General features: G+C 63.0%; 44 protein-coding genes and 1 pseudogene (2 of these 45 running past the window's edge). 17 read left to right on the top strand and 28 right to left on the bottom strand.

The features are described from left to right. Nucleotides 1-1,762, bottom strand: partial view of a DUF6242 domain-containing protein gene (locus tag AC07WT_RS01095; RefSeq protein WP_494945747.1) — the start only. The gene continues 1,814 nt to the left of window position 1, outside the view; only the first 1,762 of its 3,576 coding nucleotides appear in the window; it begins with the start codon at nucleotides 1,760-1,762; its stop codon lies beyond the left edge, outside the window. Nucleotides 1,763-3,267: 1,505 nt separating this feature from the next. Between AC07WT_RS01095 and AC07WT_RS01100 the strand changes: the two genes are divergently transcribed. Next, nucleotides 3,268-3,918: a GNAT family N-acetyltransferase gene (locus tag AC07WT_RS01100; RefSeq protein WP_494945748.1), complete on the top strand. Its 651-nt coding sequence runs from the start codon at nucleotides 3,268-3,270 to the stop codon at nucleotides 3,916-3,918. Between the two features lie 933 nt (nucleotides 3,919-4,851). Here the strand turns inward: AC07WT_RS01100 and AC07WT_RS01105 are convergent. The 4 genes from AC07WT_RS01105 to AC07WT_RS01120 all read right to left on the bottom strand — a co-directional run bounded on the left by AC07WT_RS01105 (nucleotide 4,852) and on the right by AC07WT_RS01120 (nucleotide 11,389). Further along, nucleotides 4,852-7,359 carry a P-loop NTPase gene (locus AC07WT_RS01105; protein ID WP_494945749.1) on the bottom strand — a complete coding sequence of 836 codons (2,508 nt, stop codon included), beginning with the start codon at nucleotides 7,357-7,359 and terminating at the stop codon, nucleotides 4,852-4,854. A 376-nt stretch (nucleotides 7,360-7,735) separates the two neighbouring features. Continuing rightward, nucleotides 7,736-8,866, bottom strand: coding sequence for a site-specific integrase (locus tag AC07WT_RS01110; protein ID WP_494945750.1), 1,131 nt, complete (start codon nucleotides 8,864-8,866; stop codon nucleotides 7,736-7,738). A 384-nt stretch (nucleotides 8,867-9,250) separates the two neighbouring features. Beyond that, nucleotides 9,251-9,919, bottom strand: coding sequence for a Vgb family protein (locus AC07WT_RS01115; protein WP_494945751.1), 669 nt, complete (start codon nucleotides 9,917-9,919; stop codon nucleotides 9,251-9,253). A 249-nt stretch (nucleotides 9,920-10,168) separates the two neighbouring features. Then, complete coding sequence (locus AC07WT_RS01120; protein WP_494945752.1) at nucleotides 10,169-11,389, bottom strand: helix-turn-helix domain-containing protein; 1,221 nt, start codon at nucleotides 11,387-11,389, stop codon at nucleotides 10,169-10,171. A gap of 130 nt (nucleotides 11,390-11,519) precedes the next feature. Between AC07WT_RS01120 and AC07WT_RS01125 the strand changes: the two genes are divergently transcribed. The 5 genes and pseudogenes from AC07WT_RS01125 (at nucleotide 11,520) to AC07WT_RS01145 (ending at nucleotide 16,692) form a co-directional block, all read left to right on the top strand. Beyond that, on the top strand, nucleotides 11,520-12,287 hold the full coding sequence (locus tag AC07WT_RS01125; protein ID WP_494945753.1) for a DUF899 domain-containing protein: 768 nt from the start codon (nucleotides 11,520-11,522) through the stop codon (nucleotides 12,285-12,287). Between the two features lie 8 nt (nucleotides 12,288-12,295). Beyond that, complete coding sequence (locus AC07WT_RS01130; protein WP_494945754.1) at nucleotides 12,296-13,132, top strand: DUF2182 domain-containing protein; 837 nt, start codon at nucleotides 12,296-12,298, stop codon at nucleotides 13,130-13,132. Nucleotides 13,133-13,371: 239 nt separating this feature from the next. Beyond that, nucleotides 13,372-14,880, top strand: a complete 1,509-nt coding sequence (locus tag AC07WT_RS01135) for a sensor domain-containing diguanylate cyclase (protein WP_494945755.1) — start codon at nucleotides 13,372-13,374, stop codon at nucleotides 14,878-14,880. A gap of 272 nt (nucleotides 14,881-15,152) precedes the next feature. Beyond that, a pseudogene (locus AC07WT_RS01140) lies at nucleotides 15,153-15,287 on the top strand (methyl-accepting chemotaxis protein); the annotation flags it as partial. A 97-nt stretch (nucleotides 15,288-15,384) separates the two neighbouring features. Further along, nucleotides 15,385-16,692, top strand: a complete 1,308-nt coding sequence (locus AC07WT_RS01145; protein ID WP_494945756.1) for a solute carrier family 23 protein — start codon at nucleotides 15,385-15,387, stop codon at nucleotides 16,690-16,692. 150 nt (nucleotides 16,693-16,842) lie between these two features. On the opposite strand, the gene AC07WT_RS01150 is transcribed toward AC07WT_RS01145, so the two are convergent. Then, nucleotides 16,843-18,498, bottom strand: coding sequence for a Na+/H+ antiporter (locus AC07WT_RS01150; protein ID WP_494945757.1), 1,656 nt, complete (start codon nucleotides 18,496-18,498; stop codon nucleotides 16,843-16,845). Between the two features lie 470 nt (nucleotides 18,499-18,968). On the opposite strand from AC07WT_RS01150, the gene AC07WT_RS01155 reads away from it, so the two are divergent. Then, nucleotides 18,969-20,246: a sensor domain-containing phosphodiesterase gene (locus AC07WT_RS01155; protein WP_492595916.1), complete on the top strand. Its 1,278-nt coding sequence runs from the start codon at nucleotides 18,969-18,971 to the stop codon at nucleotides 20,244-20,246. Between the two features lie 60 nt (nucleotides 20,247-20,306). Here AC07WT_RS01155 and AC07WT_RS01160 read toward each other — a convergent pair whose 3' ends face one another. The 9 genes from AC07WT_RS01160 to AC07WT_RS01200 form a co-directional block, all read right to left on the bottom strand. Continuing rightward, on the bottom strand, nucleotides 20,307-23,894 hold the full coding sequence (locus tag AC07WT_RS01160; RefSeq protein ID WP_494945758.1) for an indolepyruvate ferredoxin oxidoreductase family protein: 3,588 nt from the start codon (nucleotides 23,892-23,894) through the stop codon (nucleotides 20,307-20,309). Nucleotides 23,895-24,293: 399 nt separating this feature from the next. After that, nucleotides 24,294-25,259: an ion channel gene (locus AC07WT_RS01165; protein WP_494945759.1), complete on the bottom strand. Its 966-nt coding sequence runs from the start codon at nucleotides 25,257-25,259 to the stop codon at nucleotides 24,294-24,296. Nucleotides 25,260-25,534: 275 nt separating this feature from the next. After that, nucleotides 25,535-25,780 (bottom strand): hypothetical protein, encoded by a 246-nt coding sequence (locus AC07WT_RS01170; RefSeq protein WP_492595919.1) that lies wholly within the window; start codon nucleotides 25,778-25,780, stop codon nucleotides 25,535-25,537. Between the two features lie 61 nt (nucleotides 25,781-25,841). Then, nucleotides 25,842-26,072: a hypothetical protein gene (locus AC07WT_RS01175; RefSeq protein WP_492595920.1), complete on the bottom strand. Its 231-nt coding sequence runs from the start codon at nucleotides 26,070-26,072 to the stop codon at nucleotides 25,842-25,844. A gap of 144 nt (nucleotides 26,073-26,216) precedes the next feature. Then, nucleotides 26,217-27,134, bottom strand: coding sequence for a carbohydrate kinase family protein (locus tag AC07WT_RS01180; protein ID WP_494948360.1), 918 nt, complete (start codon nucleotides 27,132-27,134; stop codon nucleotides 26,217-26,219). A 14-nt stretch (nucleotides 27,135-27,148) separates the two neighbouring features. Next, nucleotides 27,149-28,441, bottom strand: coding sequence for an AGE family epimerase/isomerase (locus AC07WT_RS01185; RefSeq protein ID WP_492595921.1), 1,293 nt, complete (start codon nucleotides 28,439-28,441; stop codon nucleotides 27,149-27,151). After that, nucleotides 28,438-29,424 (bottom strand): LacI family DNA-binding transcriptional regulator, encoded by a 987-nt coding sequence (locus tag AC07WT_RS01190; RefSeq protein WP_492595922.1) that lies wholly within the window; start codon nucleotides 29,422-29,424, stop codon nucleotides 28,438-28,440. The genes AC07WT_RS01185 and AC07WT_RS01190 overlap by 4 nt, the downstream gene beginning before the upstream one ends. Before the next feature lie 200 nt (nucleotides 29,425-29,624). Next, nucleotides 29,625-31,475 (bottom strand): EAL domain-containing protein, encoded by a 1,851-nt coding sequence (locus tag AC07WT_RS01195; protein WP_494945760.1) that lies wholly within the window; start codon nucleotides 31,473-31,475, stop codon nucleotides 29,625-29,627. A gap of 265 nt (nucleotides 31,476-31,740) precedes the next feature. Continuing rightward, entirely contained in the window at nucleotides 31,741-32,769 is a 1,029-nt protein-coding gene (locus AC07WT_RS01200; protein ID WP_494945761.1) for a bile acid:sodium symporter family protein, read from the bottom strand. Nucleotides 32,770-33,462: 693 nt separating this feature from the next. Between AC07WT_RS01200 and AC07WT_RS01205 the strand changes: the two genes are divergently transcribed. Then, entirely contained in the window at nucleotides 33,463-33,870 is a 408-nt protein-coding gene (locus tag AC07WT_RS01205) for a hypothetical protein (RefSeq protein WP_494945762.1), read from the top strand. A 455-nt stretch (nucleotides 33,871-34,325) separates the two neighbouring features. Here the strand turns inward: AC07WT_RS01205 and AC07WT_RS01210 are convergent, their stop codons facing one another. Beyond that, nucleotides 34,326-34,463, bottom strand: a complete 138-nt coding sequence (locus AC07WT_RS01210) for a hypothetical protein (protein WP_494945763.1) — start codon at nucleotides 34,461-34,463, stop codon at nucleotides 34,326-34,328. Between the two features lie 127 nt (nucleotides 34,464-34,590). On the opposite strand from AC07WT_RS01210, the gene AC07WT_RS01215 reads away from it, so the two are divergent. The 3 genes from AC07WT_RS01215 to AC07WT_RS01225 all read left to right on the top strand — a co-directional run bounded on the left by AC07WT_RS01215 (nucleotide 34,591) and on the right by AC07WT_RS01225 (nucleotide 40,637). Continuing rightward, nucleotides 34,591-35,679 carry a porin gene (locus AC07WT_RS01215; protein WP_494945764.1) on the top strand — a complete coding sequence of 363 codons (1,089 nt, stop codon included), beginning with the start codon at nucleotides 34,591-34,593 and terminating at the stop codon, nucleotides 35,677-35,679. 177 nt (nucleotides 35,680-35,856) lie between these two features. Then, nucleotides 35,857-36,795, top strand: a complete 939-nt coding sequence (locus AC07WT_RS01220; protein WP_494945765.1) for a LysR family transcriptional regulator — start codon at nucleotides 35,857-35,859, stop codon at nucleotides 36,793-36,795. Between the two features lie 83 nt (nucleotides 36,796-36,878). After that, a complete protein-coding gene (locus AC07WT_RS01225) occupies nucleotides 36,879-40,637 on the top strand; it encodes a methylmalonyl-CoA mutase family protein (RefSeq protein WP_494945766.1) in 3,759 nt (1,252 codons plus the stop codon). 99 nt (nucleotides 40,638-40,736) lie between these two features. Here the strand turns inward: AC07WT_RS01225 and AC07WT_RS01230 are convergent, their stop codons facing one another. Then, on the bottom strand, nucleotides 40,737-41,696 hold the full coding sequence (locus tag AC07WT_RS01230; RefSeq protein ID WP_494945767.1) for an NAD(P)H-dependent flavin oxidoreductase: 960 nt from the start codon (nucleotides 41,694-41,696) through the stop codon (nucleotides 40,737-40,739). Nucleotides 41,697-42,031: 335 nt separating this feature from the next. Between AC07WT_RS01230 and AC07WT_RS01235 the strand changes: the two genes are divergently transcribed. Then, nucleotides 42,032-42,922: an alpha/beta fold hydrolase gene (locus AC07WT_RS01235; RefSeq protein WP_494945768.1), complete on the top strand. Its 891-nt coding sequence runs from the start codon at nucleotides 42,032-42,034 to the stop codon at nucleotides 42,920-42,922. A gap of 30 nt (nucleotides 42,923-42,952) precedes the next feature. On the opposite strand, the gene AC07WT_RS01240 is transcribed toward AC07WT_RS01235, so the two are convergent. Continuing rightward, on the bottom strand, nucleotides 42,953-43,423 hold the full coding sequence (locus AC07WT_RS01240) for an Lrp/AsnC family transcriptional regulator (RefSeq protein ID WP_492595931.1): 471 nt from the start codon (nucleotides 43,421-43,423) through the stop codon (nucleotides 42,953-42,955). Between the two features lie 114 nt (nucleotides 43,424-43,537). On the opposite strand from AC07WT_RS01240, the gene AC07WT_RS01245 reads away from it, so the two are divergent. Together AC07WT_RS01245 and AC07WT_RS01250 are read left to right on the top strand one after the other, a co-directional pair. Beyond that, entirely contained in the window at nucleotides 43,538-44,437 is a 900-nt protein-coding gene (locus AC07WT_RS01245; RefSeq protein WP_494945769.1) for a DMT family transporter, read from the top strand. A gap of 70 nt (nucleotides 44,438-44,507) precedes the next feature. Next, nucleotides 44,508-44,831, top strand: coding sequence for a hypothetical protein (locus AC07WT_RS01250; RefSeq protein WP_494945770.1), 324 nt, complete (start codon nucleotides 44,508-44,510; stop codon nucleotides 44,829-44,831). A 212-nt stretch (nucleotides 44,832-45,043) separates the two neighbouring features. On the opposite strand, the gene AC07WT_RS01255 is transcribed toward AC07WT_RS01250, so the two are convergent. The 5 genes from AC07WT_RS01255 to AC07WT_RS01275 all read right to left on the bottom strand — a co-directional run bounded on the left by AC07WT_RS01255 (nucleotide 45,044) and on the right by AC07WT_RS01275 (nucleotide 48,851). After that, nucleotides 45,044-45,964 (bottom strand): MBL fold metallo-hydrolase, encoded by a 921-nt coding sequence (locus AC07WT_RS01255; RefSeq protein ID WP_494945771.1) that lies wholly within the window; start codon nucleotides 45,962-45,964, stop codon nucleotides 45,044-45,046. Nucleotides 45,965-45,992: 28 nt separating this feature from the next. After that, nucleotides 45,993-46,220: a DUF1289 domain-containing protein gene (locus tag AC07WT_RS01260; RefSeq protein ID WP_494945772.1), complete on the bottom strand. Its 228-nt coding sequence runs from the start codon at nucleotides 46,218-46,220 to the stop codon at nucleotides 45,993-45,995. Between the two features lie 4 nt (nucleotides 46,221-46,224). Next, on the bottom strand, nucleotides 46,225-46,746 hold the full coding sequence (locus AC07WT_RS01265; protein ID WP_494945773.1) for a YbaK/EbsC family protein: 522 nt from the start codon (nucleotides 46,744-46,746) through the stop codon (nucleotides 46,225-46,227). A gap of 28 nt (nucleotides 46,747-46,774) precedes the next feature. Continuing rightward, nucleotides 46,775-47,701 (bottom strand): hydroxymethylglutaryl-CoA lyase, encoded by a 927-nt coding sequence (locus AC07WT_RS01270; protein ID WP_494945774.1) that lies wholly within the window; start codon nucleotides 47,699-47,701, stop codon nucleotides 46,775-46,777. A gap of 208 nt (nucleotides 47,702-47,909) precedes the next feature. After that, nucleotides 47,910-48,851: a 2-hydroxyacid dehydrogenase gene (locus tag AC07WT_RS01275; RefSeq protein ID WP_494945775.1), complete on the bottom strand. Its 942-nt coding sequence runs from the start codon at nucleotides 48,849-48,851 to the stop codon at nucleotides 47,910-47,912. A 363-nt stretch (nucleotides 48,852-49,214) separates the two neighbouring features. Between AC07WT_RS01275 and AC07WT_RS01280 the strand changes: the two genes are divergently transcribed. Together AC07WT_RS01280 and AC07WT_RS01285 are read left to right on the top strand one after the other, a co-directional pair. Continuing rightward, a complete protein-coding gene (locus AC07WT_RS01280; RefSeq protein ID WP_494945776.1) occupies nucleotides 49,215-49,817 on the top strand; it encodes an RBBP9/YdeN family alpha/beta hydrolase in 603 nt (200 codons plus the stop codon). Nucleotides 49,818-49,941: 124 nt separating this feature from the next. Next, nucleotides 49,942-50,967 (top strand): sulfate ABC transporter substrate-binding protein, encoded by a 1,026-nt coding sequence (locus AC07WT_RS01285; protein WP_494945777.1) that lies wholly within the window; start codon nucleotides 49,942-49,944, stop codon nucleotides 50,965-50,967. A 153-nt stretch (nucleotides 50,968-51,120) separates the two neighbouring features. On the opposite strand, the gene bioB is transcribed toward AC07WT_RS01285, so the two are convergent. From bioB to bioA, 4 genes are read right to left on the bottom strand one after another with little or no spacing between them, the layout of a single operon-like run. Continuing rightward, on the bottom strand, nucleotides 51,121-52,212 hold the full coding sequence (bioB, locus tag AC07WT_RS01290) for a biotin synthase BioB (protein WP_494945778.1): 1,092 nt from the start codon (nucleotides 52,210-52,212) through the stop codon (nucleotides 51,121-51,123). A gap of 31 nt (nucleotides 52,213-52,243) precedes the next feature. Beyond that, nucleotides 52,244-52,978, bottom strand: a complete 735-nt coding sequence (gene bioD, locus AC07WT_RS01295; protein WP_492595942.1) for a dethiobiotin synthase — start codon at nucleotides 52,976-52,978, stop codon at nucleotides 52,244-52,246. After that, nucleotides 52,975-54,159, bottom strand: coding sequence for an 8-amino-7-oxononanoate synthase (bioF, locus tag AC07WT_RS01300; RefSeq protein WP_494945779.1), 1,185 nt, complete (start codon nucleotides 54,157-54,159; stop codon nucleotides 52,975-52,977). The genes bioD and bioF overlap by 4 nt, the downstream gene beginning before the upstream one ends. Further along, nucleotides 54,159-55,508 (bottom strand): adenosylmethionine--8-amino-7-oxononanoate transaminase, encoded by a 1,350-nt coding sequence (gene bioA, locus AC07WT_RS01305; RefSeq protein WP_494945780.1) that lies wholly within the window; start codon nucleotides 55,506-55,508, stop codon nucleotides 54,159-54,161. Before bioA ends, bioF begins: the two co-directional genes overlap by 1 nt. Before the next feature lie 271 nt (nucleotides 55,509-55,779). On the opposite strand from bioA, the gene AC07WT_RS01310 reads away from it, so the two are divergent. Further along, on the top strand, nucleotides 55,780-56,043 hold the full coding sequence (locus tag AC07WT_RS01310) for a hypothetical protein (RefSeq protein ID WP_494945781.1): 264 nt from the start codon (nucleotides 55,780-55,782) through the stop codon (nucleotides 56,041-56,043). An 858-nt stretch (nucleotides 56,044-56,901) separates the two neighbouring features. Here the strand turns inward: AC07WT_RS01310 and AC07WT_RS01315 are convergent. After that, nucleotides 56,902-57,671 carry the 3' portion of a dienelactone hydrolase family protein gene (locus AC07WT_RS01315; protein ID WP_494948361.1) on the bottom strand. 502 nt of this gene lie beyond the right edge of the window, so 770 of the gene's 1,272 nt are visible here — the last part of the coding sequence; its start codon lies beyond the right edge, outside the window — the gene reads right to left on this strand; the stop codon is at nucleotides 56,902-56,904.

Consider the following 57,671-nt stretch of genomic DNA (forward strand, 5'->3'; position numbering starts at 1 on the left):
TGCCCAGCGCGTCGCCGGCGGCGTTGCTCGGCAGTGATGTCCACGAGCCGCCGAAGTCGGGGCTGAGGTAGGGGCGGTCGCCGCCGAGGGCGATGATGCGCGCGTCGGACGGAGCCGCCGACTGCGGCGCGATGGCCATCGGCGGCGCCATCAGCCCCTGGGTCCACGAATATCCGGGCGGCGCCACGTTGGTGGGGAAGCTGGCGCCTCCGTTGGTGCTGTGTAGCAGCGCGCCGTTCTGGAAGGCCATCATCTCGTAGGGCTCGTTCCAGTTGACCAGACAGGCGCCGCCGTCGCCGCCGGTGACCTGCAGCCAAGCCTCCTCGCCGGTGTAGCGCATGGTGGCGTTGTCCTGGGTGCCGCAGAGGATCACCGCCGGCTGCGTGGGATGCTGGGCGAAGTACTCGGTGGCCATGGTCGCCAGGCCCGTGTTGCGCGGGGTGAAGGTGACCGCTGCCGTCTGCGCGTTGCCGGAGACGTAGGCGCCACCGTCAGTGCCCACCCACAGCGTCGTGGAGTCGCCCGCCGCGTAGACCAGGTCGTGCACATCGCTGTGCGTGCCGCCGATGAAGGTCACGGCGCAGGAGTACGTGCCGCCGCTGACGGAAACGCTGCCGCGCGAGATGTCGACGGTGCTGAAGTAGAGGCGGGTGACGTCGTTGGGGTCGACGGCGAGGCCCAAGGTGTAGCCGCCCTCGGTGCCGGTCCCCGCGCTCATCGCCACCGGGCTCCAGGTGCCGCCGGCGAGCCGGAAAAGGTTGACGACGAATGTCGAGGTATTCTCGGCCAGCGCGTAGACCACGCTGGGATCGGTGCCGCGCATGGCCAGGCTGATGCGGGCCAGGCCGCTGCCCGGGAAGCCGGTACCGGCCGCCGACCAGGTGCTGCCGTCGGGCGAGCTGAAGACGCCACCGGCGCGCGGGGCCGCGACAAACGTCGTCGTCGTGCCGCTGCGCCCGGCGATCACGGCAGTGTGGATGCCGGTGCGCTTCTGCACCCAGTGGTAGCCGCCCGCGCCGTCGGGCTCGCGGCGGTAGAGCCCCGCCGTGGTGGCGCCGACCACGTTCTCGCGGTCGCCGGGGTCGACGGCCAACGCGTAGAAGGCCGCGCCGGCGAGCGGCGGGGACCCCGGCGCTACCGGCTCGACCACCCAGCTGGCGCCGCCGTCGTCGCTGCGTACCGGTCCGACGCCGCGATAGGTGGGCAGCGAGTTGAGGAAGCGCGAGCTGAAGAAGTCGTTGATGTCGCCCTCGCCGGTGCCCACATAGACACGGTCGGGCGCGCTGGGGTCGATGGCAATGGCGCCGCAGCACAGGCTGGTGGCGGCGAACGCGGTGGGGTCGATGTCGAAGCTGTCTTCGTTGGTCAGCCAAGTGGCGCCGCTGTCGTCGCTGCGCCAGACGCCGCCCAGGGCGGTGGCCACGTAGACGCGGCTGCCGCCCGGCGCCACGGCGATGCGGGCGATCCGGCCGCTGACCTGGGCGCGCCGCGCCACCGATGGTCCGATGGGCGTCCAGTTGTTGCCACCGGAGATGCCGGGCTCGGCGGGGACGGCGACGCCGTCGTGGCCGCGCTGCTGCCGGCGCCGCTGGTGGAACTCACGCAGCGCGTCGAGCCAGAAGGTCGGCGGCAGCGGTGCCGCCGCCTCGGCCGTTTCGCCGCGCGCCGTCAGCCGCGAGGTGCGCGACTCCATGAGATGGGCGATCCGCCGTTGGATCCTTGCCTGACGATCGTCGGCCTGCTGGTAGTGTCTCTTGGCCATTGCAGTCTCCTGATTGTTGGTGGGTTCGAGGCCAGCGCCCCCTGTCGCTTCAACGACCAAGCCGGCGCAGATACTTTGGTATCCTATGGAGTATTTCAGTCTCTCTCGGTGCTGGGGAACGATTGCTCCCACACTCCCACAAGCACAGTCGCTAACTGGTAAACGATCATTGAGCCGCTCGTTTCAAACAGAACTGCGCCAAAACGGCCGCCTTGCAAGCAAGGCCGGACACGCCGATAGTGGCGCGGCGCAGGACATCCGCTACCGTTTACGTTTATTCGACGCCTGCCCTCAAGCACAGGCTCGTGAGCGAACGACAGCACGAGCGGGCAGGCGTTGGATAAACCCCGAGCGGTCGGTTGCCGCACACCCGACAAATGTCCGAAAGCTGCACCTAAGCAGCCCTCCCAACTTTCCTAGAACAGGCGCATAATCCGGAAGCCATTTGTCTCCTATTTGAACGTTCGGTTTCCTGTGGATAAACACACGTCGCCCAGACTGGCCCCCGTCGACCGGTTTCTGCCCCACAGTGCGCGTTCTCTACGACCGGTGTTGAAGCAAGGCTGACGTCTGAACGACCGACTCACGAGGCTGGCTAATGACGCCTCCTGGCCGAACCCGGTCCGACGCAGACCTCGAAGGATAGAGGCGCACAGCATTAATGCGAGCGGCATAAACCGACCCTCAATGGACGGTGGACCAGGCGCCACCTAATCGGCAGCTTCCTGATCCGGCGGAGATTCACTCCTTCGAGTCGCTCGGCAGGTCATTGGCCGTTGCGGACATTCATGCGCTAAGTATTGCCGCTGCTCACAATATCCGCTGGCGGTTAACACGCACGGCGGCATCGACCTACCGTTGCCTCGTGACTGTGGGCCTAGAGATTGACCGTCGTTCGACCGAAATACCCCTTTTGCGCAGGATCCTGCGGCCACCGACAATACAACGGCTCCGCAGGTGGCATGGAATTATGGGACCACCGCCATCGCTTCCGGCTGGGTCCGCGTGAGCAGAGAACGGCAGATTGCGCAAGAATGTCAATGCTTACCGGGCCAGATTTCGGCACCACGGTCGGAAACTTGTCCGTGGAGTGGCGAAAAAAGTACTTTTTTTGTGCGTCGCACCAACGTTTTTTACCTTTTCAAGCGCGAAATGGACGGTTGCTAACCTAACCGTCAATACGGATGTTGATTTTTTGCTGTTCAGCCCTTAAATTTCGTGCATCGTTTCCGTTAATGGAAATGGGTGCGCTGAATCCGGCACCAAATCTGCATCGTAGCCGCAGATACATCGTCTGCAGAGAAAGACTAGAAATCATGTCAGCCAAGCCCACTATCAAGTCGACTAAGACCTTGTCAAGCGCTGCCAGCCGAGAGCTGGTGCGTAGCGTCACGTCCGTCCGACTGACTCCGGCGCGACGCGACACCCTGCGCAAGTACGGCGAAGCTGCTAGCGCCGCCTTTGCCGCCCCGTTGCCTCACGGCGTGCGCCGTACAAAGTAACAAGTGCCAGCGGGTACCCAACTCGCGCTACGACGGATCTACGAACTCGACAAAGACATCTTGGCTGACTTTGAGTGCGGCCAAGACGAGCTCGACGTATTTCTGACGGAGAGCGCACATGACTACTCCGACCACGGCCTGACGGAAACCATCGTCGCCTTCGCGGGATCCGACGGTGCGCCGGCTGCTTACTTCAGTTTGTCTGCCGATGGACTGCCACTTCGCAATTCGGAGCTGCTTGAGCTTGGCCTGCCATTCGAATGCTCCATCAACTATTTTCCAGCCGTCAAAATAACCAAGCTTGCAGTGCGCGGCGATATGCAGTCGGCCGGACTTGGGACGGAGCTGATCAAGATCATTGAAGGCTTGGCGTTCAACAACAGTGTCGCCGTTCGCCTCCTGACGGTCGACGCAATAAATGATCCTCGCGCGATAAGCTTTTATCAGCGGCACGGCTTTAAAACAAGTCTGCAGCACGAAATACGACAACAGCGCGTCGACCGCAACCGACCGAACAGGCGCCCAGCCGAACAACAGCCTCATAGCGTACTGATGTACCGGGATCTGTATTCACCTGACGATGACGTGCCACCTGCATCGCTCTGGCCCCGTGCAGCGGGGGCCAGCCAAGTCCTGCCCGACGAGGGCGTCTAATAGTGTTCGCGTTCGCACGAGCGACGGACAACATACACAGAGAATGCTATGGCGCAATACATGTTCGGCCACTTTCTATCGCACATTAATAACATTGCGCTGAACACCCTGCACCCGCCCGGCGCAACCACCCCTTACTCGGGTATCTATCGATGCGAAGTCTGTGGCATTGAGGCAGTTTCTGTTTACGGCCACCCGTTGCCGCCACAGAATCATCACCAGCATCCTGTCGGGGCGGGCCCAATTCAATGGCGTCCGATCGTACTCTCGATGCACCGCTAGTCCGCACGCGAAGCGCACGTTACCCTTCGCAAATGACTCTTCTATGAGTGTGACACCAGACACTCAGCGGTAGAGACTCGGTGCTTATCCACTGGCTGTTCCTGGCCGGCTGTTGCCGGACGCGGACGGCAGAGTTCGACCCATAGGCGACCTGCGCCTCGCGCGATAGCGGCCATTTAAATTGGTGCTCGAGCAGCATCGGGCCCGTGATCGCAGGCATGGCCCTTAAAATCCCAGAGAAGCCAATTCGAGTTCGTCGACGAATGCGTCGACAATGCTGATTGAATTGTCCTCGGTAACGGGGGGCATCGTGATATTCCGGCAGCAGCTGACGAAGTCCGCACGTTCGATAAATCGCACCACCTTTAGTCATCAATGCTGTCACAGGATTGGTTGGAAGCAAGTCTTCCCGGTCACATGAGAAGAAGTCACTTCAAAGTAGTCCGCGTGAAGCGGATGATCGCGGCGTCGATTCAATGAAGGACCGCTTCTGGCCGCGTCCTGCCCGTATCGGGTCGACAATCGTCGACCCGATACGGTCCCTCAGCGTCCGCACAAGCGGCCATTCAAAAATTCCGTAATGTTTGCCAAGGCATGCTTTGACGAGGGAAGATGCCCCGTCGTAGCCGGCACTAATACAGGCGCGTAGTATTAGCCCGATTGCGACGATTGCTGCATTCTTAGCCTCTCCTTGATGTCGAATCCTTCTAGTTCGCGCACGCGCTGTTGTCCCCACCACGTTGAGAAAGCGGACGAATCTTTTGCGCGCTGCAGCCATACGCGGAAAAGTTCGAGAATGGGCTCGAATTCGGTATCTGAGGGTTTAAGTTTGTGCAAAATTTGTTTCGTTGCGGCGAAGAAGCTTACGTATGGGTGCTCGTATGAGGTGCCATTCTCGACGGCTAGATTGCAAGCAGTGGTTAATGCCTCTTCGGCTTCGAAGAAGTACTTCAATGCTTCCATCCGGTTCTTCTCGAATAGGTTCAGGCAGTGGCGCATGCATATTGTGCCTAAGCTCGTGTAGGCAAAAGCGTGATGCTCGAGCGAAATCGCCTTCTGCGAATACGAATACGCCTTGGGAAAGTGGCTTTTGACGCGGGATTCAAGCAGGGCCCGTTGATCCCAATAGCGGGAACTCCACCCGAGGTAGGGTTCGTGCTCTTCGTAGAAATCCAAGGCTTTGCTGCCAATGCTCTTCGACACGTTCTCTTGGTCGAGCACCTCGCGAAGGATAAGATGCTCGATGCCTTTTGCGCGAATTACCGCCGGATTGACGAGCGGCGCTAGTGCGGCGACGATCGCCGACATTGCGTCGTAGCGCTCTTGCTCCGTGAAGAAGTCTGTCCAAGCATATTCACTCAAAATTCGGTGGCGCAAGCGAAGCCCTCTGGGTTCGCGAACGAGAATGCCTTCAGCTTTTAGCTGATCGGTAATCAGATTGCCGACTTTATTGAAATGCAAACCGCTTGCCATGAGCGTCACTCGCATGGGAAGAGAAAACCCAAACCGATGGACACAGACAATTCGAGCAAGAAGCGTTTTCAATTCGCCGGTCGACATCGCAGCGAGCACAATCTTTCGCACCCGTTGCCGAAGCGGCTCTGAAAACTCGATGTATGAAACGGCTTCTAACAGCTCCGATCCACATCTCTCCTTGAGGTCTCGAATAATTTCGGAGTCTTTTTTTTCAATGTGCTTCCCTAGTCTTGAGGCAATCCGGCGTTTTTGAACAAAATGAGCTGCATCGCGGTGAGGCAGGGCACCAAGTTTGAATTCATGACGGAACTCATCCGCGACATCAATCCGGAAACCACGGACCCTAGCGCTGCGAAGGGTTAGAAAGATCCTTGCGGCCTTCCCTGATGCCTTGCTGTACTTAAGCACTTTTCCGATCGCTTCGAGGTAGTTTGACGCATCATCAACGAACAAGATCGCCCGTTCATCCTCCGAAAGATAATCGGTGACGATATCCGCGTTTAGGCCCTCTTCATGACGAAACCAGAAGGGTTTAAAGCCCTTAGTCAGAGCGAGCCGGGCCAAGCGAAACAGCCCCACTGTTTTTCCAGAGACACGATCTCCATGCAAAAGAACCGCATAACGCTCGGACGGCCGGTCGAGCATAGCGGACGCATTTTCAGTTGCAGTAAACGTTGTGTCCAGATTGTCGAGGATATCCTTCCAGGTAGGTTCGTCACCACCGTAGAAGTCTGTGCCCTCAATCGCGCTGGTCGAGCCGTCACGGATGTCCAGTCGGCGGAACTCAGCGAGAAAACGTTCGTAAGTACCAGGTTTCAGACGTGATGCAACCGCGTCGGCAGTCTTTTTGTATTCGCCGAGCTCTCTGAGAACCACCGCAAAAAACTCGTCTAATGGGCATACGATAGGCACGAGGTTGAAGCGTCGCATGCGATCTTTTTGTGCGTCGTCAAGCGAGAACGACACCATAAATGACGGAAAACCGTTCGCGCGCGAGAGATTTTTTGTTCGAATCGCATCCGCTAGATCAACTTCCTCGGCAAGGCTAGCGCCGCACACGATGAATGGCTTTTCAATGTAGTGCGTCCGAAAGCTTGTATGCCATTGCTGAGGCGAGCGCGTAGCCTGTGCGTACTCGGGTATAGAAAACACGAGTCCGTCCAATTGCCGCCCCAAATCGCGCGCGCGCCCGTGCAGATGCACGATTTGCAAAGCATCGGGCGTGGCGTCGAGTGGTTCAACTTTCTCCTTCCAGTCGCGGCTCGCAAGCTTCTTGAAAACGTATTTGGAGTCGCCCTTGTCGAACGCGTTATCTAGGACATCGTCTATATTGAACGTCCATATACGCTCCCAGTGGATTTGGAAGAGTAGATGTTGCCAAGTTGGCTGGCATCCGACGAACCGCGAGCGTAACCAGCTACGAAGCCCCGACTTGTTTGTGCTTTCAGCTTCTTCGTACGTGAGTGGTAGTTTTTCGGCCTCGGTGGCATTCAGTCCAAGTTTGAACTGTGCGTTGATCTGAGTTGATAAAGTGGCCCCATCCCTTAATTCCTGACCATCGCCGCCCGCGCATCCGTAGCTCGCACCCGCCCCGAGAAGCAAGTTGTATTTCCCTTCGTGCAATCCGCTCAGAAGACGGTTTCGGTCCTCCTGTGAGATCCCAAGCTCGATTAGCGTTTTCATCGAATTCCCCGTGTGCAATCTATTGGCAGCCAATATTTAAGAGTCAATTGCTATCGCTTGCGCCGAACTGCCGAAACGGAATGCATCGGAATGATGTTAGCCGTTGGCCTAGCTCTCGGGTGTTCATTGTCAACGATCCCGATGCAGCCGTCGACTGGCCACGTCTGGCGCGAACTGAGTCGGATCCCGCTTTGTTCCGCAATTCGCGGAACTGAAAATTTCACGTTGCAATGCCAGCCCCTTCGCGTGGACGACTGATTGATTACGGGTTTGCTTGCGATCCACGAACAGCTCTTTGATCGAATCGGCGCATTGAAGGCGATTGCTGTTGCGGGTATTTCCGGGGTCTTGACCTACTGCAATCTGCTGAGGCGGGTTACGCCAACCTCTTTGCTAGGTCCTCGGCACGTGGGTGGTAGTAACGCATCAACATGCGCGGGTCTTTGTGGCCCGTTATCTTTGTCAGCTCGTGCAGGGGAAAGATCGACGCCAAGCGGGAAGTCGCCTCGTGTCGTAAGTCGTGAAAGCGAAGGTCCGTCAGGAACTTTCCATCCGGCTTCAGCTTGGCCGCCCTGCATTCGTCGACGTAAGTCTTGCGGGCGCGCGCCACTGCACGCTCGAAGGCTCTAGTAACGGCGTCGCTGCGAATCTCGAACACGCGGCCGGCGTCGTCCTCGCTGCCTTCGGTCGTATGATCCTTAACGTCATTCTGTGTGTCTTTGAGCGCCTGAAGGACCGCAACGGCGCGCGAAGACAGTGGCACGTCGCGAGCCTCTCCGTTTTTCGTCGACGGGAGATGAACGACGCAGCGATTGAGGTCCACGTGCACCCACAACAGCGATACGATCTCGCCCCGGCGCATCGCCGTTTCGACGGCGAGCCAGATGATGGACGGCAGTAGTGCCGAGCCGCTAGCCCTCACTGCGCGTTCAAGCTCGCCGTCTTGCGCGCCGCGTTCCGAATCGCGTTCGTCTCCGCCTAGCGTACCGACAAGTCCGTCGCTGACAGCAATGCGCCGAGTGCGCGCGTTGTTGGGCTGTGGCTTCCGCACCAGCTCGATCGGATTCGAAAGGCTCTCCATGCCCCATTCTTTGCGGGCGATGTTGAACACGTGGGATAGGACCGCCAAGCGACGAAGTACTGTCGCTGGCTTGTAGTCCTTCAGCCATTCGTCGCGGAGCTTCGCTATGTCTGCGCTGCGGATCGTGGCTAGCGGTCGCTTTGCCAAGTCGACTGCCCGGCAGGTCTTGATGACGGAAAACTCCTGCGCCGCTCCCTTCTTTGACAGCGAGACGTCTTCCTCGTAGCGTCTCAGAGCCTCATAAAGCGTTGTCGCCTCGGCCTCGCTGCGGCTGACCCATACGCCGCGCGACATCTCCGATTCGATCATATTGGCCCAAGCTTCCGCTTCGGCCTTGGTAGTAAAGGTCTTGCTTTGCGCGGGGTAGCTGCGCCGGCGCACCTGCGCCTCCCATTGGTACTGCCCACGCTTTCGGATGGTCGGCATTTCTCGGTGCTCGCTTGAACGGAGTGTGGCAGCATTGTGGCAAATAATCGAGAAAGACGCCATGAGCTCCGTATTTAATGGGGGGGGTTTTGCATTCGCAATGCGAAGGTCGGGAGTTCGATCCTCCTCCTCCCAATAGGATTTTTACGTGTGAATCAGGCGCCATACTTTTGCTGCAAGTGCAACGATATGCCTGACTAACAAAGAGCAAGAATATGCTGTACAACAAAGCCGACCTAGCGTCGGCTTTGTTGTTTCTGGGACGGATCCAGGCCACGCCATCATCGAGACCGCGAAGTTGAGCGGCCTCGACCTCTCCGCCTACCTGATTGATCCGTTCGGCCGCTTCGCATACTTGTTGCTTACGTGCCTCTCATTCGCCAACTACTTGCTCGTGGCGTCGACGGGAATCTCGGCATCTCGCCTGGGCCTGCGCACGGCTCTCACCTTCCCGCTGCTTCCCCCTCCGCAAAAGAACTGATCGCCGCCATCGGACTCGAGTCCCGACACGCCTATTCCGGCCGGCATATCGAGCCTCTCGAGGACCTCTCCCGTGCGAGAATCGACTCGCCTCAACTCGCTCTCATCACCTTCCCAGGTGCCGTGCCAGAGTTCTCCGTCGACCCAGGTAACCCCGGTGACGAAGCGATTGGATTCGATGGTGCGAAGAATCGCCCCTGTCTGGGGATCGATCTGATGGATCTTCCGGTCCCGATACTGCCCCACCCAGAGCGTCCCTTCGGCCCACGCGAGCCCCGAGTCAGCGCCACCGCCGGGCGCCGGGATCGTCGCGAGCACATGGCCGGTCGTCGGATCGATCTTCTGGATGCAATCCTCGACGATCTGAAACAGGTGCTGGCCGTCGAAGGCCGTTCCGGCATGCGCGGCGACATCGATCGAGCGCAGCGTTTTCCCGCTCGCCGGATCGAGGGCGTTCAGCTTGTCTCCGGTAGCAAACCAGACTTGCTGACCGTCGTACGTGACCCCACCCACCTGGTCGACACCCGGAAAGGGTCCATATTCACGGACGATTTTGGCTGCGGATCGATTCATGCTTCCATCCTGGTTATCCTCGAGAAAACACCGGGCCGCCCAAAGTTTTCCGCCCCGAAGGAAGTCCCCCGCCCCGCAGGAAGTCACCCTCCCCGAAGGAAGTCCCCCGCCCCGAAGGAAGTCCCCTTGGGGGATAGGGGGATAGGGGGATAGGGGGATAGGGGGATTGGGGGATCGTCCGCCTCGGCGGGCCTGGCGCGAAGCGGCAGGTTTGGGGGCGCCTGGTAGTGGACGATTGTTGCTTCCATCCTAGTCGGTCGGCAGTGAAACGGGGAGTAACAAGGTCGTCGTGAATCCCGGCACGGGCGGGGTCATCCAGCGGAGCGCTCGCCCGTGGCCAAACGACTGCACCTTGCCTGCCGCCGCAAGCGAGTCGAGTGCCCGCTGCACGGTGCGCTGGCTGGCGCCAAGCGCAAGCGCGAGAGCCGAACTCGACCACGACTCGCCGTCGGCGAGGAAGGCGAGCATCGCCGCATGCTTGTCTTCGACGGGCCGCGCCAGCACCACAACCTCGGGTGCGTCGCGCGGCACCAGCGCAAACCCTCGCGTCGTCGCGCTCACGCCGGCCAGCGTCCCGAGCACCCTGCGAAGCCGCCCGACTTCGACTCGCAAGCGCGCGCGATGCGATTCATCAGCGTGTTTCGCCCGGAATGCCCGCGCGACGAGCGCGTCCCTCGGCACGTCTGACGGCCACGCTTCGCCCAGCGCGCGTGCCAGCGCGAACAACACCGGACGCCTCGCGAGCGAGACCACCGTGCCCGCGTCGCGTACGACATGGCGGCACGCGTCCACGACGAGCACCTTCGACGCCAGTAACGCTTCAACCTCGTCGAGCAGCAGGAGCCGCTCCTCGCCGCGCGCAATCAGGCGCGCCGCGGGCGTGTTCAGGACGTGGGATGCGCTTTCGACTTCCGCGGTCAGCGCCGGGATTCCCGCGTGGCGCGCGGCGTGCTCGGCCCGGGCGAGCGCGGCGCGCGCCGACTTCGTCCGGAGGCGCCGCATGGCGATCCCGGCGACGACCAGTTCGTGGGCGGCCCGCGACGCGGGCGGGAAGGGCGCGGGGTCGAGTTCGGCGAGCGTACGCTCGGCTTCATCGAGGTGCCCGATCAGGAGGAGACGCCGGACCTCGAGATACCGCGCGTGCGCGGCGTTCACCCGGTCGCCGTGGGCTTCGAGCGTCGCCCGCGCGGCGTCGAGCGCCTTCGCTGGCCAGCTCAGGTCGCGCGAGACGAGTGCGATCTCGGCCTCGGCGACGATGCACCTCGCGCGGGCCACGGCTTCTTTCGGACCGAAGGCGCGCGCCGCACTTCGCAAGAGCGCCTTCGCCCGAACGAGATCGCCGAGCTGGGCCATCGCGATGCCGCGAAGCGCGAGCGCCGGTGCGTCGTCGCGCAAGGCAACCCGCTTCAGCGCGCCGAGGGGATCCCCCGCCGCGAGCGCGCGCGCCGCGGCCGTGACTAGCGAGTCCATGGTCTATTTGAATCCCGCCACATTTGTCACTCCCACCGTTCGAAGTCCGGAACTAATCTAGCACGACCACCAACCAGCACGTCGTATCGGGAGCTGGACGAACGACGAGGAACACCCGACGGAGGGAAGCATGACGACGACACATATGACCGGCACACGTGAAGAGTGGCTGGCTGCGCGGCTCGATCTGCTCAAGGCGGAGAAGGAGCTCACGCGGAAGGGCGACGAGCTGGCGCGTCAGCGGCAGGCGCTGCCCTGGGTTCGAATCGACAAGGCGTACCGATTCGAGACCGATGAAGGGGGCGCGTCGCTGCCGGACCTTTTCAGAGGACGCTCACAGCTTCTCGTCTACCACTTCATGTTCGGGCCCGACTACACGGCGGGGTGCCCGTCCTGCTCGTCGATTGCGGACGGGTTCAATGGCATTGCCGTGCACCTGGCGAACCACGACGTCATGCTGATGGCGGTGTCGCGGGCGCCGCTTGCAAAGCTGCAGACTTACAGGCGCCGGATGGGGTGGACGTTTCCGTGGGCGTCCTCGCACGGCAGCGACTTCAACTTCGACTTCAACATTTCGTTCACCGAGGAGCAGCAGCGCGAGGGACGCGTCGAATACAACTACGAGCGCGGCGGCCACGCGATGGACGCGACACCGGCGCCGGAGCCCGTCGCCCAGTTCGCGGCCACCTGCGGAACCGACGCGTCCACGTACGCTCGCGACCGGCCGGGATTGAGCGCGTTCGTGCTCGAGGACGGCGTGGTCTACCACACGTATTCCACCTACGCGCGCGGCGTGGACGGCATCTGGGGCATGTACCAGTGGCTCGACCGCGCGCCCAAGGGGCGCAACGAGACGGGCATCTGGTGGCGCCGTCACGACGAGTACAACCAGCGCTGAGCAGGGTCATGAGTGACGTTGGCGCAACCGGGGCACGGGATTTCTCGCGACGCGCGGTTTCCGGGCGGGCTTCCCGGCGAGCCTTCTTCGGCGTCTCGGCGCTGCTTTTCGCCGCCAGCGCGGCGGCGACGATTGTCGGGTGCGCGGCCATGTCGGCGATGGGTGAGATGCCGATGCCCGGCGGCTGGACGATGTCGATGGCGTGGCTGCGGATGTGCGGGCAGACGTGGCCCGGTGTCGCGGCGTCGTTCCTCGGCATGTGGGGCGTGATGATGGTGGCGATGATGCTGCCATCCCTCGCGCCCACGCTGTGGCGCTATCGCCAGGCGGTCGGCAGAACGGGCGAGACGCGCCTCGCCTGGCTGACTGTTCTGGTGGGCGTGGGCTATTTCTTCGTGTGGACCGTGTTCGGCGTGGCCGCCTTTGCGCTGGGCGCCGCGCTGGCGGCTGTCGAGATGCAGCTGCCCGCGCTGGCGCGGGTCGTTCCGATCGTGGCCGGTGTGCTTGTTTTGAGCGCTGGCGCGCTGCAATTCACCGCCTGGAAGGCCCGCCACCTTGCGTGCTGCCGGGAGGCGCCGGGGTGCGGTCGTACGTTGCCGGCGGACGCCGGTGCTGCCTGGCGACACGGCCTGCGTCTGGGGCTGCACTGCAGCTACTGTTGCGCAGGCTTGACGGCGATCCTTTTCGTCACTGGAGTCATGGACCCGCGCGCGATGGCGGTCGTGACGGCAGCTATTACCGTCGAACGTTTCGCACCGGACGGGGAGCGCGTCGCGCGAGGCGTCGGCGTTGCCGTCGTTGCGGCAGGATTGTGCCTGATCGTGCGAGGGGCTCTCGCGCAATAAACGGTAGCGGCGCCGTGTAATCAGCGTTCTCGTACATTCCGCGCGCAGATCGATACCAACTTCTACCGCGTCGTCAACGTGACGGCGCGCGGCAAGGTCGCGAAAATCTCTGTCTTTTCGATCGTTCGACGTGCCCTGGCGTCTGGTAGGCTACCGTCTTTACAGACACGCGCCTTCAGCTGCAGACGCGGCCAACCTCACCACGCGCGTGGGTCAGCGCATGCTCGAACGATAAGACCATGATGACGCGTCGACCGAACATCCTGATTGCCATCAGTATCGTGCTGGCCAGCGCGATACTCGCGATCGCGGTGTGGGTGCTGGCGCAGATGCGCGATGACGCGTTGCGGCGCGCCCAGGATTCGGTCTTCAACGTCTCGCTGCTGGTCGAGCGCGATGTGTCGCGCAATCTGGAAATCTACGATCTGTCGCTGCGCGCGGTGATCCAGGGTTTGAAACAGCCCGGCGTCCTGAACCTGCCGCCCGAGATCCGCCAGATGGTCCTGTTCGACGGCTCGGCCAGCGCGAAAGACATGGGCTCGATCCTCGTCACCAACGAAACCGGCGACATCGTGTTCGACTCGCGTGCGAGTCCGCCGCGCAAGATCAACCTTGAGGACCGCGACTACTTCAAGGTTCAGCGTGACTCTCCCAACGTCGGCCTGTACGTGAGCCGTCCGTTCATGCCGAAGGTGCCCGGCACAGACATCAGCATCGCGTTGAGCCGGCGTCTTTCGCGTCCGGATGGCAGCTTTGCCGGTGTGGTGGTCGGCACGATGCGCCTCACTTACTTCCGGCGTCTGTTCGCCGGCATGAATCTCGGTGCGGGCGGCTCGATGGCGTTGATGCTGGCCGACGGCACGATGCTGATGCGCCGTCCGTACGATCCGAAAATCATCGGCCGCAATCTCACCGGAACAGCGAACTACACGCGCTTCACCCAGCAGCCGAGCGGGGAATTCTTCGGCACGGCGGCGATCGACGGAGTCGAGCGCTGGTATGCGTTCCGCCATATCGACGTCTATCCGCTGATTCTCGACGTTGCGCTGTCCACGCGGGACATCTACGTGGAATGGCGGCATCGCGCGTGGATCATCGGCTCGCTGATCGCCGCGCTCGATCTGACCATCATCGCGCTGGCCGTGCTGTTCTCGCAGCAATTGCGGCAGCGCCTTGCGGCCGAAGCCGAATTGCGCGTGCTGGCGCGCACTGACGGGCTGACCGGGCTGAACAATCGCCGCAACTTCGAGGAACATGCCGAAGAAGAGTGGCTCCGCGCGCAACGCAGCGCGTGGCCGCTGTCGGCGCTGTTGATCGACGTGGACAGCTTCAAAGGCTTCAACGACCTGTACGGCCATTCGGCGGGCGACGAAGCGTTGATCGGCGTGGCGCGCTGCATTGCGCAGAACGTGCGGCGCCCGGGCGACACGGCAGCGCGCTACGGCGGCGAAGAGTTCGCCGTGCTGCTGCCGGATACCGACGAACTCGGCGCGGAGCGTATCGCCGAGCAGATTCGCGCCGCGGTGCAGGCGCTTCAACTACGGCACGTCGCCAGCTCTCACCATGTGCTGACCGTCAGCATCGGTATCGCCAGCACCAAAGGTCACACCTTCGCGACGAGCCACGCGCTGGTCGACGCCGCCGACGAGGCGCTCTACGAAGCCAAAGATGCGGGCCGAAATCGTGTGATGCGTTATCCGGCGGCACGTGCGGATAGCGGCACGTTAGTCGAGCAACCCCACCGATAAGCTGGGCGCCTCATCGGCGAGCGGCCTTTAAATTTCAGGCTTGCCGCCCACGCCTTTATCACGCTTGCGTAGTTTCAAACGGCAGTCCCATCCCGGCGACGACAAAACGAATGGACAAAAAAAACCGCTCACGCCGGGGAGCGTGAGCGGAAAGTCGGAGAGTTACAACAACATCGATCGCATGCGCTTACTCATGGGTTACTCATGGGATGTGAACGCAGCAAGAGAAAGTCTAAGAGTCCGGCTGCATCGCATATATCAGACAACTCCCAATTCCTGCGCGCGGCAGCAGCCCCGTCGGCGGCGTGGTGGACACGATGCATGAATTGGCGGCCGGTTCGAAGCGGATGACCGACATCATTGCGGTGATCGAAGGCATCGCGTTCCAGACCAACATCCTCGCCTTGCCAGGGCTATTGGCACTCCGTACACTCGCGCGTAATTCGCAGTCGGCGCCGTTTTCCGGCGCCGTCCACATCACGCCGACAGAGGAGAACCCCCGCCATGGCCGATTCCTATTTCCCCCGCTGGCGCGCCCAGCCGAATGCTGCTGAAGGCCGGATCGTCGGCACGGACGAGCGGCTCGCGTGGCCGCAGATGTTCGCGATGGGCGTTCAGCACGTGGTCGCGATGTTCGGCTCGACCGTGCTCGCGCCGCTGCTGATGGGTTTCGATCCGAATCTGTGCATCTTCATGTCGGGGATCGGCACGTTGCTGTTCTTCGTGCTGGTGGGCGGCCGCGTGCCGAGCTATCTCGGTTCGAGTTTCTCGTTCATCGGACTGGTGATCGCGGTGACTGGGTACGCCGGTCACGGCCCCAATATGAACATTCCGGTAGCGTTGGGCGGGATCGTCGCGTGCGGCGCGGTGTACGCGATCATCGGGCTGATCGTATCGGCGGTGGGTACCCGGTGGATCGAAACGCTGATGCCGCCGGTCGTGACTGGGGCGATCGTCTGCGTGATCGGGCTGAATCTTGCGCCGATCGCGGTGCACGGCGTGAGCGGCAGCAACTTCGATTCGTGGATGGCGCTGGTGACGGTGCTGTGTGTCGGCGCGGTGGCCGTGTTCGCGCGCGGCATGTTGCAGCGCCTCCTGATTCTGGTTGGCTTGCTGATGGCGTATGTGATTTACGCGATCGTGACGAACGGGCTCGGCATGGGTAAGCCGGTTGACTTCTCGATTGTCGCGAATGCTGCGTGGTTCGGTATGCCGCATTTCACGGCGCCTGTTTTCAACGTGCAGGCGATGACCCTGCTGGCGCCGATCGCGGTGATCCTCGTTGCTGAGAATCTTGGGCATATCAAGGCGGTGAGCGCGATGACCGGGCAGAACCTTGACCGCTATGTGGGGCGTGCTTTTCTCGGCGATGGACTCGCGACGGTCGTTTCTGGTCTTGCCGGCGGCACGGGGGTGACCACGTATGCCGAGAACATTGGCGTGATGGCCGTAACCAGGATCTATTCGACGCTGGTGTTTGTGATCGCGGCGCTCATTGCGTTGGTTCTTGGCTTTTCGCCGAAGTTCGGCGCGGTGATCCAGACGATTCCCGGGCCCGTGCTCGGCGGGGTGTCGATTGTCGTGTTTGGGTTGATTGCCGTGACCGGTGCGAGGATCTGGGTCGTCAACAGGGTTGATTTTTCCGACAATCGGAATTTGATTGTTGCGGCGGTGACGCTTGTGCTTGGAGCTGGGGATTTTTCGCTGAAGCTTGGTGGGTTTGGGTTAGGCGGTATCGGTACCGCTACCTTTGGGGCCATTATTTTGTATGCGCTTCTTCGTCGGAAGCCCGTGCAACAGCCTTCTGTTTGAGCTTTTTTCGCCTTCGCGGCGCGATTGGACGCATGCCTGCGGCGTTGGCCTTTCCTTGCTGATAAAAGAAAGGCCAACGGCCCCAGGTGTAAAGAAAAACGCGAGCCGCAAGCAGAAAAACCAATCAGCGCCTGCGGCGAAAAAAACCAATCACCGTCCTCGACTAGTCAGAGCGGTCTCCAACAAGTCGACCTCCCGCATCAATTTATTCAAAGTCTCATCATTGATTTCCTGCGTATTCCGCAGTGCCAACAGCGCCTTCCTTTCCGCTCTCATCGCGGCCAGCTTCATCCGGAATTCAAGCGCATCGGCCCGCCGCGCCAATTCGCGCGGCTCCTGTTCATCTCCAAGCGTAGCGAGCCGTCGCCGGTACAAATCCATCACCCTCGCGGTGACATCCGCCGCATACGCCGATGCGGATTCGTCAAGATCCGCACACTCGGCGTCGTGCAACTCGTCAACCGCGCGAATCGCAGCTTGCGCCGCAAGTGTCCGCGCCAGCGCCTCTTCCGCAGCATGCGGGTCCTTCCCCTTGCGCCAGCCTCGCAACAACAGCGGCAACGCCACCACCGCCACCAGCAGCGAAGTCAGGATCACGCCCGACGCGATGAAAATCGCCAGATCCCGTCCCGGCAGCGGCGTGCCGCCCGGCAATACTTCCGGCAACGACAGCACGCCCGCCAGCGTCACTGCGCCACGCACGCCCGCCACCGTCGTGACCGTCACCGTGCGTAGCCCCGGCACCGCATTCGTCATGCCGTGCTTCGCCGCGCCGCGGCTCGCGAACCAGCGCAGCAGCCATACCCAGACGAAACGCATCGCATAGAGCGCGATCGCCACCGCAGCGATGTAGCCGATCAGCAGCCACACCTGCGTGTCGCTGGTCTCGTGCGCGTCGAGCAACGCCCGGCCCAGAATGTGCGGAAACTGCAGCCCCAACAGAATGAACACCATGCCGTTGAAGACGAACTCGATCATCGTCCACGTGCTGGCGGCGCGCACACGCGACGCAACCGCTCCGGCGCGCGCAATGCTCGCGTAGTTCATCATCATGCCGGCGGCGACCGCGGCCAGAATGCCCGACAGCTCGAAGCGCTCGGCAATCAGATACGCGGTGAACGGAATCAGCAGCGTCATCACTACGCCGGGCGCCGGATCGCCTTCTTCGGTGACGCTCAGAAAACGCGCCGACACGATGCTGAACAACCAGCTCACCGCGGCACCGGTCGCCAGACCGCCCACCGCGATGATCACGAAGCTGATCGACGCGTCGCGCAGCGAAAACACGCCGGTCAGCGCAGCAGCAATCGCAAACTTCAAGGCGACAAGGCCCGACGCGTCGTTCATCAGCGCTTCGCCTTCGAGGATGTGCATCAGCCGCCCGGGAATCCTGCCCTTGCCGACGATACCGGCGAGCGCAACCGCGTCCGTCGGCGAGAGCACGGCGGCAAGCGCGAACGCGACCGGCAACGGAATCGAGGGCGCCAGCGCATGCACGAAATAGCCGACCACCAGCACCGTCATGAAAACCAGCCCGAGCGCGAGCATCAGGATCGCGCGGCGCGCCATGAACAATTCGCGCTTGGGGATGCGCCAACCGTCCGCGAACAGTAGCGGCGGAATGAACAGCATCATGAAGATTTCCGGATCGAAGGTGACGTGCAGGCCGAGTCTCGGCCATGCGAGCAGTGCGCCGATCGCGATCTGTACGAGCGGCAGCGGTAACGCAAACGGCAGCACCCGGGTGACGATGCCGGAAGCGGCGACAGCCAGCAAGAGAATCAGTACAGTAAAGACAATTTCCATCGGTCTATTTCTGGAGATATAACGGTGTTCCCTCTGTCATCGTGGACGATGACGCCGCGTTTCAATCACGAGAAGCAAGGGAGCTACAAGCGAGGTCCAAGCGAGGTACAAGCGAGGTACAAGCGGGTCCAAGCGGGTCCAAGCGAGATACAAGGAAAGCGCAAGCGAACCACAAGGCCGAAGTTTAGCCTGACCACGCTCGCCGCCATCGTCAGACGGGCAACGCGCCGGCCGTACCGGCACAAGCGCCTCAAAAAAAGGCAACGCACCGTAACGGTGCGCGTCGCGCCCACACTCGACGCATGAACTCTTCTGCCGGTGCAATCTTTCATGCGAATTTCATTCGAATGCGCGGCAGCGTGCGCATGGAGCTTGCTTAAGCAATATCGATGACGCACATTTTGAGAAACGGCGCCGAGGTTGTTCGCTTTCGCGTTCGGACCGGCCCGGCTCTCGCGTGAGAGGATTGCATGACGATTGCGCAACAGGAAAGAACGGCCGCCGTGCCGCATGGCTTCGAGGTCGAGGTGACCTCGGGGCTCGAACGCTTCTCCGTGCAGCACGGCGAGCTGACATTGACCAGCGTGTTTCAACCGATCTTCAGCCTGTCGCATATGCGGGCGGTCGGTTACGAGGGCTTGCTGCGCGCACACGACGCGCTGGACCGGCCCGTGTCGCCGCTCGACGTATTCGGCGAGGCCGCGCGGCTGGGCGACGTTCTTCAAGTGGACCGGCTGGCCCAGACGCTGCATCTGGAAAACTTCAAGGTGCTCGGCGCCGAGCGGGAATGGCTGTTCCTGAATGTCCATCCCGGCGCGCTCACCGATCCGTATCACTCCGCCGCATTGCTGGCGAATCTGCGCCGGCTCGATTTGCCGCCGCGGCGCGTCGTGCTCGAAGTGCTCGAACAACGCGCGGAAGACCTCGAACGCCTCGCCGATGCAGTGCGCCAGTTCCGCGAGCGCGGCTTCCTGATCGCGCTCGACGATTTCGGCGCGGGCCATTCGAACGTCGAGCGGATCTGGCAATTGAATCCCGATATCGTGAAGCTCGACCGCATCATGCTGTCGCATGCCGCGCACCGTCCCGATATGGCGACGATTCTGCCGGGGCTGGTCGCGCTGCTGCACGAGGCGGGCAAGCTGGTGCTGATCGAAGGCGTCGAAACGGAGCATGAAGCGCAGATGGCGCTCGCCTGCGACGCCGACTTCGTGCAGGGCTTTTTCTTCGGCCGTCCGAATCCGGGCGCGGCCGACGCGCCGCACGCGGCGGCCTGCATCGGTGAGCTCACCGATCGTTACCGGGATCAGACCGAAGCGCGCGAGCGCCGCAACACGAGCCGTCTCGCGCCGTATTTGCGCGCGTTCGAACGCGCCGCGGAACGGCTGGCCGCCGGCGAACCGCTCGAGGAAGTGTGCTGGAATTTTCTCGCGCTCGATCACGCCGCGCGCTGTTTTCTGCTCGACGCGAAAGGCAGGCAGGCGGGCCGCAACGTCGTGCTGCGCGCCGATCGCGCGGCGCCCGAAACGCGCTTTCTGCCGCTCGCCGATGCGCAAGGGGCGAACTGGCTGCGCCGTCCGTATTTTCGTGCGGCGATCAATGCGCCGGAACGCGTGCATGTCACGCGTCCGTATCTGTCGATCAACGAGGCGCTGCCGTGCGTGACGCTATCGGTGGCGACGCGTGTCGGCGAGCAGACTTGCGTGCTGTGCGGCGATATTGACTGGGTCGACGAAGAGCGGTTCTGAAAAAAATGCCGCTTCGGGGTTCATCCCGAAGCGGCATTTTTCGATCCACGTGCGAATTGACTACTTCGCCACGACCACCGGAATCCCGCGCAACTGCCCGGCGGCTTTCACCTCTTCCAGCGATTTCTTCACCGATGCGCCCGTCGCCGCTTCGATCTGCAAGCGTGCGGCCAGATCACGCTCACCGCGCTTCACGCCCGCCAGATTCGCCAGTTTCACGTGACCGTAGCCGCGCACGCGAGCATGCAGATCGGCCAGCTTCGCGACGTCTTCGAGATTGCCCGCATCGAGCTTCGCGAAAGCGCGTTGCAGCGTCGTTTCGTAATCGCCGGCGAGTTCGCGCTCCATCCTGCGCTCGAGCGTGCGGCTGAACGGATCGAGCATCGTGCCGCGCAGGCCGCGGAATTTTGCCAGCGTGCCGAGCACCGGCCACATCCATTGACCGAAGGTCTTCTTGGTCGGATTGACGCCGGACTTCGGGCGCGCGAGCGTCGGCGGCGCGAGGTTGAACTTGATGCCGAAGTCCTTCCCGGCCACGCCTTCGAACTGGGCTTCAAGCGCTTCGCGGAACGCGCTGTCCGTATACAGGCGCGCCACTTCGTATTCGTCCTTCACCGCCAGCAAACGGTAGAACGTCGTCGCCACGGCGCGCGTGAGGCGCTCGCTCTTTGCCTCCACCGCACCTTCCGCACGCCGTGCCGCGTCGACCAGCGCGCGATAGCGCTTCACGTAGCTCGCGCCGCCATACGTCTGAAGACGTGCTTCGCGATGCGCGATCAGTTCGTCGAGCGTATCGACGCGTACCGGCTGCTTCGCCAGATGCCGCGCTTGCCACAGCGCTTCGAGCGCAGCCGGATCTGCGGCAGCCAGACGGCCGATCGAAAACGCCAGCTGATTCATCTGCACGGCGACATTGTTCAACTCAATCGCGCGCATCATTGCGGCGAACGATACGGGCACCAAGCCGAGTTGCCAGGCATAACCGAGCATCAGAATGTTCGCGCCGATCGTATCGCCGAGAAAGCGCGTGGCGAGCGCTTGCGCGTCGCAAGTGGCCATGCGTTCCGGGCCTGCCGCGTGACGCATCTTGTCGAGTAATGCGTCCGCGTGCAGCGTGGCATCCGGGTTCTGCACGAAGGTCGCATTCGGAATCGCATGCGTGTTGACGACGATGCGCGTGCGGCCGTGACGCACCGTTTGCAGCGCGTCGGCACTTGCGCCGACCACCATATCGCAGGCGAGCAGCACGTCGGCCTGTTGCGTGTCGATGCGGACCTGATTGAGCCACTCGTCGCGCGCGGCGAAGCGCACGAACGACAGCACCGAGCCGCCCTTTTGTGCGAAGCCCATGAAGTCGAGCACCGATGCGCTCTTGCCTTCCAGATGCGCAGCCATGCTGATTAGCGCGCCGACCGTCACGACGCCCGTGCCGCCGACGCCGGTCACCAGAATGTCGTACGGCGCGGCATCGAGGTGCGTGGCGGGAACCGGCAACGCTTCGACGTGCGCAGCAAGCGCTTGAGGATCGAACGCGACGCCTGCGGCTTTCTTGAGCTTGCCGCCTGCGACGGTGACGAAGCTCGGGCAGAAACCGTTCACGCATGAATAGTCTTTATTGCACGACGATTGGTCGATGCGACGCTTGCGGCCCAGCGGGGTTTCAACCGGTTCGACCGACAGACAATTCGATTGCACGCCGCAATCGCCGCAGCCTTCGCAGACTTCCTCGTTGATGAACAGACGCTTGTCCGGATCGGGAAACTCGCCTTTTTTCCGGCGACGCCGTTTCTCCGCCGCACAGGTCTGGTCGTAGATCAGCACGGTCACACCGTCGGTGTCGCGCAATTCGCGCTGCACGGTGTCCATTTCGCTGCGATGGTGGAACGTCGTGCCCTTCGGAAACAGATCGTGATGGCCGTCGTATTTCTCCGGCTCGTCGCTGACCACGACGAAGCGCGACACGCCTTCGGCTTCCACCTGACGCGCGATCTGCGGCACCGAGATGCTGCCGTCGACCGGCTGGCCGCCCGTCATTGCGACCGCGTCGTTATAGAGGATCTTGTACGTGATGGTGGCTTTCGCGGCCACCGCCTGGCGGATCGCGAGGATGCCCGAGTGAAAGTAGGTGCCGTCGCCGAGATTCTGGAACACGTGGCGCGTTTTCGTGAACATCGAATGCGAGGCCCAGTCGACGCCTTCGCCGCCCATCTGGATCAGCCCGGTGGTGTCGCGCTCCATCCACGACGCCATGAAGTGACAACCGATGCCCGCCTGCGCGATCGAACCTTCGGGCACTCTGGTCGAGGTGTTGTGCGGACAGCCCGAGCAGAAATACGGCGTGCGCTTCACGCTGTCCGCGGCGTTGGAAAGGATTTGCGGCGCGACCAGATCGACCACGCGCTCGCGGCGATCGAGCGCCGGCTTGTGCTTCGCGAGCCAGTTCGCGAACACCGGCAGAATGCGCGAAGGCCGCAATTCACCGAGCGACGACAGCAGCAAGGTGCCGTCTTCCGCATGCTTGCCGATCACGATCGGCCGCGTGCCTTGCGTGCGGTTGTACAGATAGTCCTTGATCTGCTGTTCGATGACCGGGCCTTTCTCCTCGATCACCAGCACTTCCGAAAGACCCGCAACGAACGCGTCGATACGCGTCATTTCCAGCGGGAACGACAAGCCCACCTTGTAGATCCGCACGCCGGCCGTTTCCAGATCGGCAACGGTCAGATCGAGCCGGCGCAGCGTTTCCATCAGGTCGAGATGCGCCTTGCCGCACGTCACGATGCCGACGTTCGCGTGCGGACTCGGCGCGATCCATTTGTCGATGCTGTTCACGCGCGCGAAATGGCGCACCGCGTCGAGCTTCGCGTGCATCCGCGACTCGATCGTCAGGCTCGGCAGATCGGGCCAGCGGTTATGCAGACCGCCGGCCGGTGCTTCGAAATCCTGTGGAACCGTCCATTCGGTTTGCAGCGCGTCGAGATCCACCGTCGAACCGGATTCGACCGTTTCGGAGATCGCCTTGTAGCCGACCCAGGCACCCGAGAAGCGCGACAATGCCCAGCCGTACAGGCCGAATTCGAGCATGTCGGCGATGTTCGACGGATTCACGATCGGCATGTGCCACGCCATCATCGCGAAGTCGCTCTGATGCGGCATCGACGACGACACGCAACCGTGGTCGTCGCCCGCCACCACCAGCACGCCGCCGTGCGGCGACGAGCCGTACGCGTTGCCGTGTTTCAGCGCGTCGCCCGCGCGATCCACGCCCGGGCCCTTGCCGTACCACATGGCGAATACGCCCTCGACGGTGCGCTCCGGGTCCGCTTCCACGCGCTGCGTGCCGAGCACCGCGGTGCCGCCGAGTTCTTCGTTGATCGCGGGCAAAAAGCGGATATCGCTGGCCGTGAGCAGTCTGCCCGCCTTCCACAACTGCTGGTCGACCATGCCGAGCGGCGAGCCGCGATAGCCGCTGATGAAGCCGGCGGTGTTCATGCCGCGCGTCTTATCGAGCGCGCGCTGCATCAACGCGAGGCGCACCAGCGCCTGCGTGCCGGTCAGGAAGATCCGGCCGCGCGTCGCGGTGAGGTTGTCGGACAGCTTGTAGTCGGCGAGTGCGGGCGTGCCGTCGATGGGCAGGCGAGCGGTCATGGGTGAGTCTCCGTTGTCGATCGGAGTTAGCGTGTCGACCAGAGTTGGCGCTTTAGCTGTCGACCGGAGTTCGCGCTTTAGCGCGTTACTCCGGTCCCATGCAAAGCGCTTACTCTGGTCCCATAGCGCTTACTCCGATCCCATGCAAGATGGTTGCTGTTTTGCATCCGCGCGTGTGGTGGGGACCACGTGAAGTGACGCAGCGAAAGAGACTCTATTTTTTAGCGCCGATTAGAGTAGATTTTTGCTACTTTGCTGGTTCGATGGCGAATGGGCGCGAAGGCCTGCGCGTTTTAATGAGGTATTGAGATGGATATGCCACGCGCCGGCCGGATTCGGGTATGCCCTGGTGCGACGGCGCGATGATCAACGCGGGTCAACGCGGCTTCCGCGATTGCTTCACACCGGCGCTTTCGCCATGACCGCGACGGGCGCCGGGTCGAGTGGAGCGATATCGTGGAAATTCGTGTAATCGATGTGACTCACCCCGTCTTCCTCGCGCATGATATCGACGAAGCGGTATTGCCAGTAGATCTGATCGCAAGTCCAAAGGTGGCGCGCCTGCATGGTCTGGGAGGTCGATTCGTCGACCCCTTCGATGGTGATCAGCAGGGACGTGTCGCGGCCTTTGAGTGTCTCGGCGGTTTCGCCGAACAGCGGACTGTTTTCGTCGATGACATGCATCAGGCTCCAGCCCAGTTTGAACACGGGATGCTGGTCGCGCACCAGCGTCAGGTCGTAGAGCTTGCGCAGCGTATAGCCTTCGACGGTGGTTTCCTGGCGCATGATGCGCAGCCTCGCGCGCGCTTCGGCGATGACGTTCTGTCGGGCATTGGCGGCGCGCACCATCAGCGTCATGCGGCCTTCGAGCGGCCGTACGATCGCGTAGCGGGCAAACATGATCTTGGCGTGCGGGCGCGAAAAGCGCGCGAAGATCAGCCCCGTCGCCAACGCGATGCTCGACATGCCGACAAAGATTTCCAGCGTCGCGATCCAGTGCGCGTAGACGGTTTGCGGATGCATGTCGCCGTAGCCGACCGTCGCGAGCGTTTCGACGCTGAAGAAGAATGCGCCGCCGAAACCCGCCGGAAACTGATTGGCGATCGGCGTCGCGCCGAGCATGTAGAGCGCGGCGAAGGCGGTGTTGAGCAACAGGAACAGGACGGCGAGCGACACGAAAAACGTCGGCCAGCGGACTGCGAGTGCGCGGTGATAGAGATCCTGCCAGAGCGGCGTCGGCATGCCGTGCGCGATGACCACGCGATCGTCGAGGCGCATCTCGCGGCTGCCGCGCGCGCGACGTCGTTGCGCGTGCGCTTCGGCGTCGCCGATGCCGGAAAAGCGGTCTGACGGTTCGGTTGCCATCATGTGCTCGTGGAGATGAAAACGCGCAAAGCGTAGCACGCCGATCGGCGTGCGGAAGGTGATTTCGGGCGTGCCGCGCGTGTGGCGAAAGCGGCGCCCGAGCGGAACCCGAGCGGCACCTAAGCGGAACCCGAGCGGAACCCGAGCGGAACCCGAGCGGCGCAAGCGCGCTGCGATTCTTGCGAGCGCCGCGACGCTTGTCTGGCTGGTACGCTCGCTTACCGCAGGGGGGCGATCTTACCGCCGGGGTGTCGACCGACGCACTCGTTACGGCTTTACGGAAACGCGCGCGGCTTTGGAATACCTGCGCCGTGTTCTATGTCGTCGACGGCTTGCTGGTGCGCGGCGGCGACTGCTTCGGCTTCGTCCGTGTAGCCGTCGTCGCCGCCGACGGTCGCCCACGGCTTGACGGCTTTTTCACGGTGACGGATTTCGTATTCCGCGTCCCAGCGCGCGCCGTTCAGTTCGAGCGGGCGGACGTGAATCGAGTAGACGCCGTAGAGGAAGAGCTGTTCAGCCATGATCGCCTCCAGCCGGTTGGTTCAGGGATGGCGCTGTGCGACGGGCGCGGCGCCGTGCTGCCTACAGTTCGATTTCACCGAGGATCCGGTGGGCGAGGGCTTTGGCTTCCTCGAGGGCTTCGTCCGGCGTCGACGAGGTGGCTTCGACTTCGTAGACAGTGGTTTCCGGGTCGGCGCTTGCGTCGCCTTCATCGCGGGAGAGGGTGACCACGCCCTGGAACTTGTCGTTGCTGAGTTCGCGTACCGAGGCGATGGCGGTGTAGATACCCTTGGTGTAGGTGATGTCTTCCATGGTGTTGGCTCCTTCCCAAGGCGTGAGTTTTATCGTAGCACGGGGGTGGCTTTTTTGCCTTTGCCGGCGGTCGTTAGTCTGGTCGTTGGTCTGTTAGCCTGCGGCGGCATTTCTTATTTGGTTTTTGCCGCCAGAGGCAAAAAATCACAGCAGAGCCACGACTTCATCCAAAGAAGGCGCATGCGCCCCGGCATGCCTGCACGCCGCCGCGCCAGCGGCCAAAGAAAAAGCCAGATGCTCCGGCCAGGACCGCTGCGGAGCAGTCATCAAGCTGAACAGCAAGCCGCCAATAGAGGCATCCCCGGCCCCAACCGTATCGACAATCTCGACCCGAGGCGGCCGAGCCTCGACCACCATGGCGCCGTCGATCAACATCGCCGTCTCCGGCCCACGCGTCACCAGCACGGTCGCTGCCGGGTTCATCTCCCGCAATTGCGCCAGCGCGCCCGCTTCATCGGCGGACTTGAACAGCAATCGCAAATCCTCATCCGACACCTTGATCAAATCAGCCAGCGCAGCCATCTTCCGCAGCGTCGGCTCATACCCATGCTCCATCAGGTTCCGGTAATTCGGATCGAAACTGATCTTCACGCCGCGCGAGCGCAACTCGGCGGCCAGCGCCGCAAGCGTGTCGCCAAGCGGCTGCCGCACGAGGCTAATGCAGCCAAAATGCGCCCATTTCACCTGCTCCATCCAGCCAGCCGGTAAGCGCGCCGGATCGAACGCGAGATCGGCGCCGTTCTCGCCCATGAAAAAATACGCCGGCGGATGCGTCTGATGAACGATCGCCAGCAACGGCGGGCGCTCCACGCGCTGCATGAAACGCATGTCGAGACCCGCGGCCACGCTCGCGTTCCACAGGTCGTCGGAGAAATTGTCGACGCCCAGCGAGCCGGCGCAGGCCGTCGGCAAACCGAGCCGCGCCACGCAGCGCGCGACGTTCCAGCCGGCGCCGCCAGGACGCGACAGCCATTGCGATGCGCCGGTCCGCACGAGATCGGTGAGGATGTCGCCGGCGGAAACGAAAAAGGGAAATTCGGTGTTCGCGCTCATTGTGCTCATTGTGCTCATTGTGTTCACTCCGCGGATTCAGGCGCCCCAGCCTCGCTGGAAGGCAGCGCGTGCGCCAGCACTTCGTAGCACGCGCCCATCGTGTGATAGTCGGTCTTGCCGGCCGGACTCTTTTCGTCGCTGTACTTGCGGTTGTCGCAGGTGAGGATGCGATACCACGCGCCATGCCTGTGATCGACGAAATGCGCCCAGCTGTAGCGCCAGATCTCGTCGTACCAGTCCCAGAAGCGTTCGTTGCCGGTGCGCTGGCCAAGCAGTGCCGCAGTCGCAAATGTTTCAGCCTGCACCCAGAAATATTTGTCGTGATCGCAAACGGTGCCGTCCGGGCCGAAGCCGTAATAGAGGCCGCTGTGGTCTTCGTCCCATGCATGGGTCATGGCGGCGTCGAATAGCTCGACGGCGCGCGGCAGCAGCCACGGCAGCGGACGGTAGCGCTCGAGAATCAGCAGCAGCTTCGCCCACTCGGTCTGATGGCCCGGCTGGAAGCCCCACGGACGGAAAATGTTCGAGCTGTCTTCCTCGTTGTAATGCCAGTCGATCGACCAGTCCGCGTGAAAGTGCTCCCACACCAAGCCCTGCGACAGCTTCGCCTGACGCAGCGTCATGTTCGACGCCACCCGTTCCGCCCGATCCAGATAGACGAGGTGGCCGGTCGCTTCGTGCGCGGCAAGCAGCGCCTCGGTCGTGTGCATGTTCGCGTTCTGGCCGCGGTACGAACTGACCTGCCATTCGGGCGTCGCTTCGTCGGCGTAGAGGCCCGCGGCGGCGTCCCAGAAGCGGCGTTCCATCAACTCGAAAGTCGCGCCGATCATCGGCTTCGCTTCTTCGATGCCGGCCATCGCCGCATGCGCATACGCGAGCAGCACGAACGCGAGGCCGTAGCAGTGGCGGGTCGCATCGAGCGTGCGCTTGTGGCCGTCGCGCCATTCGAGTTCCCAGTCGTAGCCCTCGTGCTCAGTGTCCCAATGCGCTTCGTGCAGAAAGCGCAAACCGTGGCGCGCATACTCGAGATGCTGCGGGTCGCCGAACTGGCGATACGCCATCGCGTAGTTGAAGACGTAGCGGCAACTGCTCACCAGATGGCGCGTGGTCCTGTCATAGATCGAACCGTCGTCGCGGAAAAAATGGAAGAAGCCGCCGCTCGGGTCGAGCACGTTCGGTGCGTAGAAGCGCAGCGTGTCCTGCACATGCGAGAGCAGAAATTCGCGGCTGCGGAAGTTCTCGACGGGCGGCGGCGCTGCGGCAACGGCATTGGCCGCGCCGTTTGCTGCGGAGTGAAGCGGATCGGATTGCATCATGACGTTTTCACCAAAGTACTGGCACGGGCAATGAGATGGACGGGCAAGCAGACTTCGAGTTGGGTGGGGGCCTCTTCGAGCAGCAACTCGACGCCGCGCCGGCCGAGCGCTTCCTTGTCGACCGAAATGGTCGACAAGGGCGGCGTGGCGTGGGCGGCGGCGGGAATGTCGTCGAAGCCGATGATGGCGATGTCCTCGGGCACGCGCAGGCCGCGCGCAAGGCACGCGCGCAGCGCGGCGAGCGCGGCGGCGTCGTTATAGGCAAATACGGCGTCGGGGCGCGCGCCGGGCGCGTCGAGCAACCGGTGCATCGCGCGCGCGGCGCCGCTGTCGGGGTCGAGGCCGGCGTCGATGGTCACTTCCAGCGACGGGTCGAACAGCCGGCCCGCTTCGAAAAACGCGCGCCGGTAACCGAGCGCGCGCTGCGCGATGCTGAAGTGCGCGAGCGACCCGCCGATGAACGCGACGCGCGTGCGCTTCTGCTCGAACAGATGACGCATGGCGAGCGTGGCGCCCGTGGCATTGTCGAGATTCACCGAGCGCAAGCCGGGCGCCCACAGGTCGATCAGCACGAGCGGGCGCTGCATCGCCACCAGCGTGGTCAGCGTTTCGGGTTCGACGAAACCGGCGATCGCCACGGCGTCCGGCGAGTGCAGGCGCATCTGCTGAATCACGTCTTCGGTCGGGCCGGCTGTCAGCACGGAAGGGACGATGCCGCGTTCGCGGCATGCGTCTTCGACGCCGTGCAGCACGTGCGAAAAGAACGGGCTGACCGAGAAGTTGTTGTGCTGCCGATGCAGCAGGAAAGTGAGGCGCCGGATGCGCGGGCGCAACTGCGCGGCGTCATAGCCGAGCTGCCGCGCGGCTTCGACGACGCGCACGCGGGTGGCCTCGGAGAGGCCCGGCTGGTTCTTCAGTGCGCGGGAGACGGTGCCGATCGACACGCTGGCCGCCCGGGCGACGTCGCGGATGGTGGTGGCCATCGAATGAAGCGGCCGCAACGGGGCGGCCGCATGGTGTTTAGGTTCGGGCGATTGTATAGTAAAACCCGGCTAAAACAGCCCCGAAAACAAGCGATCGATACCGGTAAATACCCGTATACACAGGGGTTTGCCCGGGATATTTTGTTTAGTAAAAATTGCTAAACAACGCTGTTTTGAGCGGCCCGGCAAAGCCTGCGAGCCTAGTCGAGAGCCGCGTGCGCGACCTCCGTCTGTCCCCGCAGCAACGCGACGCTCTCGCTTGCCTCGATCAGCACGAAACCGCTTGTTTCGTGCTTTGCGCGCCGCTTCGCCAGTGCCGCTACGGAAGCAATTTCCTCGCTGCTGTAGAACGACGGTCCGCCGTCCGACTCGACGCGCACGCAGCCGATCGCCATCGTCACGAAGCCGAAGAAGGTCGGATTGCCGCGCCGGTCCTCGCCATGGATGCCGCCGGCCAGCCGGTCGGCCGGCGCGTAGAACCGCTGCGCGCCTTCGTTGAACACGTGGATCGCGCGCAGTACGCGCTCCTTCCAGTCGTCGCTCTGGAACAGGATCAGGAAATCGTCGCCGCCCACGTGGCCAAGAAAATCGCGGGTCGGGTCGCAGACGTCGGCGAGCACGGCGGCGGCGAACTTCAGCACTTCGTCGCCTTGCCAGTAGCCGTACTGATCGTTGAAGGGCTTGAAGTGATTCAGGTCGACGTAGCACGCGGAGAAGCCGGCGTCGTTGCCGAGCAGGCGGCCGATGTGCGAACTGATCGGGATATTGCCCGGCAGAAAGGTCAGCGGATTCGCGTAGCGCGCGGCTTCGATGCGCACCTCGGTCACCGCGCGCACGAGGTTTTCGCCGGTGCCGAGGCCGGCGTATTTGCCGTTGTCGGTGATGACGAAGCCGTCGGCGAGATAGCGCTGATCGTCGCTGGCGAGGAGCTGGGCCATCTGCTCGACGGTCATCGATTTCTCGATGATCACCGGCGACGCGTTCGCAAACAGCAGGCACGGGCGCTTGCCGAACAACTCCCGGTGGTACGGCAGCGCGTAGCGGTCCATGAAGCTGCGCCGGTTGATCAGCGCGACCGGTTCGCCGTGCTCGACCACTGCGACCGCGTGCAGATCGGGCAGGCGGTTGAATAGTTCGAGCACGTCGTTGTTGGTGGCCTCGCGCGGCAGCGCCGGCGCGTGCACCAGCATCTTCGCCGACGCCATGCCGCCCGACGGCGACGCGCTGCTGAGCGTGCGCGTGGTTTCGGGAAACACGGCGATGTGGCCGGCGCGCAGCGCTTCGCGGGCGTCGTCGGTGACGTTGCGGGACGGCTGCGCATTGGGCCGGCCGAAGAAATAGCCTTGTCCGCAGCCGATCCCCATGTCGCGCACCACGATCAGATCCGCCTCGTTCTCGATTCCCTCGGCGACCAGCCGTGCGCCGCTCGCGTTGGCGAAGTGCTGCATCGCGCGCACGGCTTCGAACTTGAGCGGATCGCTGGCGATGTCGTGAATGAAGAAGCGGTCGATCTTCACGACGTCCGGTTGCAGCCGCACCCACAGATTCATGCTGGCGTTCGCGGTGCCGTAATCGTCGAGCGCGAATTGCGCGCCGGCCGTGCGCAGCGCCGTGATCACCGGCAGGAAGCTGCCGACGTCGGGAATCGTGCTTTGCTCGGTCAACTCGATCACGATCCGTTGCGGATCGACGCCGCAATGGCGCAGCAGCGCCAGCATGTCGTCGCGCGCTTCGGCTAGCTGGCGGATCGCACCCGCGCTGAAATTGAGAAACAGCTTGCCCTCGCATTCCAACTGTGTGAACGCCTTGATGCAGGTGTGCGCGGCCGCGCGTTCGAGTTCGATCGCGCAGCCGTCGGCCAGCGCCTGCGAAAACAACGCGTACGGCGTTTCGAGCGGCGTGCCGGCCGGTCCGCGGATCAGGCCTTCGTAGCCGAGAATCGCACCGTCGTTGAAATCGATGATCGGCTGGAACACGGCCGACAGATCACGCCGGGCGATCAACTCCTCGATGCGCGGCGCGGCGGATCGGGAGGGCGAGCGAGGTTGCATGGCAGTTGGGCGTAGCGATCGACTATCGGCTTAACGGCCCGCGCGGCTTGAGATTAAGTGAACTTTTGATGAATGTTTGCACCTCGATGGGGCGTTTGGGGCTCGTGTGACGTGGCGCCGCCAGGATTTCGCCTATGCCGTCCGGCCGAGGCGACACCGGCGGCTTTTACGCGTGAAATAACAAAAAAAGCCGCACGAGGCGGCTTTCTTCAAATGACGCTCAGGGAGGGCGCTTATGAATGTCCTGTTTGCATTACGCGCGTGTTCAACGGCGGGCCACGGCGGCGGCGGGCCGCTCGCGCGAGGCGGCGCGGGTTTCGGCGCTGGTGTCGCGAGCCCCCCAGCGCTGCGCGAGCGCGGCGCACACCATCAGCTGGATCTGGTGGAACAGCATCAGCGGCAAGACTACGGCGCCCACCGCATGCGAGGCGAAAATGACCTTGGCCATCGGCACCCCGGCAGCGAGGCTTTTCTTCGAGCCGCAGAAGATGATCGTGATCTGGTCGGCGCGGTTGAAACCGAGCCGCTTGCTGCCGAGTATCGTGACGGTCAGCGCCAGCGCGAGCAGCACGACGTTGATGAGCAGCAGGCCGCCGAGGGCGGACAGCGGAATCTGATGCCACAGGCCTTCGTTGACGGCCTCGCTGAAGGCGCCGTACACCACCAGCAGAATCGAGCCCTGGTCGACGAACTTCAGCACGCCGCGATTGCGCTCGATCCACTTGCCGATCATCGGGCGCAACAGCTGGCCGGCCACGAACGGCACCAGCAGCTGCAGCACGATGTTGCCTACCGTGTGCCACGGCGACGAACCGCCGCTCGCAGCCTGATTGCTGACGACGAGGCTGACGAGTGCCGGGGTGATGAAGATGCCCAGCAGGCTCGAGGCCGAGGCGCTGCAGACGGCGGCCGGCACATTGCCTTTGGCAATGGACGTGAACGCGATGGAAGATTGAACCGTCGACGGCAGCGTGCAGAGGAAGAGGATCCCCGCATAGAGCGCCGGCGTGACAAGTGGCGAAAGGAGCGGTTTAAGCGCGAGGCCGAGCAGCGGAAACAGCGCGAACGTGCTGAGCAGCACAACCAGATGCAGCCGCCAGTGCGTCGCACCCGCAATGATCGCTTCGCGTGACAGCTTCGCGCCGTGCAGGAAAAACAGCAGGCCGACCGCGACGTTCGTCACCCAGTTGAACCCGACGGCGGCCTGCCCGTGCACCGGCAGCAAGCTGGCAAGGAGCACGGTGCCCACGAGGCACAAGGTGAAATTGTCGGGAAGCAGTTTCGGGCGAGCCATTGTCGAAATCTCGATTCGGTGATGCAGAAAGACCCAAGGACGCACGAAGGCGGCGTCGCAGGCTATGAAAAACGACTATTGTTGTTGAAAAGTGATTGAAAACGCAAATTCATTTTCCGAGTCGATTAATGAGCATCATGCATTAAAGCGCTGTATGACGCATTGTGCGCAACTCCATTTCAGTATTGGCGACGGCGCGCGATTGGTCCACTGCCGTTTTAACAGCGGGACGGGAAATCCAGTTACCGTCCGTCATACGCCAAGGGCGCTGCGGATGTTTCGTTAAAGCCGCGCCAGCAAGCTGTTTCAGCGCTTTCGCGCAAGGGCTCTGTCGCGGAAAAACGTCGCAGTAACAAGGTGTTACAACAGCAGTGGGGGCCTAACACTTTTTGGCTCGACACCCTTTGGCCATGCCCATAAATTACTGCTCAAAGGCCACCGGGATGCCCCGCGCCGCAACATGCGACGCTCGAGCCGGTCCCAGAACAAGCACGCCGCAGCTCGAACGGTGGGCTTCAGGCAAGTCTTCGGGCAAGTGAGTCATGGGTGGACGGGTTGTCGAGAACGAAGCATTGGGCGTTGGGTGCGGTCATCGCTGCACTGTGCTCGTTCGCCTATGCAAAAGTAACGAGCATGCCGCATGGAGCCGGGGGCGGCGGTTACAGCGGTTACCCGCATGCCGCGGAGCATGCCATGCGTGGCGATGCTCGCGGCGAGGGCCGTTACTACGGCGCCGCCAACGTCAGAGTGTCCCGCAGCAATCCGGCCGACCGCAACGCGCGCTTGCCGCGCGGCGGGGCGAACCTCCGTGGCGGTAGCTACGCCGGCGGCTTTGGCAGCTACAACCCGGCAATGCCCCGTGTAGGCGGAGCGGGCGGATATCCCGGCGATCGCCGCGGCGGCTTGCAGTACGCCGGCGCAATCACCCCAGTCAGTGCCGAATCACGCCCGGTGCCGCGTCCACCGGGCAATGCGCCGGTTCGCGCCGGCTCGATTCGCGCCGATGTCGCGCGCTACAACGAAGAGCGCGGCTCGTCGCGCGCAATGCCGCGCCAAGCGGACGATCCGCGTCGGTCAGAAGGCTCCCCTTACCGTAATTAGGCACCGCGACGCACTGCGACGCATCGCGAGACCCCGCGAGACCCCGCGCCGAAAAATGCGGTCGTCGCCGACTGGTTCTTTGACGCGTTTCGCGGGGGCCGGCCCACGGCGCGACAAGCGCCCCTCACCCGCGCGAACTGCGCTACCGCCTCTTATCTCCCTGTTGCCCTCGTCGGCGCATTCACGTGATGCGGATAAACCGCTGCGCCAAATCATCGCGGCTGAAATTCGCTGCCTCCTTCCTTCAAATCGGATATTCCGGCTTTCAAACCGGCTAGCCGCGACTTCATGCTCCGCCGCCGTCCAGAAAACCTCTGTCAAGGTGACGTGTAGACGCGACACTTTTTTGAAAATGCTCGGCAAGAAAGGGCCTCCCGTCGTCAAAATTCGTCGTTTCTGTTGCGGCGCGTCACCTGTATGGCATCTCGACCGTTATCACCCGGTCGGGCGTATCGTCAGCGCCGCCAGGCGGTGCGCCGCGCGGCATGCGGCGACGCAGTCATGACGGGCACGGCCAAGGCTTTATCAGGCCGATAACCGACAAAACTAATCAGACCGATATACCCGCAATAACCAGAGATATTTTTGTTCATAAAAATGGTCCGCAAAGATGGTCCCGCCCAGATTGGCTCGACGATCGAACGGACGACGACAACGGTTCGCGCGAGCTACCCCCCTTTTCGCACAGCCACACCCTTTTTGACAAAGACAGGAGAACCCATGAAAACAAGCATCAGCCGTGCGCTGAAGACCACCCTCAAGGCAACCGCGTGTGCCGCTTTGCTGGCCAGTGCATCGTCGGCTTTTGCGCAATCGAGCGTACAACTCTACGGCCAGGTCGACGAATGGGTCGGCTCGCAAAAATTCCCGGATGGCCATAGCGCGACGCAAGTGTCCGGCGGCGGGATGTCCACGTCGTACTGGGGCTTGAAGGGGGCTGAGGATCTGGGCAACGGCTACAAGGCGATCTTCACATTGGAAGGCTTCTTCCGTGCGCAGAACGGCGCGTTCGGCCGCTTCACCGGCGACACGATGTTCTCGCGCAACGCGTACGTCGGTATCGAATCGCCGTACGGCACGGTGACCGCCGGCCGTCTGACGACACCGCTGTTCGTGTCGACGATTCTGTTCAACCCGTTCATCGACTCGTACGTGTTCTCGCCGATGGTCTATCACGTGTACCTCGGGCTCGGCACGTTCCCGACGTACTCGACCGATCAGGGCGTGACGGGCGACTCGGGCTGGAACAACGCGGTGTCGTACGCTTCACCGAACTTCAACGGCCTGAGCGCGACCGCAATGTATGCCCTCGGCAACACCGCGGGTCAGAACAGCTCGAAGAAGTGGAGCGGCCAGGTGCTGTACTTCCACGGCCCCTTCGCGGCGACCGCGGTGTATCAGTACGTGAACTTCAACAACGCTCCAAGCGACCTCGGCAGCGCGGCTGCGTCGGGCATTCCCGGCCTGAAGAGCCAGAGCGTCGCACAGGTCGGCATGTCGTACGACCTGAAGTATGTGAAGTTCTTCGGCCAGTACATGTACACGTACAACGACCAGACCATCACGAGCTGGCACGTGAACACGGCGCAGGGCGGCGTGTCGGTGCCGGCCGGCCCGGGCACGGTGATGGCGTCGTACGCGTATTCGCGCGACGGCGGCGGCTTCGACCAGACCCGTCAGACGGCCGCAATCGGCTACGACTATCCGCTGTCCAAGCGCACGGACGTCTACGCGGCATACCTGTACGACCACATCAGCAACCAGTCGAGCGGCAACACGTACGGCGTCGGCCTGCGCGCGAAGTTCTGAGCGCGGCAGTTCCACGCCTGATTTTGCAAACCCCGCCTTCCGGTCAGGAAGGCGGGGTTTGTCGTTTCTGGGGCGCTTTTGGTGAGCTTCTGGGGCGCGTCCACCGCCGATTTGCCGACCAGTCTTTGATAAACCCGGCAAAATATCGTCGATTGATTCCAGAAGCGAGCGATTGAGATGGATACCCTCGTCAGCATGAAAGTGTTCCGGCATGTGGTCGAAGTCGGCAGCTTTGTCGGCGCGGCCGAACGGATGGAGATGTCGGCGGCGATGGCGAGCAAGCACGTGATGCACCTCGAACAGCAGCTCGGCGCGCGTTTGCTGAACCGCACCACGCGGCGCGTCGCGCCGACCGAAGCCGGCCGCGAATACTACGAGCGCCTCTCCCAGGTGCTGACCGAACTCGAAGAAGCCGAGCAGGTGGTCGGCGCGGCGAGCGTCGTGCCGCAAGGGCGCTTGCGGGTGTCGTCGCTGTCGGCGTTCGGCCTGAGTCACGTGATGGCCGCGGTGGCCGATTACGCCGCGCAGTATCCGCAGGTCACCGTCGACATGACGTTGTCCGACCGCGTGGTCGAACTGATCGACGAAGGCTTCGACGTCGCGATCCGGGCCTCGCCGGGCGGCCTCAAATCGTCGTCGCTGATCGCGCGGCAGATCGCGACCGCGCATCTCGTGCTGTGCGCCTCGCCCGCGTATCTGCGCCGGCACGGCACGCCGAAGACGGTTGCCGACCTCGCGCGCCACAACTATCTGCAATACGCCGGCGTATCGGCACTCGAGATCGCCCCCGCGACCGGCGACGCCACGACGCGCGTGCGCCTCACCGGCAATCTGATCGTCAACCACCTGGAAGCGCAGCGCGTGATCGTGCTGCAAGGCGCGGGTATCGCGATGCTCGGCACCGAGGTGATCGGCGACGATCTGGCGGCAGGGCGCCTCGTGCCGCTGCTGGTCGACGAAGTGCCGCCGCGCGAGTTGCCGATCCATGTCGTGTATGCGAGCCGCCGGCATTTGTCCGCCAAGGTGCGCTCCTTTGTCGATTTCCTGGTCGAGCGGTTTACGAATGAAGCGCTGTGGCCGTCGCTCGAACAGATCAAGGCGTTGGCGGTGCGCTAGGCCTGCGCGGACGGCGCAGGCGCGGCAAGCCGTTTGGCTATACTGGTTGCCAGCACCCATACGCGTAACGATCTGGGGGAGACATGACCGATCTGTCCACGCCGCAGCGCGCCGGCGGGCACAAGCTGCCCGCGGGCCGGCGCCTGCGTTTCGTCACCGCCGCCGCCTTGTTCGACGGCCACGACGCGTCGATCAACATCATGCGGCGCATCCTGCAAGCGAGCGGCGTCGAGGTGATCCACCTCGGCCACAACCGCTCGGTCGATGAAGTCGCCACCGCCGCGCTGCACGAAGACGCCGACGGGGTCGCCGTGTCCAGCTACCAGGGCGGTCATAACGAATACTTCCGCTATCTCGTCGACCTGTTGCGCGCGCGCGGCGGCGAGCGCATCAAGGTGTTCGGCGGCGGCGGGGGGGTGATCGTCCCCGAGGAAATCGCCGAACTCGAACGCTACGGCGTCGAGAAGATCTATTCGCCGCACGACGGCCAGCGGCTCGGCCTGCAAGGCATGATCGACGACATGATCGGGCGCTGTGCCCAGGCCGTGCGTGAAGCCGCGGCGGTGAAGCCGAATCCGCTGGGGGAACTGGTCGCCGGGTTTGCGGCAGACGGCTTGCCGCGGTTCAATGCTCGCTCCGATGACCACAAGGCAGACGCAGCAGACGCAGCGGATGCAGCAGACGCAGCAGAACCAGCAGACCCAGCAGACCCAGCAGACGCAGCAGACGCAGCAGACGCAGCAGACGCAGCAGACGCAGCAGACGCAGCAGACGCAGCAGACGCAGCAGACGCAGCAGACGTAGCAGACGCAGCCGACGTAGCAGACGCAGCCGACGCAGCCGACGCAGCGCACGCAGCCGACGCAGCGCACGCAGCAGACGCAGCCGTCCAGGCGCGAAGGGGCGGCGCAGCGGCCGACCCCGCAACGCTCGTATTCCGCCGGCTCGCCCGCTTGATCAGCGCGTTCGAAGCAGGCCGCGTCAACGCCACCGAGCAGGAGGCGCTGTCGAGCATCGCCAGGTCGGCGGAGATTCCTGTGCTCGGCATCACCGGCACAGGCGGCGCCGGCAAATCCTCGCTCACCGACGAACTGATCCGCCGTTTCCGTCTCGACTACGGCGACGCGCTCACCATCGCCGTAGTCGCATTCGACCCGTCGCGCCGCAAGTCCGGCGGCGCGTTGCTCGGCGACCGCATCCGCATGAACGCGATCGGCGATTGGGGCGGCGGACCGCGCGTGTACATGCGTTCGATGGCGACGCGCGAAGCGTCGAGCGAAATCTCCGACTCGCTGCCCGGCGCGCTGATGCTATGCAAAGCCGCGGGCTTCGACCTGATCATCGTCGAGACCTCCGGGATTGGTCAGGGCAATGCGGCGATCGTGCCGTTCGTCGATGAATCGCTCTACGTGATGACGCCGGAGTTCGGCGCGGCGAGCCAGCTGGAAAAGATCGACATGCTCGACTTCGCCGGTTTCGTCGCGATCAACAAGTTCGATCGCAAAGGCGCGCCGGATGCATTGCGCGACGTCGCGAAGCAGGTGCAGCGCAATCGCGGCGACTTCGCCCGCGCGCCGGATGCGATGCCGGTGTTCGGCACGATCGCCTCGCGCTTTAACGACGACGGCGTGACCGCGCTGTATCAGCACGTCGCCGAGGCGCTGCGCAGGCATGGCTTGCGTCCGGGCTGCGGCCGTCTGCCGACGCTCGAAGACGTACGCTTTTCGAGTGGCCGCAACGCGATCGTGCCGCCCGCGCGCGTGCGTTACCTGGCGGACGTTGCGCAGACCGTCCACGCCTATCGCGAGCGTGCGCAAGCGCAGGCGCGTGTGGCGCGCGAACGCTGGCAGCTCATCGAAGCGCGCCGCATGCTCGGCGAGGCGAACGCGGAAGCCGAGGCCGATGCAAAGGCCGATGCAAAGGCCGATGCAAAGGCCGATGCAAAGGTCGATGCAAAGGTCGATGCAAAGGTCGATGCAAAGGTCGATGCAAAGGTCAATGCAAAGGCCGCGAAACAAACTCAGGCCCAACTGGACAAGCTGATCGAGCAGCACACCGCCGAGCTCGGCGAGCGCGAACGCAAGCTGCTCGACGCGTGGCCGCAAACCGTAGCGGCTTATTCCGGCGACGAACACATCGTCCGGATTCGCGACCGCGAAATTCACACCGCGCTGACTGTCACGACGCTGTCGGGCTCGACGGTCCGCAAAGTCGCGCTGCCCAAGTTCGTGGACCCCGGCGAAATCCTGCGCTGGCTGATGCTCGACAATCTGCCCGGTTATTTTCCGTTCACTGCGGGCGTGTTTCCGTTTCGCCGCGAGAACGAAGACCCGACGCGGATGTTCGCCGGCGAAGGCGATCCGTTCCGCACCAACCGGCGTTTCAAGCTGCTCTCCGAAGGCATGCCGGCCAAACGTCTTTCGACGGCATTCGATTCGGTCACGCTATACGGCGAAGAACCGCACGAGCGGCCGGACATCTACGGCAAGGTGGGCAATTCGGGTGTCTCCGTCGCGACGCTCGACGATATGAAAGCGCTCTACGACGGCTTCGATCTCTGCGCGCCGGAGACGTCCGTTTCGATGACGATCAATGGCCCCGCGCCGACGATCCTCGCGATGTTCTTCAACGTCGCGATCGACCAGCAGATCGCACGCCTGAACGAAAGGCTGCAACAGGAAGGGCGCGAGCCCACTGGCGAAGAGCTTGCCGCGGCCCGCCGCCATGCGCTGGAAAACGTGCGCGGCACCGTGCAGGCGGACATCCTGAAGGAAGACCAGGGGCAGAACACCTGCATCTTCTCGACCGAGTTCAGCCTGAAAGTGATGGGCGATATTCAGGCGTACTTCGTCGAGCATCGCGTGCGCAATTTCTATTCGGTGTCGATCTCGGGATACCACATCGCCGAAGCCGGCGCGAACCCGATCTCGCAGCTCGCCTACACGCTGGCGAACGGCTTCACGTATGTCGAGGCGTATCTCGCGCGCGGCATGTCGATCGACGATTTCGCGCCGAACCTGTCGTTCTTCTTTTCGAATGGCATGGACCCGGAGTACACCGTGCTGGGCCGCGTCGCGCGCCGCATCTGGGCAATCGCGATGCGCGAACGTTACGGCGCGAACGAACGCAGCCAGAAGCTCAAGTACCACGTGCAGACGTCGGGACGCAGCCTGCACGCGCAGGAAATCGACTTCAACGATATTCGCACCACGCTGCAAGCGCTAATTGCGATCTACGACAACTGCAATTCACTGCACACCAATGCCTTCGACGAGGCGATCACCACGCCCACCGAGGAATCGGTACGCCGCGCGGTCGCGATCCAGTTGATCATCAACCGCGAGTGGGGGCTTGCGAAGAACCAGAACCCGAATCAGGGCAGCTTTGTGATCGAGGAACTGACCGATCTGGTGGAAGAAGCGGTGCTGGCGGAATTCGACCGCCTCACCGAACGCGGCGGCGTGCTCGGCGCGATGGAAACCGGCTATCAGCGTGGACGGATTCAGGACGAGTCGATGCTGTACGAGCATCGCAAGCACGACGGCTCGTATCCGATTGTCGGCGTGAATACGTTCTTAAGTTCGCATCCGCATGAGGCGCCGCAGCCGATCGCGCTCGCCCGTTCCACCGACGACGAAAAGCAGAGCCAGTTGAAACGCCTGCGCGACTTCCAGGCGCGGCATCGCGACGACGCCCCCGCGGCGCTTGAACGCCTGAAGCGCGCGGTAATCGACGACGAAAACGTGTTCGCGGTGCTGATGGACGTCGTGCGCGTTTGCTCGCTCGGGCAAATCACGCACGCGTTGTTTGAAGTGGGCGGACAGTATCGCCGCAATATGTGAAGCCTGGGCTTACTGCGGCTCGCTTCAAGTAGAGCCGCAGTAACCCCCGCAGTAACCCCCGCAGTAACCCCGTTACCGGGTCATGGAAAGAGATGCGCCTTAGCGCGCAATCCCCAGCCGCGCCTTCGCGTCGTTATATTCCTTCGACAGGCGCTGGACCAGTTCGCCGACGCTCGGCACGTCGTGCATCAATCCCACGCCCTGGCCTGCGCCCCAGATATCTTTCCACGCCTTCGCCTTGTCGCTGCCGAAGTTCATCTTGGTCTTGTCCGATTCCGGCAGCGCATCCGGGTCCAGTCCCGCGTTCACGATACTTTCGCGAATGTAGTTGCCGTGCACGCCGGTAAACAGATTCGTGTAGATGATGTCCGATGCGGTGGAGTTGACGATCGCCTGCTTGTAGCTGTCCACGGCATGTGCCTCTTTGGTCGCGATGAAACGCGTGCCCATGTACGCGAGGTCCGCGCCCATTGCCTGCGCGGCGAGAATCGAGCCGCCGTTGGCGATCGAGCCCGACAGCACGATCGGGCCGTCGAAAATACGCCGCACTTCACCGACCAGCGCGAACGGCGAAGTCGTGCCAGCATGCCCGCCGGCGCCCGACGCCACCAGGATCAAGCCGTCTACGCCCGCTTCCAGCGCCTTCTGCGCGTGGCGCAGATTGATCACGTCATGCAGCACGATGCCGCCGTAGCTATGCACCGCGTCGACGATTTCGCGTGCCGGCGCGCGCAGGCTGGTGATGAAGATCGGCACCTTGTGTTCGACGCACACGCGCACGTCGTGCTCGAGCCGCGTATTCGACTGATGGACGATCTGGTTCACGGCGATCGGCCCGATAATCGCATCGGGATTGGCCGTCTTGTGCCCGGCGAGCTGAGCCTGAATCTGCGTGAGCCATTCGTCGAGCAATTCAGCCGGACGGGCGTTCAAGGCCGGAAACGAGCCGACGACGCCGGCCTTGCATTGCGCCAGCACGAGTTCGGGATAGCTGACGATGAACATCGGCGACGCGACGACGGGCAGCGCGAGTTTTTGCAGGACGGCGGGCAATGCCATGGTGCGAGTCTCCTGATTAGCAGACCGGTGCTGCGTTGAGCGCCCGGCGGTTCATTGAGTTTAGCGGCACATCGCGCGCGTTGCGCCGAAGCTGGCCGGCGTCACGCTGTCATCACAGCGTCGCCGCGCATCTGCCACATCGGCGTTCAGAATGACGTTCAGAATTTAAGAACGGTCGTTCGATTATAGGTGAAGCGGATGAACCGTGTTCGGCATGTTCGTTTAGAACGGTTGGAAGGAGTGTTCAGGTTCTATGCCTGTGTGGGCTATCCCACCACGTACCGACATATTGCCCTCCTACAATGCTCAGACTCCCAAATAACTAGAGACCTGCTATGGCCTTCGAGGATTTCACGCCCTTTTGCGTCGCCTTGGGCGATGTCGATATTTTCGGAGTGAAGGGCGGAGCAGGGCCGCCGCTTCTGTTGCTGCACGGTCATCCGCAGACGCATCTGATCTGGCGGCGCTGCGCCGCGAAACTGGCCGAGCATTTCACCGTCATCGCGACCGACTTGCGCGGCTATGGCGCATCGGGCAAGCCGCCGAGCGACGCGGAGCACACGCCGTATTCCAAACGCGCGATGGCCGCCGATCAGGTCGCCGTGATGCGCCACTTCGGTTTCGAACGCTTCATGGTGTGCGCGCACGATCGCGGCGCGCGCGTCGCGCACCGGATGGCGCTCGATCATGCGGACGCCGTCGAGCGTTTGATGCTGCTGGATATCGCGCCGACGCTCGCGATGTACGACGCCACCGACCGCGCCTTCGCAACGCATTACTTCCACTGGTTCTTCCTGATCCAGCCGGAACCGCTGCCCGAGACGCTGATCGGCGCGAATCCGGCCGCTTATGTCGACGCGGTGATGGGCAGCCGTCACGCGGGCCTTGCGCCGTTCGAACCCGACGCGCTCGACGCCTATCGCTCGGCACTCGCGCAAGCCGGCGCGGTGCATGCGATGTGCGAGGATTACCGCGCGTCGGCGAGCATCGATCTCGACCACGACCGCGCCGATATCGAACGCGGCCACAAGATCGGCTGCCCGCTGCGCGTGCTATGGGGCGACAAAGGCGTGATCGGGAAGTGCTTCGACGCGCTCGAGGAATGGCGTCACGTGGCGCGCGACGTCAGCGGCCGTTCGCTGTCATGCGGGCATTACATTCCCGAAGAGGCGTCGGACGAACTTGTCGCTGAAATGTTGTCGTTCTTCGAAGCGGTCGAACAGTAAGCGCATCCTGCCCAATGCCGCGCGCTCCGTTCAGCCGAGCGGCGGCAAGCGGCGTGCGACCGGCGTCGATTTGACGATCGCGGTGCTGGTCTCCGCGCGCTCGGTGACTTTCGCGAGAATCTCGTCGAGCTGCTCGATCGAATGCAGGTACAGGCGGCATATGAAGCAATCGTCGCCCGTCACCTTGTCGCATTCGACAAACTCCGGAATCCGCCGGATCACTTCTTCCACCAGATGCAACTGGCCGGGCAACGGCTTCACGCGCACGATCGCCTGCAGCGTGAAGCCGAGCGCGCGCGGGTCGATCTGCACGGTGAAGCGCTCGATCACGCCTTGCGCTTCGAGCCGGCGCACGCGCTCGGCCGTACTCGGCGCCGACAAGCCGACACGCCGCGCCAGTTCGCTGACCGGCTGGCGTGCATCTTCGGCGAGCGCGGCGAGCAGCGCGCGGTCGGTTTCGTCGAGCGCGGCGGGTGCAACGGGAGCAAGGCGTTTGGCCATGATTGCCTTCGATTTTTAGGTGTCGGCGCGAGAATGCTTAAGTTTAACCATATATTCGCGCGATCGGATTAATTACACTGCGTCTCATGCAGGAATCAATTCGAGGATCGAATCATGGCGTCAAATGAAATCCGCCGCGGCGCGGCTGAAATGACAATGGCGATGCTGATGTCCGGCACCATCGGCTGGCTGGTGGTGTCGTCGCAGCAAAGCGCGTTCAACGTGGTGTTCTTTCGCTGCATCTTCGGCGGCGCGACGCTGGCACTGGTGTGCGCCGTGCTCGGCCTGTTCAGGCGCAAGCTCTTCTCGTGGAAGATGCTCGGACTCGCGTTGCTCGGCGGCGCGGCGATCGTCATCAATTGGGTGTTGCTGTTCGCCGCCTATTCACGCGCGTCGATTTCGATGGCGACAGCCGTCTATAACACGCAGCCTTTCATGCTGGTCGCACTGGGCGCGCTGGTGTTTCGCGAGCGCATTAGCGCGTCGACGGTCGCGTGGCTGGTGGTCGCGTTCATCGGTCTCGTGTTTGTCGTGAAGGTCGAGCCGGCGGTGCTGGCGGTGCCGGGACAGTACCTCGTCGGCGTCGCGTATGCGGTGGGCGCGGCGGCGATGTATGCGGTCTCGTCGATCATCACGAAGCGGCTCAAGGGCACGCCGCCGCATCTGATCGCGCTGATCCAGGTCGGGCTCGGCGTCGTGATGCTCGCGCCGTTCGTGCGCTTCGACGCATTGCCGACCACCGGCGCGCATTGGCTCGAATTGATCGTACTCGGTATCGTCAACACGGGAATCATGTACGTGCTGCTTTACGGCGCGATTCAGAAGCTGCCGACTTCGATGACCGGCGCGTTGTCGTTCATCTATCCGGTGGTCGCCATCATCGTGGACCGAGTCGCGTTCGGGCAGACGCTCGCGTGGATTCAGGTGCTCGGCGCAGCGCTGATCCTGCTGGCGGCGGCCGGCGTCAATCTCGGCTGGCGGATCGTGCCGCAAAAGCGCTTGTCTTCTACCTGATTGCTTCGATTCGATAGCTTCGGCCGGTTCGTGCCGACCCGGTTACTTCAGCCTGAGTGCGTCGGCCTGAGTGCTTCGGCCTGATTGTCGCCGGGCCGAAGCCGAAGCCGAAGCCGAAGCCGAAGCCGAAGCCGAAGCCGAAGCCGAAGCCGAAGCCGAAGCCGAAGCCGAAGCCGAAGCCGAAGCCGAAGCCGAAGCCGAAGCCGAAGCCGAAGCCGAAGCCGAAGCCGAAGCCGAAGCCGAAGCCGAAGCCGAAGCCGAAGCCGAAGCCGAAGCCGAAGCCGAAGCCGCCAATGCTATGGATTCCGGATCATTTGCCGGCGAAGGCATTGTTCAAGTTGTTCATATGGACGGACTAGTCAGCCGTAATCCGCATGACCACGAGGCTTTGTAACATCGCGTGTATGCGGGTTTAAAAGGCGGCGTCAACGTTCTGTAGGGAAATCACCGATGCGCTCAAAAAACGGGCGCGCGTATCATCCCTTTTGACGCTGATCACGTCCGACAGAATTTGCGCCGCTCGCCTCGATGGTCGAGCGGCTTTTCTTTTGGTGGCGACGGTTTTTGCTTGCCGTTTCGAGCGCGGAAGGCGCGTCAGACAATACGTCAGGCCCGACGTGCGACGACGCGCTCGCCGTCGATTTCCAGCGGCCCGCTCTTGCCGGCCAGTTCGCCGACAATCGTCCGCACCAGCGTTCGCCATTCGCCGCGTGGCTCGAGCATCGACGCAGCGGCGCGCATCACGGCGGCGTCGCCGAGCATCTGCAACAACGTGTCGAAACTCATCGCGCGGACTTCGAGCAGCTTGAACACGATCAGCACCTTCAGCGCATTCCTGGCATTGCGCGCGGGGTCGGCACGCAACCATGCGACGCGCGAAAACGCCCGTTCGAGCGCCGGTTCGACATTGGTGAACGGCGCACCGTGACCGGGGATCACCAGCCGCACATCCAGCTTCGCGATGGCTTCGAGCACCGCCTGTTCTTCGGCGAAACCGCTTTCACCTTCCAGCTCGGGAAATATCACGCCAAAGCCGTTTTCCCACAGCGCGTCCGCGCTGATCAGGATGCGCTCGTCCGCGCAATACAGCATCAGCGAATGCGGATCGTGACCGGGTGCGCCGAGCACTTGCCAATCGAGCGCGCCGAGCGTCAGATGCGCGCCGGGCGCGATCGTCCCGGTGAAGGTGAAGCGCTCGCTGGTTTGGCCGGTGGCGCGAAACGTCAGACGCGCTTCGTCCCAGTCGCGCACCGCCTCGGCTTCGGAGGCGGGAATCGCAGTGCGGCATGGCCACGCTGCTTGCAATAGCGCGTTGCCGCCGCAGTGATCCGAATGCAGATGCGTATTGACGATCAGATCGAGCGGCCGCGCGCCGAGCGCCTGCCGAACCAGTGCGAGCGTTTGCGGTGCGTGCGTCGCGTAACCGGTATCGACGAGCGCGGCGCTGTTGTCGTCGGTCAGCAGCACGTTGTTCGACGAAAGCCAGCCGCGCTCGAAGACCCGGATCGAATCGGGCAGCGTGATCATGACGCGCTCGTGTTCAAATGCGCGGCGTTCATCGCCGCACCTGCGCTTGCCTCGCCATGAACTCCGCGTGGCGTGCCTCGATCGCGTCCCAGACCGCGCGCCTCGCGTCGTCGTCGAACGACGACCAGCCGGCGATCTCGTCGATGGTGCGCAGACACCCTTCGCACCAGCCGGTCGACGCATCCATCCTGCACACGCTGATGCAGGGCGACGGCACGGCAGCGCCGTCGTTTTCGTTTTCGATGCCCGGTGTCATGGCGTCATGCCGTCTCGCGCAGCGCCACGTCGATCACCGGCGCGCCCGTCAACGCCAGCAGTTCCTGTGCGGTCAGGTTGAACACCGCATGCGGATGACCGGCCGCGGCCCACAAGCTGTCGAGTTCAAGCAGATCCGCATCGATCAGCGTGAGCGGCTCCGTGGCGTGGCCGATCGGGCACACGCCGCCGATCGCATAGCCGGTTTTTTCGCGGACGAACTTCGCATCCGCACGGCCGATCGCGCCGACCTGCGCCGCCACTTTCTTCTCATCGACGCGATTCGCGCCGCTCGCGACCACCAGTATCGGTGCGTCGTCTTCGCAGCGGCGAAACAGAATCGACTTGGCGATCTGTGCGACCGAACAGCGGAGTCCGGCCGCGGCTTCGGCGGAAGTCTTGCCGGTTTCCGGCAGCATCACGATCCGGCCGGTGTGACCGCGTTCGCGCAACAGCAGCGCGACGCGGCGCGCGGAGTCGGGCAGCGCGGCGAGATCGTCGGATTCGAGGGAGGCGTGGTCCGTCATCGTTCTATTTCCTTCCTGAGTGCAGAAGTCAAACACAGTTGGTTTGTTCGCTGCGCGCCTTGGCGAGCAGCGCTTTGCCGGCGCGCGACACGTTGGGCCGGCCAATCGACGTCGAAATGAAATCGCCGATCGCGACGACTTGCGCGAGGTCGACGCCGGTCTCGATGCCGAGGCCGTGCATCAGATACAGCACGTCTTCGGTCGCGACGTTGCCAGTCGCGCCCTTCGCATACGGACAGCCGCCGAGCCCCGCCACCGACGCGTGATAAATCTCGATGCCTTCCTGCAATGCCGCGTAGATGTTTGCGAGCGCCTGACCATAGGTGTCGTGGAAGTGGCCCGACAGACGTTCGCGCGGAAACACCTTCGTCACCGCCTCGAACACTTCGCGTGTGCGCTTCGGCGTGCCGACGCCGATCGTATCCGCGATATCGATCTCGTCGCAGCCGAGCGCCGCGAAACGCTCGACCACGTCGACCACCGACGCCACTGGCACCTCGCCCTGATACGGGCAGCCGAGCGAACACGACACGCTGCCGCGAATCCTCACGCCGTGCTCCTTCGCCGCCTGCGCGACCGGCGCGAAGCGGTCGATGCTTTCCGCGATGCTGCAATTGATGTTCTTCTGCGAGAACGCTTCGCTGGCCGCGCCGAAGATCACGATCTCGTCCGCGCGCGCGGCGAGCGCGCCTTCGAAGCCGCGCAGGTTCGGCGTCAGCACCGAGTAGATCGTGCCCGGGCGGCGCTCGATGCCGGCCATCACGTCGGCGCCGTCGGCCATTTGCGGCACCCATTTCGGCGACACGAACGAAGCCGCTTCGACGTTACGAAAACCCGCTGCGGACAAGCGATTGATCAGGTCGATCTTGATCGCGGTGGGGACGAATTCTTTCTCGTTCTGCAGTCCGTCACGCGGACCGACTTCGACGATTTTGACTTGTTGGGGCAAGGCCATGATGTGTCTCCTGTGTCGACCAGAGTTGGCGCTTTAGCGCTTACTCTGGTCCCAAGTAACGTGTTACCAGAGTTGGCGCTTTAGCGCTTACTCTGGTCCCATGTAACGTGTTACCGCGCGTGGCGGCGCTCCTTCATTGATGTTCCGCTGTGCTCACTCGGTGTTCGCGCTGTGTTCATGCAGTGTTCACGCTGTGCTCACTCAGTGCTTAGTACCCGCGGCCGATATCCACCACGCCGCTCACCGTTTCGCCGCGCATCAGCGCGGTGATTTTCTGCGCGACCTGCGCGACGCTTTCTTCGCGCAAGGTAAGCGCCGAGATATGCGGCGTGATCGTGATGCGCGGTTCCCGCCAGAACGGATGATCGGGCGGCAACGGTTCTTCGCGGAACACGTCGAGCGTCGCGGCGGCGAGCTGGCCGCTCGCGAGCGCTTCGAGCAGATCCTGTTCGACCAGATGGCCGCCGCGTGCGACGTTGACCAGATACGCGCCGCGCGCCAGCTTCGAGAAGGTGCGCGCGTTCAACACGTCGCCCGTATCCGGCGTATGCGGCAGCAGATTCACCAGCACTTTCACGCCGTCGAGAAACGCATCGAACTGCGCTTCACCGGCAAACGTCGTGACGCCGTCGATTTGCCGCGCGCTGCGGCTATAACCGCGCACCGGCATGCCGAACGCCGCGACCGCTTGCGCGACATGCGCACCGAGCACGCCGAGCCCGAGCACGCCGACCGTGAAAGTCTCGCGCGGATGCGCTTCGAGTTCCTGCCAGCGGCGTGCGGTTTGCAGCGTCTGGTATTCGTCGAAGCGGCGCATGTAACGCAGCACCGCATGCGTCACGTACTCGGCCATTTGCGGCGCCATGCCGGTGTCCTCGAGCCGCACCAGTTTCGCGTTGCGCGGCAGCGTGCCGGGCCGCTCATGCTCGAGCGCGAGAATCGCATCGACGCCCGCGCCGAGGTTGAAGATCGCGCGCAGATCGTCGCGGCCCGCCAGCATGTCGCGCGGCGGCCGCCACACAACCGCGAAGTCGGCCGGCGCGGTGTTGCCCGCTTGCCATTCGCGCAGTTCGGCAGCGGGCAGCACGCGGGCAAAGTCGTGCAGCCACGAGGCGGCGTCGGCATGCGGCATGTAGAAGAGGATTTTCATACGGTCCGGAAAGTGTGCGCGTTGTCGACGCCTGTGACGGAAAAGGCCGCGCGCAACGGCTGCAACGCACGCAGCTTGACGGACGACGCTTGCGACATGGGGCCTCTCCTTTTATGGATAGGCTTCATTCTACTTTTTCGATGCGAATCGCGTGCGTTTCCGCACGAGCGTGCGGTTTGACGGGCTCGCATGGCTCGCGGGGCGCGAGCCATGCGAGCCGGAGCCGGGTACAGGTGGGTGCACGTATCCGCTGGCCCTGTTCGCCGGCCCATTTGTCCGATAAACAAAGCACAAAAACTTGGTTCGTCCGTGCGGCGCCGGGCGGGACAATAACTTCCCCGATTCCGGCAGCGAGGGACAGACATGCTTTCATGCACCAAATCGACATGGCCGCCGCGGCTCGTCACGGTCCCCGGCTTGCACGGCAGCGAAGGCGCGCATTGGCAAACGTGGCTCGAACGGCAATTCGCGCGCTCATTGCGTGTCGAGCAGGCCGACTGGGACGCGCCGGACGTAGCCGGCTGGGCGCGGTCGCTGCGCAAGCTGCTGGCAAGCGAGCGCGGGCCGTTCGTGCTGGCTGCGCATAGCTTCGGTTGCCTCGCGGCCGCGCATGCTTTGCAACAGGCGTCGTATGTCGTCGATGTGGTTGGCGTGCTGTTCGTCGCGCCGGCGAGCCCGGAGAAATTCGCGTTTGCCGGTCCGTTCGAAGCGCGGCGCCTCGGCGTGCCGTCGATTCTGATCGGCAGCGAGACGGACCCGTGGATGCCGCTCGCCAGTTCGCGCGATCTCGCGCGGCGTTTCGGCAGTGCGTTTGTCAATCTCGGCGACGCGGGGCATATCAACACCGCAGCGGGATTCGGCCCATGGCCGCGGGCGAAGTATTTCGTCGACACGCTGGTGCACTGCGCGGCGCCGCTGCGCTTTCGCGAGGAGACGTTCGAGGCCGTGCAGCATGCGGTCGTTTGAGTTCTCGCCAGGCGCTTGAACATCGGGCACCGGGCAAGTGAACAAGTAAGCGATCCGTTAGAATCCCGCTTCACGCCGCATCTTCATGCAGCTACAGGTTTCATCATCGATAGGCGGGGGCAAGATGGCAGGCAAGACGGGGACATCGCGCTGGCTGGCAGCGGGCATGACGGCAATGACGCTCGCGCTCGGCGGCGTTTCAACGGCGCACGCGGACGCGCCGCTGCTCAACGTGTCATACGACGTGACACGCGAGCTGTACAAGGACATCAACGCGAGCTTCATCACGGCGTACAAGCAGAAGAGCGGCGAGACCGTGTCGATCCGCCAGTCGCATGGTGCATCGAGCGCGCAGGCGTTGTCGGTGTTGCAAGGACTGCAGGCGGATGTCGTGACGATGAACCAGCCGAACGATATCGACCTGCTCGCGGAAAAGGGCCAACTGGTGCCCGCCAACTGGCGCGCGCGTCTGCCGGACGACAGCGCGCCGTACACCACGACGATGGTGTTCCTCGTGCGCAAGGGCAACCCGAAGCACATCAAGGACTGGGACGATCTCGCCAGGCCTGGCGTGCAAGTGGTGATCGCCAATCCGAAGACTTCGGGCAACGGCCGCTACACGTATCTCGCGGCATGGGGTTATCGCAAGCAGCACGGCGGCACCGACGCGCAGGCGCTCGACTTCGAAAAGGCGATCTTCAGGAACGTGCCGGTGCTCGACACCGGCGGTCGCGGCGCGACGACCACGTTCACGCAACGCGGCATCGGCGACGTGCTGGTGACGTTTGAAAACGAAGTAGCGCTGATGAACAGCGGCGTGGGCGCGGGCAATTTCGAAGCGGTGTATCCGTCGGTCAGCTTGCTGGCTGCGCCGCCCGTGTCGATCGTCGATAAGGTGGTCGACAAGCGCGGCACGCGCAAGGAAGCGCAGGCGTATCTCGACTATCTGTGGTCGCCGGCCGCGCAGGAAATCATCGCGCAGCATCATCTGCGTCCGCGCGACAAGAACGTGCTCGCCAAGCACGCGGCCGAGTTCAAGCCGATCAGAACCTTCACCGTCGAAGAGACGTTCGGCAGCTGGCAGAAAGCGCAGCAAACGCATTTCTCCGATGGCGGTACGTTCGATCAGATCATCGTCGACAAGAAATAAGTCTGGACTTGACGATGCAAAAAGGCCGCCTCGGAATAAACTGACCCCGCAAAGTTGGACATCCGTCCAACGATTTGGGGTGCAGTTCAGAACGAGGCGGCCTTTTGTATTGCCGTGCGTGTATTACCGTGCGTTTGCTACACCGCTCGATACTTAGTTCGGTGCGGCATGGGGGGTGTGATCGTGCGCGCAGCCGTGCTCGCAACCGCTCTGATCCAGCGGCATCTGCTGCGCCGCTTCCGCGCGAATGCCGAGGCGTTCGAGCAGCTTGCGGTCCGCTTCCGCTTGCGGATTGCTGGTGGTCAGCAATTGATCGCCGTAGAAAATCGAATTCGCGCCGGCGAGGAAACACATCGCCTGCAACGCTTCGTTCATCTGCTCACGGCCGGCCGACAGACGCACCATCGCGCGCGGCATCGTAATGCGTGCAATCGCGATCGTGCGCACGAACTCGAACGGATCGATCGCCTCGGTGCCGGTGAGCGGCGTGCCTTCCACTTGCACCAGATTGTTGATCGGCACCGATTCCGGATACGGATCCATGTTCGCGAGCTGCGCGATCAGACCGGCGCGTTCGCGGCGCGATTCGCCGAGCCCGACGATGCCGCCGCAGCACACGTTGATGCCCGCATCGCGCACGCGTTCGAGCGTGTCGAGACGGTCCTGATACGTGCGCGTCGAAATGATCTGGCCGTAGAACTCCGGTGACGTATCGAGGTTGTGGTTGTAGTAGTCGAGACCCGCTTCGCGCAGACCTTGCGCCTGGTGCGTTTCGAGCATGCCGAGCGTCACGCAGGTTTCGAGCCCCATCGCTTTCACACCGCGGATCATGTCCTTGATCGGTTCCAGATGACGATCTTTCGGATTGCGCCACGCGGCGCCCATGCAGAAACGCGTCGCGCCGTTTTCCTTGGCGACGCGCGCGGCGGCCAGCACTTCGTCGACCGGCATCAGCTTGTCGGCTTGCAGGCCCGTGTCGTGATGCACCGACTGCGGACAATACGCGCAATCCTCCTCGCAGCCGCCGGTCTTGATCGACAGCAGCGTCGACAGCTGCACGGTGTTGGCGTCGAAATGTTCGCGATGCGTTTGCTGCGCGCGGAACATCAGATCGTTGAACGGCAGTTCGTACAGCGCGACGATGTCGGCGACACGCCAGCGGGCCACCTGCATCGCGCCAGCGGCTTCATTGTTGTTCGGGGCGGCCGTGTCGGCTGGCGTCGGAGCGATGTTCAGTTGCGTCATGTCGTCAATCCTCATGGATGGATATGATGGTTTATCGGCGCTGCGCGTTGCGCAGCGTCTGTAGAAGCCGGTTGATGTCGAGCTGATCCGCAGCGAGCTCCGCCGCGAACTCCAGTGAGGCAGGGCTCAAATGCGGCACGATGCCGAGCAGGGGCGCGTCGTGTTCGCGCGCGAGATGCTCGCGGATCGAGGCGATGTTTTCGTCGGGGAACGTCATGTCCGGATCGATGCGATTCGCGACCCAGCCCGCAAGCGTGAGGCCGCGCGCCGCGATCGCTTCGGCGGTGAGCAGCGCATGGCTGATGCAGCCGAGGCGCAGGCCGACCACCAGCACGACCGGCAGTTTCAACGCGACGGCGAGATCGGCGGTGTCTTGCGTGGCGGTAAGCGGCACGCGAAAGCCGCCCACGCCTTCCACTACGACGATATCCGCGCGCTTCAAAGCCTGCGCATGGCAATCGACGATGTGCGCGATATCGAACGTGATGTTTTCCAGTGCGGCAGCGATATGCGGCGCGGCCGGTTCTTTCAGCAGATACGGCGTGCGCATTCCGGGCGGCAGCAACACGCTCGACGCGGCATCGAGTCGATCCGCGTCGTCGTTGTGCAGCACGCCGTTCGATTCGAATGCGCCGGCGGCGATCGGCTTCATCGCGGCGGCTTGCAGGCCTTCGCGAACGAAGCCGCGCAGGAGCGCGGCGGACACGAAGGTCTTGCCGATTTCCGTATCGGTGCCGGTGACGAACAGGGACAACGGTGCGCTCATGCCGCCTTCGCTCCGAGCTGTTGCAAGCCCGCGTCGAGCCGGTCCAGATCCGCGTGCGAATGCGCGGCGGACAACGAAATGCGCAAACGCGAGGTGCCGCTGGGCACGGTCGGCGGACGGATTGCCGGCACCCACAAACCGGCGCGATCGAGCGTGGCCGCGATGTCCAGCGTGGCGTCATTCGCGCCGATAATCAGCGGCTGCACGGCGGTATGCGAATCGACCGGCAACCACGGCGTTGCCTTCAGCATGGCGCGGGTGCGCGCGATCAGTTGCTGCAAATGCGCGCGCCGCGTGTCGCCTTCTTCACCGCCGATGATGCGCAGACTCGCCGACACCGCATGCGCCGCGGCAGGCACCGAAGCGGTCGTGAAAATATACGGACGCGCGCGCTGCACGAGCCATTCGATCACGGTCTCATGCGCGACGACGAACGCGCCCGACACACCCGCGGCCTTGCCGAGCGTGCCGATCGAAATCAGATTCGGTGAGCGCAATGCGGCCTGCGCGACCGCGCCGCGTCCTTGCGGACCGAGCACGCCGAAACCGTGTGCATCGTCGACGATCAGCCATGCGCCGTACTGGTCCGCGAGTTCGAGCAGACGCGGCAGTGGCGCGATGTCGCCGTCCATGCTGAATACCGTATCGGAGACGATTACTTTGACGTCCGCATCCGACGCGTCGAGCATCGCGCTCAACGCATCCATATCGACGTGCGGGTAGATCTGCACGTCTGCGCGCGACAGGCGTGCACCGTCGATCAGCGAGGCGTGATTCAGCGCATCCGAGAAGAGCGTCGTGCCGCGCCCCGCGAGCGCGGTGAGCGTCGCGAGATTGGCCATGTAGCCGGTGCTGAAGTAGAGCGCGCGCGGCGTATCGACAAAACCGCCGGCGAATGCGGCGAGATCGTCTTCGAGTTGCGCATGGGCACGCGAGTGGCCGCCGAGCAGATGCGAGCCGCCGCTGCCCGCGCCATAGCGCTGCGCGCCTTCGGCGATCGCGGCGATCAATTGCGGATGCGCGGCGAGACCGAGGTAGTCGTTACTGGCGAAGCCGATGATCTCGCGGCCGTCGACCGTCATATGCGCGGCGCACGGCGTGTCGGCCGTGCGGCGGCGACGGCGCAGGCCGCGTTCGTCGATTTCCTTGAGTCCTTGTGCGAGCGTGTCGAGCAAGTGCATTAGCGGGTCTCCGCGAGCGTCGCTTCGAAGGTCTCGCGGGTGCGCGAGGCGAGCAGCGCGAGCTCTTCGTCGTCGAGAATGTATGGCGGCATCAGGTACACCGTGGTCGAAATCGGGCGCAGCAGCAGTTCGTGCTGCAACGCATTTTCGAAGAAGCGGCGCGAGAATGTTCTGGCATGCTGAGGGTCGTCGATCACCGCATCGAACGCGAAGATCGTGCCGCACTGACGCAGATTGCGCACTTGCTTATGTTCGGCAAGCGGCGCAAGCGCAACCTTCAGTTTCGCGGACTTCTGCGCGTTGACCGCGAGCACGTTGTCGCTCGCGAACAGATCGAGCGTGGCGAGCGCGGCGCGGCACGCGAGCGGATTGCCGGTGTACGAGTGCGAGTGCAGGAAGCCGCGCGCGGTGTCGTCGTGATAGAAAGCGTCGAAGATTTCATCGCGCGACAACACGATCGACAACGGCAGATAGCCGCCGCTGATGCCTTTCGACAGACACAGGAAGTCGGGCCAGATGCCGGCCTGTTGGCAAGCGAAGAAAGTGCCGGTGCGTCCGCAACCGACGGCGATTTCATCGGCGATCAGATGCACGCCGTATTGATCGCACAACGCGCGCAATCCGGCGATATACGACGCGTCGTGCATCGCCATGCCGGCCGCGCATTGCACGAGCGGCTCGACGATCAAGGCGGCGATCTTCGTGGCGCGGGCTTCGAACAGCGAGCGGACGTTATCGAGCGCGCGGCGCGCGACGTCGGCCGCGGTTTCGCCGGGTTGCGCGAGGCGCGCATCGGGCGAAGCGGCGACGTGCGCGTTGCGGATCAGCGGATCGTAGGCATCCTTGAACAGCGCGACGTCGGTGACGCCGAGCGCGCCGATGGTTTCGCCGTGATAGCTGTTGGCGATGCAGACGAATTCCTGCTTGTCCGCGAAGCCGCGATTGCGCCACGAATGGAAGCTCATCTTGAGCGCGATTTCGACGGCGGACGCGCCGTCGGATGCAAAGAACGCGTGGCCGAGCGTGTTGTGGGTGAGCGCGCTGAGGCGTTCGGCGAGTTCGATCGCGGGTTCGTGCGTGCAGCCGGCGAGCATCGCGTGTTCCAGCGTGTCGAGCTGGTTTTTCAATGCCGCGTTGATGCGCGGGTTGGCGTGGCCGAACAGGTTGACCCACCAGGAGCTGATCGCATCGAGATATCGATGGTTGTCGCGATCGTAGAGCCACGCGCCTTGACCTCGCGCGACGGGCACGAGCGGTAAGCGTTCGTGATGCTTCATTTGGGTGCAGGGATGCCAGACGGCACGCAGGCTGCGGGTGATCCAGTCTTCAGGGGATGCTGACTTGTCCAAAAGGTACTCCGAGGTGCTTTTTTCGCCGCTGCACGGCTGGCTTTTTTAGGGCCATTTCATCGCGCCGCGGGGTTTTCTCATTGCGCGGCGTGCGGCCTTGGCGGGCGTGCGGGGTCGAGATTAGCGGTTTATTTCGTGCTGTGCACTAGCGGTTTGAGGTGGGTTTTTGCCGGCGGCGCTGAGGTTGTTGGCTGTTCGCTGCAGGTGATTTCAGTTTGGGCCAGAAGGTCGCGGATCGGCGGAGTTAGCGACGGCAAAGTAGTGGGACCCTATGGGCGGGGATTTGGGGTTTTTGCCTTTTGCGGCGGCAATACATCTGTTTGCCTACGGTGGTGGTCTTGGTTTTTTTGCCTGCGCGGCGCTTTATGTCTGTCTGCCTACGGCGTTGGCCTTGGTTTTTTTGCCTGTGCGGCGCTTCTTGTGTTTGTTTGCCTACGGCGTTGGTCTTGGTTTTTTTGCCTGTGCGGCGCTTCTTATGTCTGTTTGCCTACGGCGTTGGCCTTTCCTTGTTCTGACTTCTTTGGCCTTTCCTTGATTTCTTTGTGGTCTATTAGCTTTCCCCCTGTGCGGGGGAGCACCTACTTTTCTTTGCCGGCCGCAAAGAAAAGTAGGCAAAAGAAAGCGGCTTTACACCGCCAATTCTGAAGCGGGCACCTCGGTCAACCACCGGTAGTGGAAACCTGCCGGACCACACCGTGGTCCACCACCGTTCGTGACAAGGCCGTCATCCACCCCTTCTCGCGCTGCGCGCTCGCCGGCAAGGTCCATCCCAAACCTCCCGCTTCGTTTGCGCGAGCAGGAGCCATCGGCTTCGCCTCGGCGAGGTGCAGATCTGGATTACCGAGCAGAACCTGGGCGTAACGGCGCGGCGCGCACGCGTGAAATAGCGCGCTACGCCCTGCGCAAAACGCAGGCGCCAAAACGTAGTGGATGGTTGGATGAAGTACCTTGCCGGCGAGCGCGCAGCGCGAGAAGGGGTGGATGACGGCCTTGTCACCAGGGCGTGAAGGTGCACTGGCACAGATCAGGCGGCCTCCACTCCCCGTTGATCATAGAGGTGCCCACTTAGTACCTGCGGTGTGAAGCCGCTTTCTTTTGCCTACTTTTCTTTGCGGCCGGCAAAGAAAAGTAGGTGCTCCCCCGCACAGGGGGAAAGCTAATAAACCAATAACAAATCAAGGAAAGGCCAACGCCGCAGGCAGCACCACCATAAGTGCCGCACAGGGCAAAAAATCAGGGAAGACCAACGCCGTAGGCAGCACGAAAAAAAGCGCCGCGAAGGCAAAAAATCAGGGCAGACCAACGCCGTAGGCAGCAAGAACAAAAGCGCCGCGAAGGCAAAAAATCAAGGAAAGCACACCGAACAATGCTGCCGCCAAAGGCAAAAAAACCCCTACTCCCGACTAGCAATAGCCCGCTTTTCAGCGCCCGAGTCAGCAGACGAACTAGCCGTCTGCGAAGACTGCGTCCCCCAGACAACGGAGTTATCCACCGCATACAACCGGCAAGGCGCCGAACTCTGCTTCTGGCAATTCGCGATCGCTACCGACATCGGATCATCGCCGCCTTCAGCCCACGACCACGCCCCCGTACCCGAAACAGCAAACGCGCGGCTAGGATACTGATGCAGGAAATTCCGATACCCATTGCGTCCGGCTTCATCGACAAACGGCACGGCGTCGACCGCATCGACAGCAGCAAACCCGCTAGCCTTCGGCAAAGAAGGATCGGACACGCGATATTGCACGCCAGTTGGCATCCCCGCTCGCGCCAGGAAAGCCTCAACCGCGGGCCACCAGATCTGCACGCCATCGCGATCGCCCACCAGCCGATGCGCGTCGTTCTTGTAGTTGCCGAAATCCACCATCCTGGCGCTCGCGCCATGCGCGGCATAAGCGGCATACATGCCGGCCACCAAAGGCGCCGTCCAGACCGAATCGTTTTCGCCGTACAACCACAGCGACGGCACCCTGGACTTCTCGCCATACGCGCCGAACGCGCGCGTCAAGTTGCCCTGCCAGTCGGCGCACGCGTCCTGCCGCAACCCGCCAGAGAAATTGATCAATGCCCGAACGCCTGGTGCGGCTTCGGTGCCGTAGGCCATCGTCGCGAGACCGCCGTGCGAGGTGCCGGCCACCACGATGTGGGCTGCGTCCACGTATG

It is taken from the genome of Paraburkholderia sp. GW821-FHT02A12, from assembly GCF_059422005.1.

Bases quoted from the DNA above. Each gene is read 5' to 3' on its own strand.
- AC07WT_RS01120 (WP_494945752.1), bottom strand. From the start codon at position 11,389: ATGGACTCGCTAGTCACGGCCGCGGCGCGCGCGCTCGCGGCGGGGGAT.
- AC07WT_RS01165 (WP_494945759.1), bottom strand. From the start codon at position 25,259: ATGGCAACCGAACCGTCAGACCGCTTTTCCGGCATCGGCGACGCCGAA.
- AC07WT_RS01275 (WP_494945775.1), bottom strand. From the start codon at position 48,851: ATGAAAATCCTCTTCTACATGCCGCATGCCGACGCCGCCTCGTGGCTG.
- AC07WT_RS01225 (WP_494945766.1), top strand. From the start codon at position 36,879: ATGACCGATCTGTCCACGCCGCAGCGCGCCGGCGGGCACAAGCTGCCC.
- AC07WT_RS01110 (WP_494945750.1), bottom strand. From the start codon at position 8,866: ATGCCGACCATCCGAAAGCGTGGGCAGTACCAATGGGAGGCGCAGGTG.
- AC07WT_RS01265 (WP_494945773.1), bottom strand. From the start codon at position 46,746: ATGACGGACCACGCCTCCCTCGAATCCGACGATCTCGCCGCGCTGCCC.
- AC07WT_RS01285 (WP_494945777.1), top strand. From the start codon at position 49,942: ATGGCAGGCAAGACGGGGACATCGCGCTGGCTGGCAGCGGGCATGACG.
- AC07WT_RS01245 (WP_494945769.1), top strand. From the start codon at position 43,538: ATGGCGTCAAATGAAATCCGCCGCGGCGCGGCTGAAATGACAATGGCG.
- AC07WT_RS01130 (WP_494945754.1), top strand. From the start codon at position 12,296: ATGAGTGACGTTGGCGCAACCGGGGCACGGGATTTCTCGCGACGCGCG.
- AC07WT_RS01280 (WP_494945776.1), top strand. From the start codon at position 49,215: ATGCTTTCATGCACCAAATCGACATGGCCGCCGCGGCTCGTCACGGTC.
- AC07WT_RS01230 (WP_494945767.1), bottom strand. From the start codon at position 41,696: ATGGCATTGCCCGCCGTCCTGCAAAAACTCGCGCTGCCCGTCGTCGCG.
- AC07WT_RS01180 (WP_494948360.1), bottom strand. From the start codon at position 27,134: ATGAGCACAATGAGCGCGAACACCGAATTTCCCTTTTTCGTTTCCGCC.
- AC07WT_RS01125 (WP_494945753.1), top strand. From the start codon at position 11,520: ATGACGACGACACATATGACCGGCACACGTGAAGAGTGGCTGGCTGCG.
- AC07WT_RS01220 (WP_494945765.1), top strand. From the start codon at position 35,857: ATGGATACCCTCGTCAGCATGAAAGTGTTCCGGCATGTGGTCGAAGTC.
- AC07WT_RS01255 (WP_494945771.1), bottom strand. From the start codon at position 45,964: ATGATCACGCTGCCCGATTCGATCCGGGTCTTCGAGCGCGGCTGGCTT.
- AC07WT_RS01115 (WP_494945751.1), bottom strand. From the start codon at position 9,919: ATGAATCGATCCGCAGCCAAAATCGTCCGTGAATATGGACCCTTTCCG.
- AC07WT_RS01160 (WP_494945758.1), bottom strand. From the start codon at position 23,894: ATGACCGCTCGCCTGCCCATCGACGGCACGCCCGCACTCGCCGACTAC.
- AC07WT_RS01145 (WP_494945756.1), top strand. From the start codon at position 15,385: ATGGCCGATTCCTATTTCCCCCGCTGGCGCGCCCAGCCGAATGCTGCT.
- AC07WT_RS01135 (WP_494945755.1), top strand. From the start codon at position 13,372: ATGATGACGCGTCGACCGAACATCCTGATTGCCATCAGTATCGTGCTG.
- AC07WT_RS01215 (WP_494945764.1), top strand. From the start codon at position 34,591: ATGAAAACAAGCATCAGCCGTGCGCTGAAGACCACCCTCAAGGCAACC.
- AC07WT_RS01260 (WP_494945772.1), bottom strand. From the start codon at position 46,220: ATGACACCGGGCATCGAAAACGAAAACGACGGCGCTGCCGTGCCGTCG.
- AC07WT_RS01185 (WP_492595921.1), bottom strand. From the start codon at position 28,441: ATGATGCAATCCGATCCGCTTCACTCCGCAGCAAACGGCGCGGCCAAT.
- AC07WT_RS01175 (WP_492595920.1), bottom strand. From the start codon at position 26,072: ATGGAAGACATCACCTACACCAAGGGTATCTACACCGCCATCGCCTCG.
- AC07WT_RS01240 (WP_492595931.1), bottom strand. From the start codon at position 43,423: ATGGCCAAACGCCTTGCTCCCGTTGCACCCGCCGCGCTCGACGAAACC.
- bioF (WP_494945779.1), bottom strand. From the start codon at position 54,159: ATGCACTTGCTCGACACGCTCGCACAAGGACTCAAGGAAATCGACGAA.
- AC07WT_RS01270 (WP_494945774.1), bottom strand. From the start codon at position 47,701: ATGGCCTTGCCCCAACAAGTCAAAATCGTCGAAGTCGGTCCGCGTGAC.
- AC07WT_RS01170 (WP_492595919.1), bottom strand. From the start codon at position 25,780: ATGGCTGAACAGCTCTTCCTCTACGGCGTCTACTCGATTCACGTCCGC.
- AC07WT_RS01105 (WP_494945749.1), bottom strand. From the start codon at position 7,359: ATGAAAACGCTAATCGAGCTTGGGATCTCACAGGAGGACCGAAACCGT.
- AC07WT_RS01150 (WP_494945757.1), bottom strand. From the start codon at position 18,498: ATGGAAATTGTCTTTACTGTACTGATTCTCTTGCTGGCTGTCGCCGCT.
- AC07WT_RS01200 (WP_494945761.1), bottom strand. From the start codon at position 32,769: ATGGCTCGCCCGAAACTGCTTCCCGACAATTTCACCTTGTGCCTCGTG.
- AC07WT_RS01235 (WP_494945768.1), top strand. From the start codon at position 42,032: ATGGCCTTCGAGGATTTCACGCCCTTTTGCGTCGCCTTGGGCGATGTC.
- AC07WT_RS01155 (WP_492595916.1), top strand. From the start codon at position 18,969: ATGACGATTGCGCAACAGGAAAGAACGGCCGCCGTGCCGCATGGCTTC.
- AC07WT_RS01190 (WP_492595922.1), bottom strand. From the start codon at position 29,424: ATGGCCACCACCATCCGCGACGTCGCCCGGGCGGCCAGCGTGTCGATC.
- bioD (WP_492595942.1), bottom strand. From the start codon at position 52,978: ATGAGCGCACCGTTGTCCCTGTTCGTCACCGGCACCGATACGGAAATC.
- AC07WT_RS01310 (WP_494945781.1), top strand. From the start codon at position 55,780: ATGGGCGGGGATTTGGGGTTTTTGCCTTTTGCGGCGGCAATACATCTG.
- AC07WT_RS01205 (WP_494945762.1), top strand. From the start codon at position 33,463: ATGCGTGGCGATGCTCGCGGCGAGGGCCGTTACTACGGCGCCGCCAAC.
- AC07WT_RS01195 (WP_494945760.1), bottom strand. From the start codon at position 31,475: ATGCAACCTCGCTCGCCCTCCCGATCCGCCGCGCCGCGCATCGAGGAG.
- AC07WT_RS01210 (WP_494945763.1), bottom strand. From the start codon at position 34,463: ATGAACAAAAATATCTCTGGTTATTGCGGGTATATCGGTCTGATTAGT.
- bioB (WP_494945778.1), bottom strand. From the start codon at position 52,212: ATGACGCAACTGAACATCGCTCCGACGCCAGCCGACACGGCCGCCCCG.